56 protein-coding genes (1 of these 56 cut by a window edge) are annotated in these 55,959 nt (G+C 61.3%); 10 read left to right on the plus strand and 46 right to left on the minus strand.

The window, feature by feature from the left end:
• The 6 genes from AAIS01_RS15205 to AAIS01_RS15230 form a co-directional block, all read right to left on the minus strand.
• Positions 1 to 1,988, minus strand: partial view of an EAL domain-containing protein gene (locus tag AAIS01_RS15205; RefSeq protein WP_343469704.1) — the 5' portion only. The gene continues 472 nt to the left of window position 1, outside the view; only the first 1,988 of its 2,460 coding nucleotides appear in the window; the start codon lies at positions 1,986 to 1,988; its stop codon lies off the left edge, out of view.
• 249 nt (positions 1,989 to 2,237) lie between these two features.
• Positions 2,238 to 4,055 carry an ABC transporter ATP-binding protein gene (locus AAIS01_RS15210; RefSeq protein ID WP_343469630.1) on the minus strand — a complete coding sequence of 606 codons (1,818 nt, stop codon included), beginning with the start codon at positions 4,053 to 4,055 and terminating at the stop codon, positions 2,238 to 2,240.
• Positions 4,048 to 4,683: a DsbA family protein gene (locus AAIS01_RS15215; protein ID WP_343469631.1), complete on the minus strand. Its 636-nt coding sequence runs from the start codon at positions 4,681 to 4,683 to the stop codon at positions 4,048 to 4,050. Before AAIS01_RS15215 ends, AAIS01_RS15210 begins: the two co-directional genes overlap by 8 nt.
• 3 nt (positions 4,684 to 4,686) lie before the next feature.
• Positions 4,687 to 5,628, minus strand: coding sequence for an oxygen-dependent tRNA uridine(34) hydroxylase TrhO (trhO, locus tag AAIS01_RS15220; protein ID WP_214913073.1), 942 nt, complete (start codon positions 5,626 to 5,628; stop codon positions 4,687 to 4,689).
• Between the two features lie 284 nt (positions 5,629 to 5,912).
• Positions 5,913 to 6,212: a BolA family protein gene (locus tag AAIS01_RS15225; protein WP_047226295.1), complete on the minus strand. Its 300-nt coding sequence runs from the start codon at positions 6,210 to 6,212 to the stop codon at positions 5,913 to 5,915.
• 12 nt (positions 6,213 to 6,224) lie between these two features.
• A complete protein-coding gene (locus AAIS01_RS15230) occupies positions 6,225 to 6,743 on the minus strand; it encodes a DUF2059 domain-containing protein (protein ID WP_047226294.1) in 519 nt (172 codons plus the stop codon).
• Between the two features lie 190 nt (positions 6,744 to 6,933).
• On the opposite strand from AAIS01_RS15230, the gene AAIS01_RS15235 reads away from it, so the two are divergent.
• Entirely contained in the window at positions 6,934 to 8,328 is a 1,395-nt protein-coding gene (locus AAIS01_RS15235; protein WP_343469632.1) for a class II fumarate hydratase, read from the plus strand.
• Positions 8,329 to 8,469: 141 nt separating this feature from the next.
• Here AAIS01_RS15235 and AAIS01_RS15240 read toward each other — a convergent pair whose 3' ends face one another.
• Entirely contained in the window at positions 8,470 to 9,432 is a 963-nt protein-coding gene (locus AAIS01_RS15240) for a DMT family transporter (RefSeq protein ID WP_092397615.1), read from the minus strand.
• A 188-nt stretch (positions 9,433 to 9,620) separates the two neighbouring features.
• On the opposite strand from AAIS01_RS15240, the gene AAIS01_RS15245 reads away from it, so the two are divergent.
• Positions 9,621 to 9,818, plus strand: coding sequence for a DUF6316 family protein (locus AAIS01_RS15245; protein ID WP_092458464.1), 198 nt, complete (start codon positions 9,621 to 9,623; stop codon positions 9,816 to 9,818).
• A 176-nt stretch (positions 9,819 to 9,994) separates the two neighbouring features.
• Here the strand turns inward: AAIS01_RS15245 and AAIS01_RS15250 are convergent, their stop codons facing one another.
• Together AAIS01_RS15250 and pap are read right to left on the minus strand one after the other, a co-directional pair.
• Positions 9,995 to 11,179 (minus strand): thiolase family protein, encoded by a 1,185-nt coding sequence (locus AAIS01_RS15250; RefSeq protein WP_092458461.1) that lies wholly within the window; start codon positions 11,177 to 11,179, stop codon positions 9,995 to 9,997.
• A 106-nt stretch (positions 11,180 to 11,285) separates the two neighbouring features.
• Positions 11,286 to 12,806 carry a polyphosphate:AMP phosphotransferase gene (gene pap / locus AAIS01_RS15255; protein ID WP_343469633.1) on the minus strand — a complete coding sequence of 507 codons (1,521 nt, stop codon included), beginning with the start codon at positions 12,804 to 12,806 and terminating at the stop codon, positions 11,286 to 11,288.
• Positions 12,807 to 13,026: 220 nt separating this feature from the next.
• Between pap and mnmC the strand changes: the two genes are divergently transcribed.
• The 5 genes from mnmC to AAIS01_RS15280 all read left to right on the plus strand — a co-directional run bounded on the left by mnmC (position 13,027) and on the right by AAIS01_RS15280 (position 20,636).
• Positions 13,027 to 15,009, plus strand: coding sequence for a bifunctional tRNA (5-methylaminomethyl-2-thiouridine)(34)-methyltransferase MnmC2/FAD-dependent 5-carboxymethylaminomethyl-2-thiouridine(34) oxidoreductase MnmC1 (gene mnmC / locus AAIS01_RS15260; protein WP_343469634.1), 1,983 nt, complete (start codon positions 13,027 to 13,029; stop codon positions 15,007 to 15,009).
• Between the two features lie 285 nt (positions 15,010 to 15,294).
• A complete protein-coding gene (locus AAIS01_RS15265) occupies positions 15,295 to 17,067 on the plus strand; it encodes an N-acetylglutaminylglutamine amidotransferase (RefSeq protein WP_343469635.1) in 1,773 nt (590 codons plus the stop codon).
• A gap of 3 nt (positions 17,068 to 17,070) precedes the next feature.
• Complete coding sequence (ngg, locus tag AAIS01_RS15270; protein WP_343469636.1) at positions 17,071 to 18,804, plus strand: N-acetylglutaminylglutamine synthetase; 1,734 nt, start codon at positions 17,071 to 17,073, stop codon at positions 18,802 to 18,804.
• 177 nt (positions 18,805 to 18,981) lie between these two features.
• Positions 18,982 to 20,172, plus strand: coding sequence for an osmoprotectant NAGGN system M42 family peptidase (locus AAIS01_RS15275; RefSeq protein WP_431191925.1), 1,191 nt, complete (start codon positions 18,982 to 18,984; stop codon positions 20,170 to 20,172).
• A 236-nt stretch (positions 20,173 to 20,408) separates the two neighbouring features.
• Entirely contained in the window at positions 20,409 to 20,636 is a 228-nt protein-coding gene (locus AAIS01_RS15280) for a YheU family protein (RefSeq protein WP_024778700.1), read from the plus strand.
• Here the strand turns inward: AAIS01_RS15280 and csrA are convergent.
• From csrA to AAIS01_RS15295, 3 genes are all read right to left on the minus strand, one after another.
• Entirely contained in the window at positions 20,625 to 20,825 is a 201-nt protein-coding gene (gene csrA / locus AAIS01_RS15285; RefSeq protein ID WP_256231474.1) for a carbon storage regulator CsrA, read from the minus strand. The two genes, AAIS01_RS15280 and csrA, sit on opposite strands and share 12 nt — an antisense overlap.
• Before the next feature lie 150 nt (positions 20,826 to 20,975).
• Complete coding sequence (locus AAIS01_RS15290; protein WP_343469637.1) at positions 20,976 to 21,308, minus strand: YnfA family protein; 333 nt, start codon at positions 21,306 to 21,308, stop codon at positions 20,976 to 20,978.
• A 57-nt stretch (positions 21,309 to 21,365) separates the two neighbouring features.
• Positions 21,366 to 22,181 (minus strand): SDR family oxidoreductase, encoded by an 816-nt coding sequence (locus AAIS01_RS15295; RefSeq protein WP_092397595.1) that lies wholly within the window; start codon positions 22,179 to 22,181, stop codon positions 21,366 to 21,368.
• Positions 22,182 to 22,472: 291 nt separating this feature from the next.
• Between AAIS01_RS15295 and AAIS01_RS15300 the strand changes: the two genes are divergently transcribed.
• A complete protein-coding gene (locus AAIS01_RS15300) occupies positions 22,473 to 22,625 on the plus strand; it encodes a DUF3309 family protein (RefSeq protein ID WP_092397593.1) in 153 nt (50 codons plus the stop codon).
• 59 nt (positions 22,626 to 22,684) lie between these two features.
• Here AAIS01_RS15300 and AAIS01_RS15305 read toward each other — a convergent pair whose 3' ends face one another.
• The 12 genes from AAIS01_RS15305 to ccmA all read right to left on the minus strand — a co-directional run bounded on the left by AAIS01_RS15305 (position 22,685) and on the right by ccmA (position 33,600).
• Complete coding sequence (locus tag AAIS01_RS15305) at positions 22,685 to 24,778, minus strand: LTA synthase family protein (RefSeq protein WP_343469638.1); 2,094 nt, start codon at positions 24,776 to 24,778, stop codon at positions 22,685 to 22,687.
• 293 nt (positions 24,779 to 25,071) lie between these two features.
• Complete coding sequence (gene speE, locus AAIS01_RS15310; protein ID WP_343469639.1) at positions 25,072 to 25,947, minus strand: polyamine aminopropyltransferase; 876 nt, start codon at positions 25,945 to 25,947, stop codon at positions 25,072 to 25,074.
• A gap of 268 nt (positions 25,948 to 26,215) precedes the next feature.
• On the minus strand, positions 26,216 to 26,623 hold the full coding sequence (locus AAIS01_RS15315; RefSeq protein ID WP_047226279.1) for a lipoprotein: 408 nt from the start codon (positions 26,621 to 26,623) through the stop codon (positions 26,216 to 26,218).
• Between the two features lie 14 nt (positions 26,624 to 26,637).
• Entirely contained in the window at positions 26,638 to 27,840 is a 1,203-nt protein-coding gene (gene ccmI, locus AAIS01_RS15320; RefSeq protein WP_343469640.1) for a c-type cytochrome biogenesis protein CcmI, read from the minus strand.
• The gene (locus AAIS01_RS15325; protein ID WP_343469641.1) at positions 27,833 to 28,306 is read right to left on the minus strand and encodes a cytochrome c-type biogenesis protein; all 474 of its coding nucleotides are present in this window, start codon (positions 28,304 to 28,306) and stop codon (positions 27,833 to 27,835) included. Before AAIS01_RS15325 ends, ccmI begins: the two co-directional genes overlap by 8 nt.
• Positions 28,303 to 28,839 carry a DsbE family thiol:disulfide interchange protein gene (locus AAIS01_RS15330; RefSeq protein WP_092397581.1) on the minus strand — a complete coding sequence of 179 codons (537 nt, stop codon included), beginning with the start codon at positions 28,837 to 28,839 and terminating at the stop codon, positions 28,303 to 28,305. Before AAIS01_RS15330 ends, AAIS01_RS15325 begins: the two co-directional genes overlap by 4 nt.
• The gene (locus AAIS01_RS15335) at positions 28,836 to 30,821 is read right to left on the minus strand and encodes a heme lyase CcmF/NrfE family subunit (protein ID WP_092397579.1); all 1,986 of its coding nucleotides are present in this window, start codon (positions 30,819 to 30,821) and stop codon (positions 28,836 to 28,838) included. The genes AAIS01_RS15330 and AAIS01_RS15335 overlap by 4 nt, the downstream gene beginning before the upstream one ends.
• 3 nt (positions 30,822 to 30,824) lie before the next feature.
• The gene (ccmE, locus tag AAIS01_RS15340; protein WP_343469642.1) at positions 30,825 to 31,280 is read right to left on the minus strand and encodes a cytochrome c maturation protein CcmE; all 456 of its coding nucleotides are present in this window, start codon (positions 31,278 to 31,280) and stop codon (positions 30,825 to 30,827) included.
• Entirely contained in the window at positions 31,277 to 31,453 is a 177-nt protein-coding gene (gene ccmD, locus AAIS01_RS15345; RefSeq protein ID WP_007939192.1) for a heme exporter protein CcmD, read from the minus strand. The genes ccmE and ccmD overlap by 4 nt, the downstream gene beginning before the upstream one ends.
• Positions 31,450 to 32,205 carry a heme ABC transporter permease gene (locus tag AAIS01_RS15350; protein ID WP_343469643.1) on the minus strand — a complete coding sequence of 252 codons (756 nt, stop codon included), beginning with the start codon at positions 32,203 to 32,205 and terminating at the stop codon, positions 31,450 to 31,452. Before AAIS01_RS15350 ends, ccmD begins: the two co-directional genes overlap by 4 nt.
• A 94-nt stretch (positions 32,206 to 32,299) precedes the next feature.
• Positions 32,300 to 32,968, minus strand: a complete 669-nt coding sequence (gene ccmB / locus AAIS01_RS15355) for a heme exporter protein CcmB (protein WP_343469644.1) — start codon at positions 32,966 to 32,968, stop codon at positions 32,300 to 32,302.
• Positions 32,965 to 33,600, minus strand: a complete 636-nt coding sequence (gene ccmA, locus AAIS01_RS15360; protein ID WP_343469645.1) for a cytochrome c biogenesis heme-transporting ATPase CcmA — start codon at positions 33,598 to 33,600, stop codon at positions 32,965 to 32,967. Before ccmA ends, ccmB begins: the two co-directional genes overlap by 4 nt.
• Before the next feature lie 199 nt (positions 33,601 to 33,799).
• On the opposite strand from ccmA, the gene fliK reads away from it, so the two are divergent.
• Together fliK and AAIS01_RS15370 are read left to right on the plus strand one after the other, a co-directional pair.
• On the plus strand, positions 33,800 to 35,386 hold the full coding sequence (gene fliK / locus AAIS01_RS15365; protein WP_343469646.1) for a flagellar hook-length control protein FliK: 1,587 nt from the start codon (positions 33,800 to 33,802) through the stop codon (positions 35,384 to 35,386).
• Positions 35,383 to 35,712, plus strand: a complete 330-nt coding sequence (locus tag AAIS01_RS15370) for an EscU/YscU/HrcU family type III secretion system export apparatus switch protein (protein ID WP_186657862.1) — start codon at positions 35,383 to 35,385, stop codon at positions 35,710 to 35,712. The genes fliK and AAIS01_RS15370 overlap by 4 nt, the downstream gene beginning before the upstream one ends.
• A 166-nt stretch (positions 35,713 to 35,878) precedes the next feature.
• Here the strand turns inward: AAIS01_RS15370 and AAIS01_RS15375 are convergent, their stop codons facing one another.
• The 22 genes from AAIS01_RS15375 to fliL all read right to left on the minus strand — a co-directional run bounded on the left by AAIS01_RS15375 (position 35,879) and on the right by fliL (position 55,837).
• Positions 35,879 to 36,274: a DUF2802 domain-containing protein gene (locus AAIS01_RS15375; RefSeq protein ID WP_047226268.1), complete on the minus strand. Its 396-nt coding sequence runs from the start codon at positions 36,272 to 36,274 to the stop codon at positions 35,879 to 35,881.
• Between the two features lies 1 nt (position 36,275).
• Positions 36,276 to 36,761, minus strand: a complete 486-nt coding sequence (locus tag AAIS01_RS15380; RefSeq protein WP_024778681.1) for a chemotaxis protein CheW — start codon at positions 36,759 to 36,761, stop codon at positions 36,276 to 36,278.
• Between the two features lie 72 nt (positions 36,762 to 36,833).
• Entirely contained in the window at positions 36,834 to 37,706 is an 873-nt protein-coding gene (locus tag AAIS01_RS15385; protein WP_092458430.1) for a CheW domain-containing protein, read from the minus strand.
• 96 nt (positions 37,707 to 37,802) lie between these two features.
• Positions 37,803 to 38,594, minus strand: coding sequence for a ParA family protein (locus AAIS01_RS15390; RefSeq protein ID WP_047226266.1), 792 nt, complete (start codon positions 38,592 to 38,594; stop codon positions 37,803 to 37,805).
• 49 nt (positions 38,595 to 38,643) lie between these two features.
• On the minus strand, positions 38,644 to 39,528 hold the full coding sequence (gene motD / locus AAIS01_RS15395) for a flagellar motor protein MotD (RefSeq protein ID WP_047226265.1): 885 nt from the start codon (positions 39,526 to 39,528) through the stop codon (positions 38,644 to 38,646).
• A gap of 15 nt (positions 39,529 to 39,543) precedes the next feature.
• Positions 39,544 to 40,284: a flagellar motor protein gene (locus AAIS01_RS15400; RefSeq protein ID WP_214913094.1), complete on the minus strand. Its 741-nt coding sequence runs from the start codon at positions 40,282 to 40,284 to the stop codon at positions 39,544 to 39,546.
• A complete protein-coding gene (locus AAIS01_RS15405; protein ID WP_343469647.1) occupies positions 40,284 to 41,408 on the minus strand; it encodes a protein-glutamate methylesterase/protein-glutamine glutaminase in 1,125 nt (374 codons plus the stop codon). The genes AAIS01_RS15400 and AAIS01_RS15405 overlap by 1 nt, the downstream gene beginning before the upstream one ends.
• 48 nt (positions 41,409 to 41,456) lie before the next feature.
• Positions 41,457 to 43,742: a chemotaxis protein CheA gene (locus AAIS01_RS15410; protein ID WP_343469648.1), complete on the minus strand. Its 2,286-nt coding sequence runs from the start codon at positions 43,740 to 43,742 to the stop codon at positions 41,457 to 41,459.
• Positions 43,743 to 43,772: 30 nt separating this feature from the next.
• Entirely contained in the window at positions 43,773 to 44,558 is a 786-nt protein-coding gene (locus AAIS01_RS15415; RefSeq protein ID WP_343469649.1) for a protein phosphatase CheZ, read from the minus strand.
• Between the two features lie 18 nt (positions 44,559 to 44,576).
• Positions 44,577 to 44,948 carry a chemotaxis response regulator CheY gene (locus tag AAIS01_RS15420; protein WP_003183998.1) on the minus strand — a complete coding sequence of 124 codons (372 nt, stop codon included), beginning with the start codon at positions 44,946 to 44,948 and terminating at the stop codon, positions 44,577 to 44,579.
• A gap of 166 nt (positions 44,949 to 45,114) precedes the next feature.
• A complete protein-coding gene (gene fliA, locus AAIS01_RS15425; RefSeq protein WP_003184000.1) occupies positions 45,115 to 45,858 on the minus strand; it encodes an RNA polymerase sigma factor FliA in 744 nt (247 codons plus the stop codon).
• Positions 45,855 to 46,685, minus strand: coding sequence for a flagellar synthesis regulator FleN (gene fleN, locus AAIS01_RS15430; protein ID WP_003184001.1), 831 nt, complete (start codon positions 46,683 to 46,685; stop codon positions 45,855 to 45,857). The genes fliA and fleN overlap by 4 nt, the downstream gene beginning before the upstream one ends.
• Positions 46,686 to 46,802: 117 nt before the next feature.
• Positions 46,803 to 48,152: a flagellar biosynthesis GTPase FlhF gene (flhF, locus tag AAIS01_RS15435; RefSeq protein ID WP_047226261.1), complete on the minus strand. Its 1,350-nt coding sequence runs from the start codon at positions 48,150 to 48,152 to the stop codon at positions 46,803 to 46,805.
• A gap of 11 nt (positions 48,153 to 48,163) precedes the next feature.
• The gene (flhA, locus tag AAIS01_RS15440; protein ID WP_160892021.1) at positions 48,164 to 50,293 is read right to left on the minus strand and encodes a flagellar biosynthesis protein FlhA; all 2,130 of its coding nucleotides are present in this window, start codon (positions 50,291 to 50,293) and stop codon (positions 48,164 to 48,166) included.
• Between the two features lie 144 nt (positions 50,294 to 50,437).
• A complete protein-coding gene (gene flhB, locus AAIS01_RS15445) occupies positions 50,438 to 51,574 on the minus strand; it encodes a flagellar biosynthesis protein FlhB (protein ID WP_343469650.1) in 1,137 nt (378 codons plus the stop codon).
• 3 nt (positions 51,575 to 51,577) lie between these two features.
• Positions 51,578 to 52,360, minus strand: coding sequence for a flagellar biosynthetic protein FliR (gene fliR, locus AAIS01_RS15450; protein WP_343469651.1), 783 nt, complete (start codon positions 52,358 to 52,360; stop codon positions 51,578 to 51,580).
• Positions 52,361 to 52,364: 4 nt separating this feature from the next.
• On the minus strand, positions 52,365 to 52,634 hold the full coding sequence (gene fliQ, locus AAIS01_RS15455; protein WP_047226258.1) for a flagellar biosynthesis protein FliQ: 270 nt from the start codon (positions 52,632 to 52,634) through the stop codon (positions 52,365 to 52,367).
• Between the two features lie 24 nt (positions 52,635 to 52,658).
• Positions 52,659 to 53,408, minus strand: a complete 750-nt coding sequence (gene fliP, locus AAIS01_RS15460; protein ID WP_343469652.1) for a flagellar type III secretion system pore protein FliP — start codon at positions 53,406 to 53,408, stop codon at positions 52,659 to 52,661.
• Positions 53,408 to 53,845: a flagellar biosynthetic protein FliO gene (gene fliO / locus AAIS01_RS15465; protein ID WP_343469653.1), complete on the minus strand. Its 438-nt coding sequence runs from the start codon at positions 53,843 to 53,845 to the stop codon at positions 53,408 to 53,410. The genes fliP and fliO overlap by 1 nt, the downstream gene beginning before the upstream one ends.
• The gene (gene fliN / locus AAIS01_RS15470) at positions 53,846 to 54,304 is read right to left on the minus strand and encodes a flagellar motor switch protein FliN (RefSeq protein WP_047226255.1); all 459 of its coding nucleotides are present in this window, start codon (positions 54,302 to 54,304) and stop codon (positions 53,846 to 53,848) included.
• 54 nt (positions 54,305 to 54,358) lie between these two features.
• On the minus strand, positions 54,359 to 55,327 hold the full coding sequence (fliM, locus tag AAIS01_RS15475; protein WP_003184019.1) for a flagellar motor switch protein FliM: 969 nt from the start codon (positions 55,325 to 55,327) through the stop codon (positions 54,359 to 54,361).
• 9 nt (positions 55,328 to 55,336) lie between these two features.
• Positions 55,337 to 55,837 (minus strand): flagellar basal body-associated protein FliL, encoded by a 501-nt coding sequence (gene fliL / locus AAIS01_RS15480; RefSeq protein ID WP_343469654.1) that lies wholly within the window; start codon positions 55,835 to 55,837, stop codon positions 55,337 to 55,339.
• Positions 55,838 to 55,959 lie beyond the last annotated feature (122 nt).

The raw sequence follows: 55,959 nt of genomic DNA on the forward strand, positions 1-55,959 counted from the left end.
TTACGCAGGAAATCAAGGAATGCCTGATCTCCGATAGTTGTGCCTGACAGATTAATCGCACACATGGCCATCGGTCCCTGCCGCGAATCGTTCAGGCACTGGCGGATGATCTTGAAGACGTTTTCCACCACCCAGCGATCCAGGGACGTCATCAAGCCATAGCGTTCCGCCGCGGGAATGAAGCTGTCCGGCAGGATCATCCTTCCGGCTTCGTCATGCAGGCGCAATAGAATCTCTATATGCCCGCCGCCATGGTCGCCGGGCCCCAGCGCGGCGATTTCCTGGGCATAAAGACAGAAGCGATTTTCCTCCAGGGCCATGTGCAGGCGCTGGACCCACGCCATCTCGCCAAAGCGCAGGGACAGTTCCGAGTCGTCGGCGTGATAGACCTGGACGCGGTTACGGCCCTTTTCCTTGGCCATGTAACAGGCCATATCAGCAGCGCGCAGAGACGCCTCCAGCGTCATCGGGCTCTGGGCGATATGCACCAGGCCAATGCTCACCGTGGTCACGAATGGACGGCCCTTCCAGACAAAGTGCAGGTTCTGTACGGTTTGGCGCAAGCCGTCGGCGATCTTTTCCGCGGCCTCCGGCGAGCAGTTCTCCAGCAGAATACCGAACTCATCGCCCCCCAATCGGGCCAGGGTGTCGTTTTCCCGCAGCCCTGATTGCAGCAACGCGCAGATATGACGCAACAACTCGTCACCCGCTGCATGGCCACAGGTGTCATTGACCAGCTTGAACTGGTCCAGGTCGAGGAACATCAAGGCATGGCGCCCCACCTGGCGCGTCAGATTGTGCAAGGCTTGTTCAAGGCGATACTCAAATTCCCGGCGATTGGCCAGACCGGTCAGGGCATCATGGGTGGCCTGCCATGACAGGTTGGCAATGTATTGGCGTTCCTGGGTCATGTCGTGCAACACCAGCACCGCCCCGCTGACCTTGCCGGCATGGCGGATCGGCGCGCCTACGAGCGTGACGGACACGGTGCTGCCATCCAAGCGCTGGATCAGCTTGGAATGCTCGCTGCCACCACCGAGCCGACCGCTGAGAATATGCTCGATCAGGGTCAGGCCTTCACTCTGGGCGTTGTCATCGAGCAGATTGAACAGTGCGGCCAGAGGCAGTCCCGTGGCGTGCTCGGCCTTCCAATGGGTCATCGCCTCGGCGGCAGGGTTCATGTAAGCGATTGCCCCTTCCACATCGGTGGTGATTACGCCGTCGCCAATGGACTGCAAGGTGATCTGCGCCCGCTCCTTCTCCAGTTGCAGGGCATTGGCAAAGACCTGTCGCTGGGCCAGCAGTTTATGCGTACGCAACAGTGCCAAAACGATCAACCCCAGGGCGGTAGCGAAGTTGGTCACCAGCAACAGGCGCAGGATGACCCGTGACCCCTCCCCCAGCGCATCGCTGAAAGCCTTGGCTGCCGGGGTGACGGAATCGTTGATCGCAAAGATTTTTGCTTTCCAGCCGCGAATGTCGGCCTCCGAAGCCTGACCTGTGCTGATGCGGCTGTGCATCTCGCGGGCGACGTTATCCAACTCGATCAGGTACCCGTCGCCGACGGTCCAGAGATCGATGGCCTCCTCCAGATAGCTGAAGTGGCGAAAGTTCAGGTAGAGCCAGATCACACTGGACACGTCGTCCGGGTGGTTGCCGCCCTTGAGGATCCCCGTGCGTGCGGCCTCCAGATCCGGCGGCTGACGGTCCAGGGCCACCCGTAACTCATGCCCCCCCTCAGGCACGGCAATCGCGCGCTGGTATTTTTGAAAGATCGCTTCGTCGCGACTGTCGGCATACAGGTTGAGGTAGTAAATGGCGTCTTTCTGGCCCTTGGACCAGAGACTCTCTCCCGCCACGTAGCCGCGAACTGCGGACAACACGTAAAGACTGACGCCTCCCAACAGCGCCTGAAACAGGACGACGGCGATAAAAGGCCAGACGATGCCCAACAACCGGGGGGTTCCGAGAGTCCGCGCTTGAGTCATGAGGTCCCTTGCATAGGCGTAGGCGATCAGCATTCAGACCGCTCATTCCCGCAAGACTAGGAGGCGTAGCAGTTCCCCGCAAGAGGCCGACCACTATTTGCCCCTGCCTCCCCTGCGAATCCTGTGCGATTGTCATGAAGGCGTTTGGGCATGAGCGGAGCGGATGCGTGAACGTCATATGCGGACAGCGCCGTAAGCGACCGGCAACTGAAATGAACGCTTCAACTGACTCCGATTGATCCCAGGCGATCAATGTTGCTGCAGATGCCCATAAAGCTTGGCGTATAAACCACCGTCAGCAATCAGTTGCTGATGGTCGCCATCCTCGGCGATTTGTCCGCCGTCAAACACCAGCACCCGGTCGGCCTGCTTCACGGCCGACAAGCGGTGCGCAATGATCAAGGTGGTACGGTTGCTCAAGAACCGCGCCAACGCCCGGTGCAGGTTGTACTCGGTGGCGGCGTCCAGCGCGGACGTGGCCTCGTCGAGAATCACGACCTTGGGCTCGGCCAGCACCATCCGGGCAATGGCCAGGCGCTGGCGCTGCCCGCCGGACAGGCGCACGCCCGAACGCCCGACAATACTGTCCAGTCCCTTGGGCAAGCTCAGGATCGTCTGGTGCAGCTGGGCGATTTCCAGCGCCTGCCAGCAGGCCTCGTCCGTGCGCTCGCGGCCCATGGTCAGGTTGGCTCGCACCGTGTCGTTGAACAGCGCGGGATGTTGCAAGACCACGGCAACATTGTCGCGAACGGTTTCCAGGCCGATTTCCTCCTGGGTCGAACCGCCGAAACGGATGGTCCCGGCCAGCGGCGTGTACAGCCCCAACAGCAACTGCACCAAGGTGCTTTTGCCCCCTCCGCTGGCGCCGACAATCGCGACTTTTTCACCGGGGGCAATCGACAGGTTCATCTGGTTCAGCACCAGTTCGTCGCCGTAGCCGAAACTCAGCCCCTGGACTTCCAGACCCACGGTGTCGCGCCCCTGGAACGGGTTAACACCGCCGGTGTATTGCGGTTCGTCGGCACGGGCCAGCAACTCGTTGATCCGCGACAATGCGCCCCCGGCAGCATAAAACGCGTACTGCAGATTGAGCAGTTGCTCCACCGGGCCGATCATGAACCACAGGTAGCTGAACACCGCCAGCATCTGGCCGATGGAGAGGTCGGAGAACAGTACGGTGAGCATCGCCGCAGCGCGGAAAATATCGATACCAAACTGAAACAGCAAACCGCTGGCGCGGTTCGAGGCATCGGTTTTCCACTGTGAACTCACGGCGTAATCACGAACCTCCCTGGCCCGTGTCCCCAAGCGACCGAGGAAATAGCCCTGGCGGTTACCGGCGCGCACTTCCTGGATGGCCTCCAGGGTTTCAGTCAGAGCCTGGGTGAAGCGCGAGGTGCTGTCGTTCTCCAGCTTCTTGAGATGCTTGACCCGTTTGCCCAACTGCACCGTGGCGTAGATCACCAACGGGTTGAACAACAGAATCAGCAGCGCCAGTTGCCAGTGCATCCACATCAGAATGCCGGCAGTGCCCACCAATGTCAGCATCGCCACCAGGAAACGACTGAGGGTTTCGCCGACGAATTTATCCAGGGTGTCCAGGTCGGTGACCAGGTGCGTGGTCACGGTACCGCTGCCCAGGCTTTCGTACTCCCCCAGGGAAATACGTTTGAGTCGTTCGATCAAGCGGATACGAATGCGATAGACGATGTCCTTGGCCAGCCTGGCGAACAATCGCGCCTGCAGCACGTTGAACAGCAAAGCGCCGCATCGCAGGGCCAGGGTCACCACCAGCATCAGGCCAATATAGCCAGCCGCGCTTTGCCAACCGGTCGGCAACGCACGGTTCATGACTTTCAATGCCGCATCGCCCTGCCCCAGCAGCACTTCGTCCACCAGCAGCGGCAACAGCAGGGGGATGGGTACGCTGCACAGCGTCGCCAGCACGGCCACGCCGTTGGCGATCCACAGGGCTTTCTTGTGTTTAAGGGCCAGTCGGCGGATTTCTGCCCAGCTCAAGCGGTCGACGCGTGGCGCAAGGGATGCGTCATCCGCCCGGTCAGGCACAGGCCGCGCGCTCCAGCCAGCGGCCCAGCAGGGGCGACAATTGGCTCAGGGGTTGGTAGCCGTTGGTGAGCAAGGCCAATTGACCGTCACGTTCGGCCAACAGCGTAGGAAAACCGGCGATGCCAAGATCCTGCACCCAGGTAAAATCCGCGGCAGTGGCCGCATGTTGCTCGGCGCGGTCAAAGGCCGCGGCAAACTCAATGCGTGGCAGCCCAGCCTGTTCGGCCAGCTCCACCAGGACGCTGGCGTGGGTCACATCACGTCCCTCGACATAAAACGCCTGTTGGATCAGCTTCAACAGCTTCCACGCCAGGTCCGGCGCCAGGCCGCGGGCCGTCACCACCGCCCGGCAGGCCGGTTCGGTGTCATAGACAAACCCGTCCGGCAACGCACCTTCAAGCTTGAACGTCTGGCCGGTGGCCTGGGTGACGGCCTGCCAATGCTCGAGGATATAACGTCGGGTGGTCGGCTCCAGGGCCGAACCGCTGCCGGTGCGCAAACCGCCTACCACCAGGTGCAGTTCTACCCCGGCGGCCTGCGCCTGCTCGACCAGTGCCTCGGCAACCGGCGCAAAACCCCAGCACCAGGAACACATCGGGTCCATCACATAGAGCAGGCGTGGGGGCATGGTTCAAGCCTCGGAAGGTGATTGCTTATAGTTGTAGCCGATTGGATGCGGCATATTGCGGGCCTTGGCCAGTTCGATCTGCTTTTGCCGGTCGATGGCGCTGCGCCGGGTCTTCTCGCTCAGCTTATCCCAGCAATGCGGGCAACTGATGCCTGGCACGTAGTGCTCCGAAGCGCGGTCTTCTACGCTCACCGGTGTACGACAGGCATGACACTGATCGTAGTCGCCTTCGCTAAGGTCATGGCGGACGGTCACGCGGTTATCGAACACGAAGCAGTCGCCGCGCCATTTGGTTTGCTCCTGCGGCACCTCTTCAAGGTACTTCAGGATGCCGCCCTTGAGGTGATAGACCTCGTCGAAACCCTGGCCGAGCATGTAGCTGGAGGCTTTCTCGCAGCGAATGCCACCGGTGCAGAACATCGCGACTTTCTTGTGCCGGGCCGGGTCGAAATGGGCTTTGATGTACTCGGGGAACTCGCGAAAGCTGGTGGTCTTGGGGTCGATCGCGCCTTCGAAGGTGCCAATGGACACTTCGTAGTCGTTGCGGGTGTCGATCAGCAAGACTTCCGGATCGCTGATCAGCGCGTTCCAGTCCTGCGGTTCGACATAGGTACCCACCTGTTTGTTGGGGTCCACGCCTTCGACGCCGAGGGTGACAATTTCCTTCTTGAGCTTGACCTTGGTGCGGTAGAACGGTTGCTCGTCGCAATACGACTCTTTGTGATCGATGTCGATCATGCGTGGGTCGTTCTTGAGCCAGGCCAACAAACCGTCGATGCCTTCGCGGGTGCCGGAAACGGTGCCGTTGATGCCTTCTTCGGCGATCAGCAGGGTGCCTTTGATGCCGTTATCGAGCATGGCCTTGAGCAGTGGCTCACGCAGCTCAACGTAATCTTCAAGGGTGACGAACTTATACAGTGCCGCCACGACAATGGATGGTGTCATGGGTATTTCTCCAGGTGGCTACCCTCGCAAAGGGTGAACCGGATGCGAAAAAAAACGCGCCGGATGAGCGGCGCGTTGCGGATTCTAGCAAAAACTGGTGGGTTGCAGGACTGCAATCAACGCCGGATGTGGCCCATTGGGCTGAGCCCTGTAGGAGCTGACGAGTGCAACGAGGCTGCGATCTTTCGCTTTGGACTCAATTGTCAGGGGAAAGATCGCAGCCTCGTTGCACTCGTCAGCTCCTACAAGCTCCTACAGTTCCTACAGCCATCAGCCGCGGCAGATCAGTGCTTGCTGCCCCCGGCACAGGTCGGCGAAGCCGGGGCTGTATCGATCTGCGCCCATTCCTCGGGGGTATAGGTGTGCAGCGCCAACGCATGGAACTCACCCATCAGCTCGCCCAGCGTGCCGTAGACCTTCTGATGACGCTTGACGCGATTGAGCCCCTCGAACTGATGGCTGACCACCACGGCCTTGAAGTGGGTCTGTAACCCACGGCTGTGCATGTGGCTTTCATCCAGCACTTGCAGGTGCTCGGGCTGCAACAGCCCGAGCGTCGATTCGATGCGTTGTTGCATGCTCATACCGGGCTCCGCTTACGGCTTTTTCTTGGCAGGGGCGGCTTTTGGCTCAAGCTCGGCGGTCATGTCCGCCAGCAGCTTGTTGACCACCGGCACTGCGCTTTCCAGCTTGGCCTGGGTCAACTGGGCCGATTGCTGGGTCAGCTGGGGCATTTTTTCCAGGACTTTCTTGCCCAGGGGCGAGCGATAGAAAGACACCAGCTCCTTGAGTTCCGGCTCGCTGAAGTTGGAGGTGTAGAGCTTGACCATGTCCGGCTTGAGCTTCTTCCAGCCAATGGCCTGGTCCAGTGCGGCGTTGGCCTTGGCCTGGTAGGTTTCGAGGGTAGCTTTTTTCGACTCGGGCGCCTTGGTCTGTTCAAAGCGCTGGGCGAACATTTGCTGCACTTGCATGTACACCGGGGTACCCAGCTTGTCAGCATGCGCCAGGGTCAGGAACTCTTCGGCACTGGCGTTGTGACTGGCGGTATCGGCAAAAACAGGACTGCTGGCACACACCAGAGCAACTGCGGTACAGATGGCACGAAGACGGGTCATCAAGTTTCCTTTTCTACAGGCGAGGTAAAACCCCAAGGGCGATCATTCTGCGCCTAATAAACGCCGGGGCTCAACCCCATTGCTCTGCGCGTCCGATTGACGGGCCGGACCGATAGAAAAACGATTGAGGGAACCCGTACCGCCCTTCAAGGCCTAAACTGCGCATTCAGACCTACAGGAGTTTGACCCGATGAGCCGTATCGAAACCGACAGCCTTGGCCAGGTTGAAGTCCCGGATGAAGCCTACTGGGGCGCCCAGACGCAGCGCTCCATGATCAACTTTGCCATTGGCAACGAACGCATGCCGCTGTCGGTGCTGCACGCCCTGGCGCTGATCAAGAAAGCCGCCGCGCGGGTCAATGACCGCAATGGCGCCTTGCCCGCCGACATCGCGCGCCTGATCGAGCAGGCCGCCGACGAAGTCCTGGCCGGCCAGCATGACGACCAATTCCCGCTGGTGGTCTGGCAGACCGGCAGCGGAACCCAGAGCAACATGAACGTCAACGAAGTGATCGCCGGGCGCGCCAACGAGCTGGCGGGCAATCCCCGCGGCGGCAAGAGCCCGGTGCACCCGAACGATCACGTCAACCGCTCCCAGAGCTCCAACGATTGCTTCCCCACCGCCATGCACATCGCCGCCACCCAGGCTGTCCATCAGCAATTGCTGCCGGCGATCGCCGAGTTGTCTGGCGCACTGGCGGAACTGGCGGCGCGCCACATGAAACTGGTCAAGACCGGCCGCACCCACATGATGGATGCCACGCCGATCACCTTCGGCCAGGAACTGTCAGCGTTCATTGCCCAGCTCGATTATGCCGAACGGGCGATCCGCGCGGCGCTGCCGGCGGTTTGCGAACTTGCCCAAGGTGGTACGGCAGTGGGCACCGGGCTCAATTCGCCCCACGGCTTCGGCGAAGCGATTGCCGCTGAACTGGCGGCGCTGTCCGGCCTGCCCTTCGTCACTGCGCCAAACAAGTTCGCGGCGTTGGCCGGCCATGAGCCCCTGACCACGTTGTCCGGCGCGCTGAAAACCCTGGCTGTGACCCTGATGAAAATTGCCAATGACCTGCGTCTGTTGGGTTCCGGGCCACGGGCCGGGTTCGCCGAAGTGAAGTTGCCGGCCAATGAACCGGGCAGCTCCATCATGCCCGGCAAGGTCAACCCGACCCAGTGCGAGGCCTTGTCGATGCTGGCCTGCCAGGTCATGGGCAACGACGTGACCATCGGTTTCGCCGCCAGCCAGGGTCATTTGCAACTGAACGTGTTCAAGCCGGTGATCATTCACAACCTGTTGCAATCGATTCGTCTGCTGGCCGATGGCTGCAGCAATTTCCAGCAGCACTGCATCGCCGGGCTCGAACCGGATGCCGAGCAGATGGCGGCGCATCTGGAGCGTGGCTTGATGCTGGTCACCGCCCTGAACCCGCACATCGGCTATGACAAATCCGCCGAAATCGCCAAGAAAGCCTACGCCGAAGGGCTGACCCTGCGCGAGGCGGCCTTGCAACTGGGGTATCTGACCGATGAAGAGTTCGATGCCTGGGTGCGGCCGGAAAATATGCTGGAGGCTGGTAGTCAAGGCTGAGATGTGTATTGGGGGATAGTCCGCCATCGCGAGCAGGCTCGCTCCCACAGGGGGATCTGTGTTGGCCGCAGTATTTGCATCCAACACAGATCAGAAATGTGGGAGCGAGCCTGCTCGCGATGAGGCCGGTCGGGTCGCGATCTATCGCCCGACAGCCAATCGCTCACGCCGGGCCCTGAGCCCGGCCATCAGCGACGGCCCCAGCGCCACCAGCGCCGAACCCAACACCACCAGTACCGCCCCGCCATACCCCAACAGATTGATCTGCTCGGCATGCACGTAATCGGGCCACCACCAGGCCGCCAACGCCACCGCGGCGAAGGTCACCAGCGGGGTGATGGCCAGCGTCGCGCTGACCCGCGACGCTTCCCAGTGAGCCAGGGCCTCGGCAAAGGCGCCGTAGGCAATCAGGGTATTGAGGCAGCACGCAAGCAGTAGCCAGCCTTGCAACGGGCTCAGTTGCAGCGCCTCCAGCGGATGCACCCAGGGCGTGAGCAACAGCGCGCAGAACAGGTAGATCACCATCATCACCTGCAACGAATTCCACACCGTCAACAGTTGCTTCTGGCCCAGGGCATAGAAAGTCCAGACCGTCGACGCCAGCAACACCATCAAGACCCCGGCGGTGTAGTCGCTCAGGGACGTCAACAGTTCGCCGAGGCGCTGGTTGAAAAACAGCGTGAAACCGATCAACAACACCAGCAGGCCAATGCCCTGCCCCACGCTGAAACGCTCCTTGAACACAAACAGACTGGCGACCAGCAACATGATCGGCCCCATCTGCACCACCAGTTGCGCGGTGCCAGGGCTCAGGCGATTGAGGCCCATCAGGTACAGCACGTAGTTGCCGACCAGCCCCAACACCGCCATCGCCACCAGCCAGCCACCCCGGGGCCCCAACACCTTGCGACTGGGCAAACGGCGAGTGGCCGTCAGGTAGATGAACAGCAAGCCACCGGACACCAGCAAGCGAAACCAGGTCACGGTGACCGGATCCATCACCTGTAGCACTTGCTTGAGCTTGATCGGCAGGATGCCCCACAACAGGGCGGTCAACAGGGCAAGGAACAAGCCGTAGACCCAGCGACCGGACGATATGTGCATGCAACCCTCGCAGCTCAAGACAAAGAGCTCCCATTCTAGGCGCGGATCGCTTCAGGACACAGGGACAGTTAGGCCGTGGACGTCCATGGGACTGTACGGGTCGTTGCCGTCGATCGCCTGACCAGGCGCAAATCAAGGACTGCACATAAGCTCAAATGACATTGACCCCGCTGCCTATGGAGACCGCCATGTTCGGCAAACGCGCCCAGGATCCCGCCCCCACGACGATTTTTCGCAGCGACCGGATCTGCCGGGTAAACAGCGAGTTTTATTTCAATACCCGGGAAGGCACGCAGGAAGGTCCGTTCGCCAGCCGCGAGGATGCGTTGCGGGAAGTGGAGGCGTATATCCAGCGGATGTTGCAATTGACTCAGGTCGCCAGCTAGCGCAGCCCCCCCTTGTGGCGAGGGGATTTATCCCCGCTGGGCTGCAAAGCAGCCCCAAAGCAGATCACTCTGTCAGCCTGATACACCTCGGTTGTAGATTTTAGGGTTGCTGCGCAACCCCGCGGGGATAAATCCCCTCGCCACAAGTAATCATCTCGCTAACTGTCAGCGCCCGCTTATCTCACCGCCTCAAACAACCCCGTCGCCCCCATCCCGCCGCCCACGCACATGGTCACGATGCCATAGCGCAGGCTGCGCCGTTGCAGCTCGCGCACCAAATGCCCGACCTGGCGCGAACCGGTCATGCCGAACGGGTGGCCGATGGAAATCGAACCGCCGTTGACGTTGTACTTCTCGTTATCGATTTCCAACCGATTGCGGCTGTAGAGGCATTGGGAGGCGAAGGCTTCATTGAGTTCCCACAGGTCGATATCGGCGATCTGCAAGCCCTTGGCCTTGAGCAGCTTGGGCACCGAAAACACCGGACCGATGCCCATTTCGTCCGGCTCGCAACCGGCCACGGTAAAACCACGAAAAAACGCCTTGGGTTTGAGGCCCAGGGCCAGGGCTTTTTCCAGGCTCATCACCAGGGTCATCGAGGCCCCGTCGGACAACTGTGACGAGTTACCCGCCGTCACCGAGCCGTCTTCAGCGAACACCGGCTTGAGGCCCGCCAGGCTTTCATAGGTGGTGTCAGGGCGGTTGCAATCGTCGCGATCGACCACGCCGTCGAGCATCTGCACCGCACCGGTATGCTTGTCCTCGACCTTGTACTTGACCGCCATCGGCACGATCTCGTCGTCAAACAGCCCGGCCGCCTGAGCCTGTGCGGTACGTTGCTGACTCTGCAAGGCGTAGCGGTCCTGTTCTTCACGGCTGACTTGATAACGGCGGGCAACGATCTCGGCGGTCTGGCCCATGGGGAAATAAATCCCCGGCACCTGTTCCTTGAGCAGCGGGTTGATCAGGTGATCGGTATTGACGCTTTTCATCGTCAGGCTGATGGATTCCACGCCACCGGCAACAATGATCTCGCTGCAACCGGAGGCAATCTGGTTGGCGGCGATGGCGATGGCCTGCAAGCCCGAGGAACAGAAGCGGTTGAGGGTCATGCCGGCAGTGCCGATACCCAACTGCGACAGCACCGCCACGTTACGGCCGATGTTATAGCCCTGGGCGCCCTCGTTCGAACCGGCGCCGACGATGCAGTCCTCGACGCTGGCCGGATCGATCCCGTTGCGCGCCAACAACGCATCGACACAATGGGCCGCCATGTCGTCCGGACGGGTCATGTTGAACTTGCCGCGAAAGGATTTGGCCAGGCCGGTCCGCACGCTGTCGACGATCACCACTTCACGCATGGCTGTACCTCAATTGTTATTGTCGGTTAGGAGTCAATTGAGCATAAATCCACTGCATAACCGACCGCGACGATCATTCACCTCGCGTATGCGTTCCCATCGCCCACTATTTGCCCTTCCTGGCTTTGCGCGCCTGTTTTGCTGAGCGCTCGAAGGCCTGCTCCAGCGCCTCATTAAGCGTGCGCAATACCTTGACCCGGGCCCAGCGCTTGTCGTTGGCCTCCACCAGGGTCCAGGGAGAAATTTCGGTACTGGTGCGGTCGACCATGTCGCACACCGCCGCCCGGTAGGCATCCCATTTTTCACGGTTGCGCCAGTCGTCCTCGGTGATCTTGAAGCGTTTGAATGGGATCGCTTCACGCTCCTGGAAACGCTCCAGTTGAGTCTCCTTGTCGATGGCCAGCCAGAACTTGACCACCACCACCGAGGCATCGGCAATCTGCTCCTCGAAATCATTGATTTCGCCGTATGCCCGCAACCAGTCGGCCTTGCTGCAAAAACCTTCGACCCGCTCCACCAGCACCCGCCCGTACCAGGAGCGATCGAACACGGTGAACTTGCCCCGCGCCGGGATATGCCGCCAGAACCGCCACATGTAAGGATGGGCGCGCTCTTCTTCGGTGGGCGCGGCAATCGGCACGATGCTGTACTGGCGCGGGTCGAGCGCTGCCGCGACCCGTCGGATCGCGCCGCCCTTGCCCGCTGCATCGTTACCTTCAAACACCGCCACCAAGGCATGGCGGCGCATGCGTTTGTCTCGCAGCAGGCCGGAAAACCGCGCCTGTTCGGTGATCAGTTGCTCTTCATAGTCAGCCTTGTCCAGGCGCAAGGTCATGTCCAGGCTGTCCAACAGCGTGATTTGCTCGTCCAGCGGTGGCAGCGGCGCCACGCTGACTTGATCCGCATTGACCTTCGAGCGGTCCAGCGCCTGGCGCATCCCGTCGAGCAAGATCCGCCCGACCTTAAGGCTGCGGTAACAGGCATCCATGCCCTCGATCACATGCCAGGGCGCGTAATCACGGCTGGTACGGCGCAGTACCCGCTCACCGTATTTGACAAACTTGTCGTAAGTCTGGGATTGCTGCCAATCGAGTGGGCTGATGCGCCAACTGTGCAGCGGGTCGTCCTTGAGCCCCTTGAGCCGGGCTTTCATCTGTTTCTTGGACAGGTGAAACCAGAACTTGAAGATCAGCGCGCCTTCATCGCAGAGCATTTTCTCCAATCGTTCAGCGCCATTGATGGCCTGGTCGAGCCGTGGGTCCTTGATCTGGTCATGCACGCGGCCCTGCAGCATCTGGCTGTACCAGTTGCCAAAGAAAATCCCCATGCGCCCCTTGGCCGGCAGCATCCGCCAATAACGCCAGGCCGGTGGCCGGGACAGTTCCTCGTCGGTCTGCTGGTCGAAGGTACGCACTTCGATCAGCCGCGGGTCCATCCACTCGTTGAGCAATTTCACCGTTTCGCCCTTGCCCGCGCCTTCGATGCCGTTGATCAGCACAATGACCGGAAAACGACGCTGCTGATGGAGCTCGTACTGGACTTCGAGCAACGCTTCCCGCAGTGCCGGTACTTCGGCGTCATAGGTCTCTTTATCGATGACGTGACCGATTTCGGCGGATTCGAACATGGGCAGCTCCTTCCAGGGAATGGGGCAAGACTAGCGGATTGGACGCGGGCCGTGTAGGAGCTGCCGAGTGGAACGAGGCTGCGATCTTTCGCTCGGCATTCCGTTGACTGGGACAAGATCGCAGCCTCGTTGCACTCGGCAGCGCCGGCAGATGCATACGCAAGGGAGCGCTCAGCGATCGATCGGCTAGAATAGCCTTCCCGTTTTGACCGAGCCTGCCATGACGCCCGTACAGCACCACGCCCAACTCGACTGGGACGATCAAGGTCGTCCGCGCTCGCGGGTGTTCGACGATGTGTATTTTTCCGATCAGTCGGGCCTGGAAGAAACGCGCTATGTGTTCCTTGAGCAGAACGACCTGGCCGAGCGTTTTGCCGCACTGCCGGACGACGGGCGGCTGGTGATCGGTGAAACCGGGTTCGGCACCGGGCTGAATTTTCTCTGCGCCTGGCAGCTGTTCGAACAGTGCGCGCCTATCGGAGCGCGGCTGCATTTTGTCAGTGTCGAGAAATACCCCTTGAGCCCTGAGGACCTGCGCCGGGCACTGGACTTATGGCCGCAGCTCAAGCTTCAAGCTGATCAACTGCTCGTGCAATACGTCGCAATCCATCAAGGCTTCCAGCGCCTGACGCTGGCGGACGGTCGGGTGACGCTGACCTTGTTGATCGGCGATGCCCTGGAGCAATTGCCGCAACTGGATGCGCAAGTCGATGCCTGGTTCCTGGACGGTTTCGCGCCGGCGAAAAATCCCGAGATGTGGACCGCCGAGCTGTTTGCCGAACTGGCGCGCTTGGCCGCTCCCGGCGCGACCCTCAGCACCTTCACCAGCACCGGCTGGGTGCGACGACTGTTGAATGCGGCCGGCTTCAAGATGAAGCGCACGCCGGGCATCGGCCATAAATGGGAAATCCTTCGCGGGGTGTTTCTCGGCTGGCCGCAGCTGACACCCGCACCGACCACGGTAAAGCCCTGGTACGCCCGCCCCGCCGCGCTCAGTGGCGAGCGTCGGGCCTTGGTGATCGGCGGCGGCCTCGCCGGTTGCGCCAGCGCGGCCAGCCTGGCGGCCCGTGGCTGGCAGGTGACGCTGCTGGAACGGCATGCCGGGTTGGCCGAAGAAGCCTCCGGCAACCCGCAGGGCGTGTTGTATCTCAAGCTGTCGGCCCATGGCACGGCCTTGTCGCAGATGATCCTCAGCGGTTTCGGTTACACCCGACGCTTGCTCGAACATCTGCAGCGAGGGGTCGACTGGGACGGCTGCGGCGTCTTGCAACTGGCCTTCAGCGACAAGGAAGCCGAGCGCCAGGCGCAATTGGCCGAGGCCTTTGCCGAGGATTTGCTGCACGTCCTGGATCAGCCCCAGGCCGAGGCGCAGTCCGGTATCGGCCTGACCTGTGGCGGTCTGTTTTACCCGCAAGGCGGTTGGGTCCATCCGCCCGCGCTGTGCCGCTGGCAGGCATCCGGCCTCAAGATTGAGGTGCAAGCCCACCATGAAGTCCTCGAGCTGCGGCGCGTCGACGGCCAGTGGCAGGCCTGGGACGGTGAACGTTGCCTGGCCAGCGCACCGGTCGTGATCCTCGCCAGCGCCGCCGAGATCAAACGCTTCGACGCGGCCGCCGACTTGCCCCTCAAGCGCATTCGCGGACAAATCACCCGCCTGGCGCAAACCGCCCGCAGCCAGGCACTGCGCACGGTGGTTTGCGCTGAAGGCTACGTGGCGCCGGCACGCTTGGGTGAGCACACCCTGGGGGCCAGTTTCGATTTCAAAAGCGACGACCTGACCCCCACCGCCGCCGAGCACGCCGGCAACCTGCAGATGCTGGAGCAAATCTCCACTGATCTGGTAGACCGCCTGAACGCCAGCACCCTGGACCCGGAACACCTCCAGGGCCGCGCGGCGTTTCGGTGCACCAGTCCGGATTATCTGCCGATTGTCGGTCCCTTGGCCGAACGTCGCGCCTTCACCCAGGCCTACTCGGCGCTGAGCAAGGACGCCCGCCAGGTGCCGGACTGCCCATGCCCCTGGCTTGAGGGCTTGTACATCAACAGCGGCCACGGGTCCCGGGGCCTGATCACCGCGCCCTTGTCGGGCGAGTTGATTGCCGCCTGGCTGGACAACGAACCTTTGCCCCTGCCCCGCAGCGTGGCCGAGGCCTGCCATCCGAACCGGTTTGCGTTGCGGGCGCTGGTTCGAGGCAAGGCCTAACGCAGATCGCAGACACACCACAAACCCTGTGGGAGCTGAGCTTGCTCGCGATAGCGGCGTGTCAGTCTACTAAGATGCTGGCTGATCTAACGCAATCGCGAGCAAGCTCAGCTCCCACAGGGTCCTCTTAATGTTTGAATCGCGCGGCAATCCCTGCAGCCCCACCCATCGGCTTATAACGCATTGATCTAAAACTCACGCCAATCCCATCGGTCAGTTTCAAAGTACCCGCCATTTTGGCGTATGCTGTTTGACCCTCCCCAACGGAAAAACCGGTAAGGACTTATGTGCGGATTAGCTGGAGAGTTACGTTTCGATCAACAACCTGCGGACCTTGCGGCCGTAGAGCGAATCACCCATCACCTGGCCCCTCGCGGCCCCGACGCGTGGGGTTTCCACAGTCAGGGCCCCATTGCCCTGGGCCATCGGCGCCTGAAAATCATGGACCTGTCCGACGGCTCGGCCCAGCCGATGGTCGACAATCAACTGGGCCTGTCCCTGGCCTTCAACGGCGCGATCTACAACTACCCTGAATTGCGCGCCGAGCTGGAAGGCCTGGGTTACGCCTTCTATTCCGGTGGCGACACCGAAGTGCTGCTCAAGGGCTACCACGCCTGGGGCGAAGCGCTGTTGCCCAAGCTCAACGGCATGTTCGCCTTCGCCATCTGGGAACGCGACGCCAAGCGGCTGTTCATCGCCCGCGACCGTCTCGGTGTCAAGCCGCTGTACCTGTCGCGCACCGGCCAGCGCCTGCGCTTTGCCTCGGCCTTGCCGGCGCTGCTCAAGGGCGGCGACATCAGCCCGATGCTCGGCCCGGTGGCGCTGAACCATTACCTGAACTTCCATGCCGTGGTCCCGGCGCCCCGCACCCTGCTGGCCGGCGTTGAAAAGCTGCCGCCCGCCACCTGGATGCGGGTCGAAGCCGACGGCACCACCGAGCAGAAAACCTGGTGGACCCTGCCCTATGGCCCACGGGCCGATGAGCAGAACCTGAACCTGCAGGACTGGATCGACCGCGTGCTCGACAGCACCCGCGAAGCGGTCGCCATTCGTCAGCGTGCCGCCGTGGATGTGGGCGTGCTGCTTTCCGGCGGTGTGGACTCCAGCATGCTGGTGGGCCTGCTGCGGGAGGTCGGGGTGGAAAACCTGTCCACCTTCTCCATCGGCTTCCAGGATGCCGGCGGCGAGCGCGGTGACGAGTTCCAGTATTCGGACCTGATCGCCAAGCACTACGGCACTCATCACCACCAGTTACGCATCGACGAAAAAGAAATCATCGAACAACTGCCGGCGGCGTTTCGAGCCATGAGCGAGCCGATGGTCAGCCATGACTGTATCGCCTTCTACCTGCTGTCGCGGGAAGTGTCCAAGCATTGCAAAGTGGTGCAAAGCGGCCAAGGCGCCGATGAACTGTTCGCCGGGTACCATTGGTATCCGCAGGTGGACGGCGCCAGTGACCCCTACGCGGCCTATCGCGCCGCGTTCTTTGATCGCAGCTACGAAGAATATGCCGCTACCGTGCAGCCCAAATGGCTCACGGCGAACGACGCCGCCGGCGACTTCGTCAAGGAACACTTCGCCCAGCCAGGCGCCGACGCGGCGGTGGACAAGGCCCTGCGCCTGGACAGCACCGTGATGCTGGTGGACGACCCGGTCAAGCGCGTCGACAACATGACCATGGCCTGGGGCCTGGAAGCGCGCACGCCCTTCCTGGATTACCGCCTGGTGGAGCTCTCGGCGCGGGTTCCGGCGAAATTCAAGCTGCCTGACGGCGGCAAACAGGTCCTCAAGGAAGCTGCCCGACGGGTCATCCCCGGCGAGGTCATCGACCGCAAAAAAGGCTACTTCCCGGTGCCCGGTCTCAAGCATCTGGAAGGCAACACCTTGGCCTGGGTCCGTGAGCTACTGCTGGATCCGAGCCAGGATCGCGGCCTGTTCAACCCGGCGATGCTGGATCGCCTGCTGACCGACCCCAACGGCCAGCTCACCCCGTTGCGCGGCTCAAGGCTGTGGCAACTGGCGGCGTTGAACCTGTGGCTCAGCGAGCAAGGAATCTGATGGATGAAACCTCACAACCAACGCCTGCTGCGCGGCCAGGCACCCTCCTATGAACGCCTGCAGGCACGCTTGGCCGAAGACGGCAGTGAGCTGGGCGCCGACCCGATTGCGGTGCACTGCGGGTGGGGCCGATTGCTGATCGGCCATACCTTCCCGGACCCGGCAAGCCTGGCCCAAGAGCTGCTCAATGAACAATCGGGCGAGCGCGACATTGCCTTGTACGTCGCCGCCCCCCAGCAAATATTGGGGCTGGAACCGGCGCAGTTGTTTCTTGATCCATCCGACACCTTGCGCCTGTGGTTCAGCGACTATCGCCAGGCCACCCGGGTATTTCGCGGTTTCCGGATTCGCCGGGCCCAGAGCGAGGCCGACTGGCAGGCGATCAACCTGCTGTATCAGGCCAGGGGCATGTTGCCCATCGATCCGCAACGGCTCACGCCGCGCCATGAGGGCGGGCCGGTGTACTGGCTGGCCGAAGATGATGACACCGGCGCGGTGATCGGCAGCGTCATGGGCCTCAATCACCAGAAAGCCTTCAACGACCCGGAAAACGGCAGCAGCCTCTGGTGCCTGGCCGTGGATCCGCAGTGTTCGCGGCCCGGTGTCGGTGAGGTCCTGGTGCGTCACCTCATCGAGCACTTCATGAGCCGTGGCCTGAGTTACCTGGATCTTTCGGTGCTGCACGACAATCGCCTGGCGAAAAGTCTCTACGCCAAACTCGGGTTCCGGAACCTTTCGACGTTCGCCATCAAACGCAAGAACTGCATCAATCAGCCGCTCTTCCTCGGGCCAGGCCCAGAGGCGCCGTTCAATCCTTATGCGCGCATCATTGTCGAAGAGGCTCACCGCCGGGGCATCGAAGTCCAGGTGGACGACGCCGAAGGGGGATTGTTTACCCTGGTCCATGGCAGCCGCCGGATCCGCTGCCGTGAATCCCTCAGTGACCTGACCAGCGCTATCAGCATGACCCTGTGCCAGAACAAAAGCCTGACCCACAAAGTGCTGAAGAACGCAGGCCTGAACTTGCCGGCCCAACAGTTGGCAGGCAACGCCGATGACAACCTGGCATTTCTCGATGAGCACGAACGGGTGGTGGTCAAGCCTCTGGACGGTGAACAGGGACAAGGGGTGGCGGTGGATCTGCGCACAATTGAAGAGGTGCAGAGCGCGATTGAAACAGCCCGCCAGTTTGACAGCCGAGTGTTGCTGGAAAGCTTCCACGAAGGCCTGGACCTGCGCATCCTGGTGATTGGCTTTGAAGTGGTGGCCGCAGCGATCCGGCGGCCGGCGGAGGTGATCGGCGACGGTCGGCACACCATCGGTGCGCTGATCGAAGCCCAGAGCCGCCGCCGACAAGCAGCCACGGGGGGTGAAAGCAAGATTCCCACGGACGCCGAGACCCAACGTACATTGAGCGCGGCCGGCTATGACTACGACAGTGTGCTGCCGGCCGGCAAACACCTGTTCGTGCGGCGTACGGCGAACCTTCATACGGGTGGCGTGCTGGAAGATGTCACCGGGATCCTCCATCCGACCCTGACCGAAGCTGCGATACGCGCCGCGCGGGCCCTGGATATTCCCATGGTTGGCCTCGACCTGTTGGTGCCGGCGGCCGATCAACCCGAATACGTGTTCATCGAAGCCAACGAACGCGCCGGCCTGGCCAATCACGAACCGCAACCCACTGCCGAGCGCTTTGTGGATTTATTGTTTCCCCACAGTCAGGCGGTGGCCTAGGTCTTTTCTCTGTGGCGAGGGAGCTTGCTCCCGCTGGGCTGCGAAGCAGCCCCCTCCATCTATAACCGGGTTTGTGGGACAGGCCGGAGATCTGAACGGCGATCGCTTCGCGGTCGAGCGGGAGCAAGCTCCCTCGCCACGGGTTTCCCTTACTTAAACCTTCCTGGAGGAGTTTCCATGATCAGCAAGATTCCCGAACCGAATCTCGAATACCTGCAAAAGGTCCTGCTGGAAATGCTCGCCATTCCCAGCCCCACCGGTTTCACCGACACCATCGTGCGCTATGTCGCCGAGCGGCTCGAAGAGTTGGGCATTCCTTTTGAAATGACCCGGCGCGGCACCATCCGCGCCACCCTCAAGGGCCGCCAGAGCAGCCCTGATCGGGCCGTGTCGGCTCACCTGGACACCATCGGCGCCTCGGTGCGCGCGATCAAGGACAACGGACGCCTGACCCTGGCGCCGGTCGGTTGCTGGTCCAGCCGGTTTGCCGAGGGCAGCCGGGTCAGCCTCTTTACCGACACGGGGGTGATCCGCGGCAGCGTACTGCCGCTGATGGCGTCCGGGCATGCATTCAATACCGCCGTCGATGAAATGCCCATCAGTTGGGACCACATCGAACTGCGCCTGGACGCCTACTGCACCACCCGCGCCGATTGCGAATCACTGGGCGTGGGCATTGGCGACTATGTGGCTTTCGATCCTTTGCCCGAGTTCACCGAGAGTGGCCATATCAGTGCGCGGCACCTGGACGATAAAGCCGGGGTCGCGGCGCTGCTGGCGGCGCTCAAGGCGATTGTCGACAGCGGCGAAGAGCTGCTGATCGACTGCCATCCGCTCTTCACCATTACCGAAGAAACCGGCAGCGGCGCGGCGGCGGCACTGCCTTGGGATGTGAGCGAGTTCGTCGGCATCGACATCGCCCCGGTCGCACCTGGCCAGCACTCAAGCGAACACGCGGTGAGCGTGGCGATGCAGGATTCCGGCGGGCCCTACGACTATCACCTGTCACGGCACTTGCTGAAGCTGGCCAGGGAAAACGAACTGCCGGCGCGCCGCGACCTGTTCCGTTACTACTTCAGCGATGCGCATTCCGCCGTCACGGCCGGCCACGATATCCGCACCGCCCTGCTCGCCTTCGGCTGCGACGCCACCCATGGCTACGAACGCACTCACATTGACAGCCTGGCCGCCCTGAGCCGCCTGCTCGGCGCCTACATCCTCAGCCCACCGGTATTCGCCAGCGACGCCCAGCCGGCCCAGGGCTCGCTGGACCGCTTCAGTCACCAGATCGAACACGATGCACAGATGGAAAGCGATACCCGGGTGCCGTCGGTGGACAGCTTGATTGGGCAGCGGTCGGATAACTGAGCCAAGTCGCGGTACCGGCAGCCAGCATGCCTGGTGCTCTCGACGTGTACACAATCCAACTGTGGGAGCGGGCTTGCTCGCGAAGTGCGGTGGGTCAGTTTGCATAAATGTTGAACGTACCGCCGCCTTCGCGAGCAAGCCCGCTCCCACCAGGATTTGCAATGACCGAAAACCACAGGCTAGCCGCAAAAGCCCTTTGGCCGTAGCATCGCGACATTGTCTAGCCGAGGTACCCCATGCTGATCCCCCACGACCAACTCGAAGTCGACACGCTCACTCGCCTGATCGAAGATTTCGTGACCCGCGACGGCACCGACAATGGCGACGACACCCCGCTGGAAACCCGCGTATTGCGGGTCCGGCAGGCCTTGACCAAAGGCCAGGCGATGATCGTCTTCGACCCGGAAAGCGAACAGTGCCAGTTGATGCTCAAGCACGACGTGCCCAAGCATCTATTCGACTGAACAGACCTTGCGGCTGGCCTGGGCCCTTTTTTTCTGAATCTTTTCGTAGATCTCGGAGCGATGAACGTCGATATGCCGGGGCGCTTCCACGCCAAAACGAACAGTGCTGCCGTTAACCGAGAGCACCCGGACGGAAATATCATCACCGATGGAAATCAGTTCACCCACAGCGCGGCTAAGTACGAGCATGGTTCTTGTCCTTAAGAATATCTGGACCTTGACCATGCCCGGCCCGCTTGAGGTTCTCAAGACACCCTCGGCAATTCAGTAACGCCCTACAAGCGAGACTCTGACAACTGAAGGAAACTTCCTGCAAAACCTGTCCGATAGCGGATTTATTCATGAGGTCGACATCCGCGGGCCGAACAGAATCACACTCGCCCCCACCACGCAGAGCGCCACCCCCACCCAGTCCGAAGCCAGCGGCCGCGCTCGCTCCACCACGGCCAGCCAGCCGATCGAGGCGATGATATAAATCCCGCCATAGGCGGCGTAGGCACGACCGGCGTAAGTCGCCTCGATGCGAGTCAGCAACAGGGCGAACAGTGTAAGGCTCAGCAGCGCCGGCGCGATCCACCAGGCGCTCTTGCCTTGGCGCAGCCACATCCAGAAAGCGTAACAGCCAGCGATTTCAAACAGCGCGGCGAGAAAAAACCATAAATAGTTGAGCATGGGAACGTCCATCAGGAGGGCCGAATGTGGCCATCCTGAGGACGCCGGACACTCAGGTCAACTCGGGTTCTGTCGAGCCTTGGCGCGCATCTTGTCGGCCATGACGGTCATTTCGTCGTACAGCAACTGCGGATTCTTCTGTTTGATCGCCCAGGCCATGCGGCCTTGCTCGTGGGGCAGGATCATGAACTGGCCCTGGGCGACCTGCTCATAAATGTAGTCGGCGATATCGGCAGCGCTGATCGGCGAGCTTTCCAGCAACTTGCCGACCTGAGCTTTCATCGCCGGCGTCGGGCCGCGGAAGGAGTCCAGCAGGTTGGTCTGGAAAAACGACGGGCACACCACATGCACACCGATTTCCTGCTGCGCCAACTCGATCAGCAGGCTTTCCGACAGCGCCACCACGCCGGCCTTGGCCACGTTATAGTTGCTCATGGCCGGGCCCTGCATCAGGGCGGCCATGGAGGCGATGTTGATGATCTTGCCGTGGCTTTTTTCCAGCAACGGCAAGAACGCCTTGCACCCCTTCACTACGCCCATCAGGTTGATCGCGATCTGCCAGTCCCAATCCTCCAGGGACAGTTCGCTGAAGAATCCACCCGAGGCCACACCGGCATTGTTGACGATGATGTCGATGCCGCCGAGCTTCTCTTCGCAGGCCTGGGCAAACGCCGTCAGTTGGCTGTAGTCGCGTACATCGCAGCGCTGGACGAAACCGTCGCCGCCGGCATCACGCACCAGCCTGAGGGTTTCCTGAAGGCCCGGCTCACTGACGTCCGACAAGGCCAGGCGCCAACCTTCGCGGGCCCAGCGCAGCGCGATTTCGCGACCCAGGCCAGAACCGGCACCGGTAATCATCATGCGATTTTGCATAGCAAACAGCCTTGTTGTTCCGGGAGAGATGAGCCGAGTGTAGCGAAGGACCTTGCCGGACCCACGCTCCATCAGAGTGCTGAATGGCGGGGGCAAACCTTAATGGGTTTTCAGGGGAACATCGCTGTGGCGCAGCTTTGCTTCCATAGAGGGGTTCTTTGGCGCACTAAAAAACATTGAATTTTTTACAGGACGTTACGGTCGGACATAGTAAGCCGCCCGGATTTAATGCATGCGTGCTGGTAGTTGAAAGTTGCATCACTCCAGAACTGACCAATAAGGAAATCACCAATGGGCACAATACTCATCATTATCCTGATCCTCCTGCTGATCGGTGGCCTGCCGGTCTTCCCTCACTCCAGAAGTTGGGGTTACGGCCCGTCCGGTATCCTCGGTGTCGTACTGGTAGTGCTGTTGATCCTGCTGTTACTGGGCAAGATATGAACCGTTGAGCGCAAAAAAAAGAGGCCCGTTAAGGCCTCTTTTTTTATGCGCTGAACTTCTCAGTCCGGAACACCCTGTGTCACGCCGGCGGTATTATCCAGCAGGCTCTTGGTGGCGGTTTGCAGAAACGCCTCCAGCTTGAGTTTCATTTCAGCCGCCTGCGGCGCGTCGGCAATGACATCCGCGCGTGGCTGGGCACCGAGTTGGTAGCGATACAACTTGGGGGCCATTTCCTTTTCCCTCGGCAACACCAGGATTTTGTCGTCGCGGATGATCGCCGTGGTCTGGTCACTGCCCGACGGTTTGATCACGCCAAAGCCGCTATCGCCCTGGGGCAGGTTCAACAGATCGCGGCCCCAGCACTGGTTACGCACTTGCCCGCCGATCCGGCCCATGATGGTCGGGACGATATCGACCTGGGTGCCCACGGTGTGGTTGCGCTGGCCGAACTTTTCCTGGACACCCGGGCCAATCAACAACATGGGCACGTTGAAACGGCCCAAGTCCATTTCGGTAAGCTGGCGCTCGTTACCAAAGCCGTGGTCACCGACGATGACAAACAGTGTTTCCTTGAAATAAGGCTCCTTACGAGCCTTTTCGAAGAACTGCCCCAGCGCCCAATCGGAATAACGCATGGCGGTCAGGTGCGCATTCAGGCTGCCACGGTCCGTGACCGGCTCCACCGGCAACGGTGTCGGCAACGCATACGGCGTGTGGTTGGAGAGGGTTTGCAGAAGCGCATAGAACGGCTTGCCGTTTTCCCGCGCCTTGAGCTCGATCAGGGAACGGTCGAACATATCCTGATCGGACACGCCCCAGGTCGGATCGGAGAACACCGGGTTTACATAGTCATTGCGCCCGATGAATGTGGTCATGCCCTGGCCGCTGAAGAAACCCGACTGGTTGTCCCAGGCGAAGTCACCGTTGTAGACATACACGTCATCGTAGTCTCGGGCACTGAGCAGTTGCGGCAGCCCGGAAAACTTGTGGCTGCCTTCAGGTGTCTGCATCAGGTACTCAAAGCCCGGCAGGTTCGGGAAACACGCCATGGTGGCAAACATGCCCTGATGGGTGTGGGTGCCATTGGAGAAGAAGCGGTCAAACAGCAGACCTTCCTTGGACAGTTTGTCCAGATAAGGCGTGATATTGCCCGGCGCGCCCAGGGCGCCCACCGAGTGCCCCGCCATGCTTTCCATGAGGATCACTACCACGTTCTTGATCGGCAAAGTCTTGTCGGCGGGTGGCGTGTAGTCGCGACGTACGGCAGCGGTGTCTGCATCGACCAGTTTGTCGTTGGGCATCACCAACATGTCCCGCACGGTCTGCTGGGCCAGCGGCTGCTCGAGGGTGGCTTTCCAGATGTTGTCACGGTGTTCGGACATCCGGCTCTTGGCCGCGGCCACCAGTGACAACGTGCCATTAAGGCCCAACTGGTTGGCAAAGTTCGAATCGGTGGTGTAGACGTCACCCCAGCGCATGGGCGGCCCCTGGCGCAGTGTGCCCCGGGCGGCGCCCACGGCCACGACCAAACAGACCATGAACACCGCGACACGCCCGTACCACGGAGCCACCTGGCGTGTGCCAATGGTGCCGCCACTGAACGGCCCGCGCGGTCGGGTCGCGCGGTCGGCGCCCTTGAACGCCATCGCGAGGATCAGCGTGCCCACGGCCCACGCCAACAGGTAGCGCACCACCGGGAAACCGTACCAGAGCATGCTCATCACGGTTTTCGGGTCTTCCTGCACATACTGGAAGACCAGGCCGTTGAGACGCTGGTGAAACTCGCGGTAGAAGTCCATCTCCATCAGACCGAGGAACAGCCCGATGCTGGCGGTGACGGTCAGCCAGAAACGAAAAAAACCACGGGCCGCCATGGCCCGCGCGCTGAACAAGGCCAGCACCAGCGGAATACATAGATAGACCACCAGACGCAGGTCAAAACGCAGCCCGTTGACGAATGCCTCAACGAAGGTCGAGGCCGGGGTGTCGAGGATCATTTCGCGGTTGTAGACCAGTAGCGCCACGCGCAACAGGCTGAACATGATCATCATGACCAAGGCACAGAGCAGGGTGTAGGCCAGGTGTGATTTGACGGTCGGTTGCAGCAGACGATGCGTGGTGCGGTGCTGACTCAGGGCGTCCGGGATTGCCATGTCGTGTAAGGGCCTAAAGGGGTTGAGGGCGAATAGAACAACGGCGCGTCCTATGCCGACATCACCCGGGTCCTTGGGTCTACGCGAGTGCGCAAGCGTTGAATGAATGGCGGGGCATCGCCATTTGACTCACCGACCGCAACAAGCGCCGGGATTGTCCGTGAGGGTCTGTGAAAATTTTGTTCAATGACCATTCGCAAACACAAAACCGCGGATTGCCCGATGAATTGTGTGCCGAACCGCACTGTGGCCAGGGGATAGATCCCCTCACCACAGGTCAGCGTGATTGATGATCAGTCGTTGCTTGGTTTGTTGATTGCCTGCAGAACGTACTGCGGCATGGCGAACGCGCCGAGGTGAACTTCGGGGTTGTAATAACGGGTGACGATGCCGCTGCCAATGAAACGCTCGCGCAGGGTTTCACGAGACAGCTTGCGATAGGCGGTATCCGTCGAGCCCCAGGCGAAAGTCATCGCGCCGCCAATGTAGGTCGGCACGGCAGCCTGGTAGAAATGCCAATCGGCAAACAGGCCACGCAGACGCCCGGCGGTGGTTTGTACTTCGCCCAGTTGCATGAATGGCGTGCCGTTCTGGGTCACCAGAATGCCGCCTTCGTTCAGGCAGCGGTGACAGGCCTGGTAGAAGTTTTCCGAAAACAACACTTCACCCGGACCGATCGGGTCGGTGGAGTCGGAAATGATGACGTCGAATTTCTCCTGAGTGGTCGCGACAAAACGCATGCCGTCGTCGATCACCAGGTTCAGGCGCGGGTCGTCGTAGGCGCCTTTGGAGTGGTTGGGCAGGAACTCCTTGCACATGTCCACCACGGTGCCGTCGATTTCCACCATGGTGATGTGCTCAACGCCCAGGTGCTTGGTCACCTCGCGCAACATGCCGCCGTCGCCACCGCCGATGATCAACACGCGCTTGGCCGCGCCGTGGGCGAGGATCGGTACGTGGGTCAGCATTTCGTGGTAGATGAATTCGTCGGCTTCGGTGGTCTGGATCACCCCATCGAGCGCCATCACCCGGCCCATACGCGGGTTCTCGAAAATCACCAGGTGCTGGTGCTCGGTGCGCACTTCGTGCAGCAGCTTGTCCATCCGAAAACGCTGGCCGTAGCCTTCGTAGAGGGTTTCCAGGTAGTCGCCGGTCGGGGTAGTCGTCATGGTCAGGTGCTCCGATAAATACGCGGTTGGCCGATGAAGGCTCGCAAAGGCGCGCATTCTACGACGGCGGGGATGACAGGTCGAACCTTGAAAACCATCACCTGCTGAACTCAGTCCCTTGTGGCGAGGGGATTTATCCCCGCTGGGCTGCGAAGCAGCCCTTTGACACTGAACTCAATCTTCCTGACACACCGAGTTGCCTGGTTTGGGGGCTGCTTCGCAGCCCGGCGGGGATAAATCCCCTCGCCACAGGGTTCATCGCCAGCTTTTAATGGAACTGACGCCCCAACCCCGCCGGCACGCCTTCGATGGTGGTCTCTTCCCACGGCCCGTTGGGGCTGATGGAGCGGCTCCAGCCGTTGCTCCAGCGGTAATAGGTGCGCTGGCGATAGAAGGTGTTGGTGTGGTTGTCCAGCACATAGACTCCAAGCTTGGCGTCCCAGTGGCTATTGCCGCCGGGTGGCGGGGCGAAGCTGGCGGAAGTACGAGGCAACGGCTTGGCCGGTGTGTTCGGCGTGACGGGCTTGCTTGGGGCGGTCGACGGCCCCGGCTTGGTGGCCGGGCCTGAAGACGGGATGGGAGGCAGCGGCGCCGACGGCTGCGGCGGACGCTGGACCGCACAAGCACTCAGGCCCAGGACGAGCGTGAGCAGGGTGATACGAGCGATGGCGGTCATGGTGCGAATTCCTGTTATTTATCCGGGCTGTCGATAGTCAGTTGTTGCTGCGCCGTGGTGCTGCTCGCCAGAGGTTTGCTGCGGCCGATCCATTCACCGGCGGTCGGTTGACCAGCCCGGGAAATGCGCGCCACCAGTTGGACTTCAGGGAAGTTCGACAGTTTCAGTTGCGGCATCATGGCGTCCGCATCGCCCAGTTCCACGGTAACAGGCAGGTCAGCGACGGTCAGGCGCTTGGCCGCCAGCGGCGCCGGCGGGCCGGAAACGGCGCGGGCAAAGATGAACACGCTGTCTCCCGGTTGTACCTTGGCCTTGAGCGCTGGCGCCAGCTCGACGCGCACCTTGAGCAACGCCGCAGCCTTGGCCACTGGCGCCTGGGCGACCTTGCCGCCGCCGGCCTCGAGCTTCTCGGTGGCACGGCTGATACCGCCCTGCAGCGCATCACGGGACTTGTCGCCTTCCGGCAGTTGCGCGAGCAGACGGCCCCAGTAATCAATGGCCTCCTGATAGCGCTCGCCTTCGAACGCGGCGATTCCCAGCAGGCCCAGGCTGGTGACCTCCTTGGGATCGAGCTTGAGCGCTTCGTCGGTCAGGGCCTGGACCTTGTCCGACCATTTCTTGCCATCGGCGAAATACTGCGCCTGAGCCCACTGGCCCAACAACTCGGGTTGGCGACCGGCCACCGCCACGGTGCGCTCGAAGATCTTCGCGGCATCCGCCGGCCGGTCCTGGGCCATGTAGGTGCGACCGAGGAAATACAAGCCCTCGGCGTTATCCGGTTGCGCCGCCACCGCGCGCTCCAGGCGCAGGGTCATTTCTTCCATCGACTGCGGCGCCTGGGCGAATTCACGGGTCAGCTCGACCTTGTCACTGGCGCCGAAATGCAGATACAGCCCCAGCCCCAACACTGGCACGAGCACGGCGGCGAGTAACGGCAACGGTTTACCCAAGCGAGACTCGCGCGGCGCATCAGCGCCTTCGGTGTCGGCGAGCAGTTCACGCGCGGCTTCGGCGCGGCCGGTGTCCAGTTGCGCGGTATTCAGCACACCCTCTTCCTGCTCGGCCTGCAACTCGGCGACGCGCTCCTGATACAGCGCTACGTTGAGCGCGGTACGGTCCTCTTCGCGCTGGGCGCGGCGAACACGCAATACGGGGATCAACAGAAAACTCAGGGCAACCAGGAGAAGCAGACCTGCGGCGAGCCAAAAATCAATCATGCTTGGTTTTATCCAACAGTTGGTCGAGGCGCTGACGCTCTTCGACAGAAAGCGTGTCCGGGGCAGCCGTGCGCTGGACCCGGCGGCGACGCACAATCATCGCGATGACTACGAAACCGCCGAGCAACAGCCCGGCGGGGCCAAACCAGAGCAGTGCGGTCTTGGAGGTCAAGGCCGGGTTGTAGCGCACGAACTCCCCATAGCGGTCCACCATGAAATCGATGATCTGCTGGTTGTCCTTGCCCTCGCCGAGCATGCGGAAGATTTCCTTGCGCAGATCGGCGGCAATCGGTGCGTTGGAATCGGCGATATCCTGGTTCTGACACTTGGGGCAGCGCAGTTCCTTGGTCAGTTCACGGAACCGCTCGCGCTCGCCCTCGTTGGCGAATTCGTAGGTGTCGATGGCGGCGTGGGCCACGCCAGCCAGGCTTACCCCGAGGATAACGGCTGCTAACCAGCGCTTCATGGCTTGGCCTCATCGACCAGCGCCTGATACTTGGCGGCCAGTTTTTCGCGCCAGACCTGTTCGTCGATCACGCCGACGAACTTGTCGCGGATGACACCCTTGGCGTCGATGAAGAAGGTTTCCGGCGCCCCGTAAACGCCCAGGTTCAAGCCCAGAGAGCCTTCTTCATCGCGGATATCCAGTTGATACGGGTTGTGAAACTCGGCCAGCCACTTCAAGGCATCGGCGTTGACGTCCTTGTAATTGACGCCGTAGATCACCACGCCGTTCTGGGCCAGTTTGTTCAATACCGGATGCTCAACCCGGCAGGAAATGCACCAGGTGCCCCAGACATTGACCAGCGCCGGTTTGCCCAGCAGGTCCGCCCGCGTCAGGGTCTTGTCGCCCTGCACCGACGGCAGGGAGAACTCCGGGAACGGCTTGCCGATCATCGCCGACGGCAATTCGGCCGGGTTCAGGTAGAGCCCCCGGTACAAAAACACCGCCATCAACAGAAACAGAGCCAGCGGCAACACCATCAACCAACGTTTCATGCAGGGGCTCCCGTCATGCCCAGGGTTTCACGCACCCGGGTTTTCACCTTGACCCGATAACGACGATCCAGCGCCGCCAGTATTCCGCCCAGGCCCGTCAGCAAGCCACCGAACCAGATCCAGCGCACGAACGGCTTGACGTGGACCCGCACCGCCCATGCCCCATCACCCAGGGACTCGCCCAGTGCTACGTAGAGGTCGCGGGTGAAACCGGCGTCGATCCCGGCTTCGGTCATCACCGAATTCTGCACGGTGTAGAGGCGTTTTTCCGGATGCAGCACGGTGATTTCCTGACCGTTGCGGATGACCCGCACAGTGCCTTTGTCGGAGGTGAAGTTCGGGCCTTCGTAATGTTTGGCCCCCTCGAATACGAACTGATAGCCACCCAGGTCCATGGACTCTCCGGGTGCCAGACGCAGGTCGCGCTCGGCGCTGTTCTGGCTGGACAGCACCACACCCAGGGCGCAGACGGCGATGCCCAGGTGGGCGATTTGCATGCCCCAATAACTGCGAGTCAACGTCGGCAGGCCCTTGATCAGGCCTTTGTGGCGGGTTTTGTCAAAGATGTCCCGCACGCCAGCCAGCAACACCCAGGCCGCCAGCACGAAAGTCGCCAGCACCGCCCAGTTGAAATCGCCATATGCAATCGCGGCAATGACGGCCAGGGCAGCAGTGCCCAGCAGCACGGGTGTCAGCATGCCCATCAGCCATTTGACCGGCGTGTCTTTCCAGCGCACCAGCATGCCGACAGCCATCACCACCATCAGGATCGCCATCAGCGGAATGAACAATGCATTGAAGTACGGCGGGCCGACCGACAGCTTGGCGCCGGTCAGCGCGTCGAGCACCAGCGGGTACAGCGTGCCCAGCAGGATCATCGACGCGGCAACCACCAGCACCAGGTTGTTGCCCAGCAACAGGGTTTCCCGGGACCAGAGGTTGAAGCCGACCTGGCTTTTCACCACCGGCGCCCGCAAAGCGAACAGCGTCAGCGAGCCGCCGACCACGAACAGCAGGAACATCAGGATGAACACGCCACGCTCAGGGTCGGAGGCAAAGGCATGCACCGAAGTCAGTACGCCGGAACGCACCAGGAACGTTCCCAGCAAGCTGAGGGAGAATGCCGCGATGGCCAGCAGCACGGTCCAGCTCTTGAACACCCCACGTTTTTCCGTGACGGCCAGCGAGTGAATCAGCGCAGTGCCCACCAACCAGGGCATGAAGGAGGCGTTTTCCACCGGATCCCAGAACCACCAGCCACCCCAGCCGAGTTCGTAATAAGCCCACCACGAACCCAGGGTGATGCCAATGCCCAGGAAGGCCCAGGCGACGATGGTCCAAGGACGCGACCAGCGCGCCCATGCGGCATCGAGACGACCGCCCAGCAGCGCGGCGATGGCGAAGGCGAAGGCTACGGAAAAGCCGACATACCCCATGTAGAGCATCGGCGGGTGAACGATCAGGCCGATGTCCTGCAGCAACGGGTTGAGGTCGCGGCCATCCAACGGCACCTGGGGCAGGATGCGCTCGAAGGGGTTGGACGTGAGGATCAGGAACAGCAGAAAACCGATGCTGATCATGCCCATCACCGCCAGCACACGGGCGAGCATCACTTGCGGTAACTGCCGGGAGAACACCGAGACCGCGAAGGTCCAGCCGGCGAGGATCAACGCCCAGAGCAACAGAGACCCTTCATGGGCGCCCCACACCGCGCTGAACTTGTAGTACCAAGGCAAGGCGCTGTTGGAGTTGCCGGCAACGTAGGCCACGGAAAAATCGTCAACCATGAAGGCGTAGGTCAGGCAACCGAAGGCGAACAACATGAAGGCGAACTGCCCCCACGCCGCTGGCTGGGCCAGGCTCATCCACAAACGATCGCCGCGCCAGGCACCGAGTAAAGGCACCACCGCCTGAACGATGGAAAAACACAAGGCCAGGATCATCGCCAGATGGCCCAACTCGGGAATAAACAGACCGGTCATCGATCAACCCTCCTTCACGGGAGCGGGCGCCGACTGGCCGCTGTCTTTCAAAGCCTTGGTCACTTCCGGCGGCATGTATTTTTCGTCGTGCTTGGCCAGGACTTCATCGGCCACCACCACGCCTTCGGCATTGAGCTTGCCCAGGGCGACGATGCCCTGCCCTTCGCGAAACAGGTCGGGCAGGATGCCACGATAGGTGATGGTCACGGTCTTGTTGAAATCGGTGACGTTGAATTTCACGTCCAGCGAATCCCCGGACCGCACCAAGGACCCCTCCTCCACCATGCCGCCGGCCCGGATGCGCGTGTCTTGGGGCGCTTCGCCGTTGGCAATCTGGGTCGGGGTGTAAAACAGGTTGATGTTCTGTTGCAAGGCGCTCAGGGCCAGGCCGACCGCAGCGCCGACACCCACCAGGAGGGCAAGAATGATGACAAGACGTTTTTTGCGCAGCGGATTCACTGACCGTTCTCCCGGCGCAGACGGCGCGCCTCTTGTTGCAGATACCGCTTGCGGGCCAGGATCGGCGCCGCCACGTTGAGGGCCAGCACCGCCAGGCAGATGCCATAGGCGGACCAGACATACAGGCCGTGATGGCCCATGGCGAGAAAATCGCCGAATGACGCAAAACTCATCGAGCGGCCTCCAGGCTGTTCTGCACTTCGGCCTTCACCCAACTGGCCCGGGACTCGCGCTTGAGCACTTCCAGGCGCATGCGCATTAACAGCACCGCGCCGAAGAAACAGTAGAAACCCAGCGCTGTGAGCAACAGCGGCAGCCACATCTCCACCGGCATCGCCGGTTTTTCGGTGAGGGTGAAGGTTGCGCCTTGGTGCAGGGTGTTCCACCACTCCACCGAGTACTTGATGATCGGGATGTTGATCACGCCGACAATCGCCAGCACCGCGCAAGCCTTGGCGGCACTGTCACGATTGCTGATGGCGTTGCCCAGCGCAATAAGACCGAAGTACAGAAACAGCAGGATCAGCATCGACGTCAGTCGGGCATCCCAGACCCACCACGAGCCCCAGGTCGGTTTGCCCCAGATCGCGCCGGTGGCCAGCGCCACGGCGGTCATCCAGGCACCGATGGGCGCGGCGCATTGCAGGGCCACATCCGCCAGTTTCATTTTCCACACCAGCCCGACCACACCGCACACTGCCAGCATCACGTAGATGGACTGGGCCAACAGCGCCGTGGGGACGTGAATGTAGATGATGCGAAAGCTGTTGCCCTGCTGGTAGTCCGGCGGGGCGAAGGCCAGGCCCCAGACTGCGCCAATGCCAATCAGCAGCACTGCCAGGAGGCTCAACCAGGGCAACAGTTTGCCGCTGATGCCGTAGAACCACTTGGGTGAGCCGAGCTTATGAAACCAGGTCCAGTTCATTGCTGTTTTCCGTCACGGTTGCGGCACGCTATCACGGGCCGCCAGTCTGCCTTTACTTCAGAAGAAGTGGTCAATTTTCGACCAGGCGTCATTATTATTCGCCGACGCTGATTTTCAGGCCAGCGGCTATTGCAAAGGGTGTCAGGGTTATCGCCAGGGCGGTCAGGCTCCCAAGCCACAGCAGATAACCGGTTGCCGGCAGGCCTTGCAGCGCGGCTTGCAAGGCGCCACTACCGAGGATCAACACCGGGATATACAGCGGCAGGATCAGCAGCGCCAGCAACAGGCCGCCGCGTTTCAACCCCACCGTCAACGCCGCGCCGACTGCACCGAGCAGGCTCAACACCGGCGTGCCCAGCAACAGCGACACCAACAATACCGGCATGCAGGCGGCGGGCAAGCCCAGCATCATCGCCAGCAGCGGCGAGAGCAGCACCAGCGCCAGGCCGGAAAAAACCCAGTGTGCCAGTACCTTGGCCAAAACCAGAAGGGCCAGGGGGTGCGACGAAAGGACCCACTGCTCCAGGGATCCGTCCTCGAAATCACTGCGGAAAAGCCCGTCCAGCGAGAGCAGGACCGATAAAAGCGCCGCCACCCAGACCAGCCCCGGCGACAAGGTTTGCAACAATTGAGTCCCGGGACCGACCGCCAGCGGGAACAGTGCGATGACTATCGCGAAGAACACCAGCGGATTGGCCAGTTCGGCCGGACGGCGGAACAACAGGCGCGCCTCGCGGGCAAGCAACAGGCCAAACACGCTCATACCGCCCAGTTCCCAAGATCGATGTTGCGATAACCGGATGGCATCCGCGCCAAGGTGTGGTGGGTGGTCAACAGCACCATGCCGCCTCTCTCGCAGTGCCCGGCCAGGTGCTCCTCGAGCTGCGCCACGCCCTGCTTGTCCAGGGCGGTGAACGGCTCGTCGAGAATCCATAACGGCGGGCTGTCCAGATACAATCGGGCCAGGGCCACGCGGCGCTGCTGGCCAGCGGACAGGGTGTGGCACGGTACGTCTTCGAAGCCGCGCAGGCCCACCGTCGCCAGCGCCTGCCAGATCGCCTCACGCCCGGCCGGTCGATGCAGCGCGCAGAGCCAACTGAGGTTTTCTTCAGGCGTCAGCAAATCCTTGATGCCGGCGGCATGGCCGATCCAGAGCAGGTTGCGGGCCAGTTCGCTGCGCTGGCTGTGCAACGGTTGGCCATTGAGCAGCACCTGGCCGGCGGTCGGCTGCATCAACCCGGCCATCAGGCGCAACAGGCTGGTCTTGCCACTGCCGTTGGGGCCGCTGACCTGCACCATATCGCCGCGTGAGAGTCTCAGTTCGAGATGTTCGAAAAGCAGCCGCAAATCCCGCTCACAGGCGAGGCCGACGGTTTGCAGAAGAGGACTGGTCAAGGGATAGCGGGCCTTATACGGTTCAAGTCGGCCATGCAGCGGCCGTTAAAGAGGTGCAGCATAGATGCTTTGGTGGCCGGTTCCACAGAGCTGCGTCAAACAATTGCAAGGTTTTCGCCCCTCCCTGAAAGACCGGCGGCATTATACATGTCATGCCCCAGGGGGCGTGCTCAATTAGCTTCCCAAGGTAAGACCGCAGATGACAGGCGACATGAACATCCCGCCGCTGCCTCAGGCCTCGGCAACTACCCGTATGCCGGCGGTCACGGGCGAGCTGCTCAAATTGCTGACGCCGGTCGAAGGCCTGATCGGTGCGGGCCAGACCGCCAAGGCCGAAGTGTTGTCGCTCAAGCAGGCGGAACAGACCTTCCAGCTGTTGCTCAAGGTCACCCTGGAGAGCGGTCGCCAAACCACCGTTCAGGCCACCAGTACCCAGCCATTGCCCCAAGGCACCAGCCTGGCCGTGACGCAGCCGTCGGCCAGCAATCTGGCGATTACCGTGCAGCAGGCCATCGCCTCCAGCGTCGCCACCCTGACCCGTATCGACACGGCACAGATGCCGGTCGGCACTCTGCTGCAAGGCAAGGTGCTCACCAGCCAGGCGTTGCCGCAGTTACCGGGACAACCGGCGGTTTACCGGTCGCTGGTGAGCCTGCTCAACACTGCCCAGGCTGGCAGAACCCTGGACATCGACAGCCCGCGACCGCTGCGCATCGGCACGCTGCTGAGCGCTCAGGTACAAGATGCCCAGACCTTGAAATTTGTCCCCCTGAGCAACCGCCAGGAACAACTGGCGGTCAGCCAACAACTGGTTACGCAGATGAGCCGCCAGGGCTCGCTGGACAGCCTGGTCACCGCGCTGCAAAACACCGTGCTGCAAAAGCTTCCGGTCAGCGACGACACCGGCGCCGAGCTGCGCGCCGTGGTGACACGCCTGTTGGCGGGCCTGCCGGACATCCAGCAACTGAGCACACCCAAGGGCCTGGCTCAGGCCATGGCCGCCAGCGGCACGTTCCTGGAAAGCAAACTACTGGCCGGGCAAGTACCGAGCCTGGCGCCGGACATGAAGGGGGATCTGCTGAAACTGATCGCCCAACTGACCCCGGCCCTGCCCGCCTCCACCAACCTCGCTGCCATCATTGCCGCTAACACGTTGGCCCAGGCGCTCCCCAGCTTCGTGCGTAACGCCCTGGGAACCCTCGGCCAGGTCAGCGTCAAACCGCAACCCACCAGTTTCCCCCTGCCCTCGCGCCTGTTGAAAGGCCAGGACGACGAAGGCGACCTGGAACAACTGCTGCGCCTGGCCGCCGCCGCCGTGTCGCGCCTGCAAAGCCATCAGTTGTCGAGCCTGGAACAGACGGGCCTGACCGACGATGGTCGGCTGATGAGCACCTGGCAGCTGGAAATCCCCATGCGCAACCTGCAGGACATCGTGCCGCTGCAGGTCAAGTTCCAGCGCGAGGAAACCCCGCCCCGGGAGCAGCCACAGGAACGCCGTGAAGAACGCGAACCGAAACAGCAGCTCTGGCGGGTCGAGCTGGCGTTCGACATGGAGCCACTGGGACCGCTGCAGATTCAGGCCCAGTTGCTCAGCGGCAGCCTGTCGAGCCAGCTATGGGCTGAGCGGCCGTACACCGCCAGCCTGATCGAAAGCAATCTGACAGCGCTGCGTGAACGCTTGGTGACCTGCGGCCTGAATGTGGGCGACCTGGATTGCCACCTCGGCACCCCGCCCCAAGGCCCCAAGACTCGACTGGAACAACGCTGGGTGGACGAAACCGCATGACAACCGACACCGCACCACGCCAGGCCATCGCCCTCAAGTACGACGGCCTCCACGCCCCCACTCTCACCGCCAAGGGTGACGAAGCCCTGGCCGAGGAAATCCTGCGGATCGCCCGGGAAAGCGAAGTGCCGATTTATGAAAATGCTGAATTGGTGAAGCTGTTGGCCCGAATGGAATTGGGCGACAGCATTCCGGAAGAGTTGTATCGCACGATTGCCGAGATCATCGCGTTTGCCTGGAATTTGAAAGGCAAATTCCCCCAGGGCTATGACCCGAGCGCGCCAAGTGTCGAGAAGGATGTGACCGATCGCGGCGACGATTACTGATCTCAGACCCAGCAAAGGGCCGCTCTTGTGGCGAGGGAGCTTGCTCCCGCTCGGTTGCGCAGCAACCGCAAAAAGATGGGGCCGCTACGCAGCCCAGCGGGAGCAAGCTCCCTCGCCACAGAGGTTGTGTGCGGGCTGGTTAACGCCAGAAAACCTTTGGGAGCGCTTAGCCGCCCTTATGCAACTTGCTCATCAACTCCGCCTCGGCCTGGGTCAAACCGCAGGCCTGGGTCAGTTCGTCGACGCTGGCGCCCATGCCCACCAGGCGGGCGGCCTGGGCGAAGGACAGGCTGGAGGGGTCGCGCTGTTCCAGTTGGGCCAGTTTGTCCGGCAACGGCGCGACCACGGCACGTAGCTCGTGCAAGGCTTCGCCCATGCGCACGGTGCCGTTCTGATAATCGTCAACGCGTTTGGCCAGGTCCCGGATGCGTTGATCACGCAACGCATCGCCCTGGGCCTGCTGAGCGGCGATCTGCCGCTGTCCGCGAATGTACGCGACAAACATTGCCAGCGTGCCTGCCCAGAAAAGGAACAGGACAATGACTGCTACCTCAAGAATCAAATCAGATACTCTCCAGTTCCGACCATTCCTCTTCGCTCATCATCTTCTCCAGCTCGACCAGGATCAGCAACTCGTTGTTCTTGTTGCACACGCCCTGGATGAACTTGGCCGACTCTTCGTTACCGACGTTAGGCGCGGTTTCGATTTCCGACTGACGCAAGTAAACCACTTCAGCGACGCTGTCGACGAGGATGCCGACCACTTGCTTGTCAGCCTCGATGATCACGATACGGGTGTTGTCGTTGACCTCGGTGGAATTGAGGCCAAACCGCTGGCGAGTGTCGATCACCGTGACCACGTTACCGCGCAGGTTGATGATGCCCAGCACATAACTTGGCGCACCGGGTACCGGGGCGATCTCGGTATAGCGCAGCACTTCCTGAACGCGCATCACGTTGATGCCGTAGGTTTCGTTATCGAGTTTGAAGGTTACCCATTGCAAAATCGGATCTTCGGAACCCTTGAGAGACGACGCCTTATCATTCATACCCTGACCCCTCGAAAAACCGCCTGTGGCGGTGTGTGTTCTGCCCCGTGACGCTGTGCGTCGCCGGTTGTCTTATTTCGGTTTCTGGACCGGCTTGGTGCCGCCCAGGTGTTTTGCCCCGCCGCTGGCGATCAGCTCAGCCAGCTCGGATACGTCCAGCAAGGCGCACATGTGCTCGATCACTGTACCGGCCAGCCATGGCCGTTGCCCTCGATGGCTGCGCCACTTGATCTCGTTCGGGTCCAGGCGCAGCGAGCGACTGACCTGATGCACCGCCAAACCCCATTCATACCCTTGCACCGAAATCACGTATTGCAGGCCCTGGCGAAAATCATCGCGATAACGGTCCGGCATCACCCAGCGCGCGGTATCCAGCACCTTCAGGTTGCCGGCCTGGCTCGGCAGGATCCCGAGGAACCATTCCGGCTGGCCGAACAACGGCGTCAGTTCCTGCCCGGCCAGGGAATATATCGATCCCAGGCATACCAGCGGCACCGCCAGGGTCAACCCGGCCACATCGAACAACAAACACTCGAACGGCTCGGCGGCCCAGGCCGGACGATCATCGGTCGGCACCGGCGGCGGTGGGCTGCTCGGCGGCAGATGGACTTCCACCACCGGCGTCACCAGGCCCTGCAGCAACGGCGCAACGGTCGAGACCGGTGCCAGGATCGGCGCAGGCGCTTCCATCACGGCCACCTGAGGCTTGATGAACGGCGCTTCGACTGCCGCGGCAATCACTGTTTTGTGCGCATCACGGGCCTGCTCTTCGAGCACGGCCGCCTGAAATTCATCCAGTCCACCTTCAGCTTCGACGGTCTCGGGCAACGCCTCGATCACGCTCGGTTGCGGTGGCAATTCTTCGGTTGCTTCCTGCAGCAGCCCATCCAGATAAGACTGCAGGGCCAATTGCGGACGCGAGGTTGTCTTTATCGGGCGGCTCATGGGAACAGTGCGCCACTTGAAAAGGTTATCGGCATGTATGCGCCAGGACTTGAGCGCTCACAATCGAGTGCAATGCCTTTGGTAAGCCTCGTCACCTTAAGCCACCTGCTGCGAAACGAGCTGCTGGGCCAGCAGGTGCTTGAGCAGCGCCCGGTAGGCCAGCACGCCGCGGCTCTTGCCATCGAATTGCGAAGGGGTCACACCGGCACGGCTGGCGTCACGCAAACGCGTGTCGACCGGAATGTAGCCTTGCCAGATGTCGTCCGGGTACATGTCCCGCAGCACGCGCAGGGTGCCCAGGGAGGCCTGGGTGCGACGGTCAAACAGGGTCGGCACGATGTTGAAGGCCAACGATTGCTTGCGCGAGCGGTTGATCATCGCCAGGGTATTGACCATGCGCTCCAGGCCCTTGACGGCCAGGTGCTCGGTCTGCACCGGGATAACCAGTTGCTGGCTGGCCGCCAGGGCGTTGACCATCAGCACGCCAAGCAGCGGTGGGCTATCGATGATCGCGTAATCGAAATCCTGCCACAGTTGCGCCAGACTCTTGGCGATCACCAGGCCCAGGCCGCTTTGTCCCGGCGACTGCCGTTCCAGGGTCGCCAGGGCGGTGCTGGAGGGCAGCAGGGAAATCCGCTCGTCGCTGGTGGACAGCAGCAACTGCCCCGGCAGGCCTTCGGGCACCCCGCCCTTGTGCAGGAACAAGTCGTAGTTGCTGTGCTCCAGGCTGTCGGGATCGTAACCAAAGTAGCTGGTCATCGAGCCGTGGGGGTCCAGATCGACCATGACCACGCGCTTGCCCGCCTCGGCCAGCAATCCGGCTAAAGCGATGGAAGATGTGGTTTTACCCACACCACCTTTTTGATTGGCGACTGCCCAGACTCTCATTCGGATTGTTCCTCCCGGCCGAAACAGGCTCGACCGAGAAATAGCTCGGTTATAAAGCGGGTGACGGAGAATTGACGGCGCTCTGTCTTCCCGGCGACTTGGGCTGGGTCGGTGCAGTTTGTGTGCCAGCACGCTTCAATGCCGCATCCGGTGTTGCATGGGCCGTGCCGGTTCCGGTCAGGCTACGGCGCACTTCAAGGTTGCGCGACACCACCAGCACCACTCGCCGGTTGCGCGCACGCCCCTCGGCGGTGGCATTGTTGGCCACCGGCTGGAATTCACCATAGCCCACCGACGCCAGCCGGCCGGGATTTACGCCCTGCATGGCGAGCATGCGCACGATGCTCGCCGAACGGGCCGATGACAGTTCCCAGTTGGTCGGGTACTGCGCAGTGCGAATCGGCTGATCGTCGGTGAAGCCTTCAACGTGGATTGGGTTGTCGAACGGCCTGAGGATCGCGGCCACTTTGTCGATGATGTTGAACGCCATGTCGCTGGGCATGGCGTCGCCGCTGCCAAACAACAGGCTGGAATTGAGTTCGATCTCAACCCACAACTCGTTGCCGCGCACGGTCATCTGATTGGAGCTGATCAGATCGCCAAACGCCGCGCTGATGTCATCGGCAATGCTTTTCAACGGATCGCTGCCGCCAGCGATACCGGCATCGACCTGCTCGGAGTCCCTGACCAGCGGTTTGGCCGGTGTAGTGGTCTTGGGCCGTTCGTCGCCGATAGGGATGGGCTTGAGGGCGCGGTCCGAGTCGGTAAAGACTCCGATCAGCGCCTCGGAAATCACCTTGTACTTGCCTTCGTTGACCGACGAGATCGAATACATGACCACGAAAAAAGCGAACAGCAGCGTGATGAAGTCGGCGTAAGAGACGAGCCAGCGTTCATGGTTGACGTGTTCTTCACGATGCCTGCGACGTGCCATTTTCCATGTCTCCCATCAGTCCATGAAGCCCTGGAGCTTCAACTCAATGGAACGCGGGTTTTCACCTTCGGCGATCGACAGGATCCCTTCCAGCAACATTTCGCGATAACGCGACTGGCGCAACGCGATGGACTTGAGCTTGGCGGCGATCGGCAGCAACACCAGGTTGGCACTGGCCACACCATAAATGGTCGCGACGAAGGCCACCGCGATGCCGCTGCCCAGTTGCGACGGATCGGCCAGGTTACCCATCACGTGGATCAGGCCCATCACCGCACCGATGATGCCGATAGTCGGTGCATAGCCACCCATGCTTTCAAAGACTTTGGCCGCTTCGATGTCACGGCTTTCCTGCGTGTAGAAATCCACTTCCAGGATGCTGCGGATGGCTTCCGGCTCGGCGCCGTCCACCAGCAGTTGCAAGCCTTTGCGCGAGTAGCTGTCGGGTTCGGCGTCGGCCACCCCTTCCAGGCCCAGCAAGCCTTCCTTGCGAGCGGTCAGGCTCCAGTTCACCACGCGGTCGATGCCTCCGGCCAGGTCGACTCGCGGCGGGAACAAGATCCAGATGAGCACCTGCATGGCGCGTTTGAAGGCGCTCATGGGCGACTGCAACAGTGCAGCGCCGATGGTGCCGCCGATCACGATCAAAGCGGCCGGACCGTTGGCCAGCGCCCCCAGGTGACCGCCTTCCAGGTAATTGCCACCAATGATGGCGACGAACGCCATGATGATGCCGATCAGGCTGAGCACATCCATTACAGGCACGCCTCGACCAGATGTCTACCTATGTCATCCAGCCCGTACACCGCGTCGGCCAGATCCGCTTTGACAATCGCCATCGGCATGCCATAGATCACGCAACTGGCTTCATCCTGGGCCCAAATGGCGCTGCCGCCCTGCTTGAGCAGGCGCGCGCCTTCGCGACCGTCGGCGCCCATGCCGGTGAGCACCACCGCCAGAACTTTGTCGCCGTAGGATTTAGCTGCGGAACCGAAAGTGATGTCCACGCACGGTTTGTAATTGAGTCGCTCATCGCCGGGCAGGATTTTCACCGCGCCGCGACCGTCGATCATCATCTGCTTGCCGCCCGGCGCCAGCAGCGCCAGGCCCGGACGCAGAATGTCACCGTCCTCGGCCTCTTTGACGCTGATACGACACAGCTTGTCGAGACGCTCGGCGAACGCCTTGGTAAAGGCTGCGGGCATATGCTGGATCAGCACGATCGGCGCCGGGAAGTTGGCCGGCAACTGGGTCAGGACCCGTTGCAAGGCCACCGGGCCGCCGGTGGACGTACCAATGGCAACCAGTTTGTAGGCTTTGCGCTTGGGGGCCGGCGACGATGAGGCACTGGCTGGCGCGGAACGGTTTGGCACTGGGGCCGGGGCACTGCGCGCAGGGGCCGGGTTGAAGCTGCCCGAAGAAGCCGGGGCTGGCGCCGGTGCAGGCGTTGGCGCAGGTGTGCTATAGGCACCGACACGCCGGTTGCTGCGGGAAATACTGTGGACCTTCTCGCACAGCAACTGCCGAACCTTGTCGGGGTTGCGCGAAATGTCTTCGAAGTTTTTCGGCAGGAAATCCACCGCCCCGGCGTCCAGCGCATCGAGGGTCACTCGGGCGCCTTCGTGAGTCAGGGAGGAGAACATCAATACGGGGGTCGGGCAGCGCTGCATGATATGCCGCACCGCCGTGATGCCATCCATCATCGGCATCTCGTAGTCCATGGTGATCACGTCCGGCTTGAGCGCCAGCGCCTGATCGATTGCCTCTTTGCCGTTGGTCGCCGTACCGACGACCTGAATACTCGGGTCCGCCGAGAGAATTTCCGAGACGCGGCGGCGGAAAAACCCCGAATCGTCCACCACCAGGACTTTAACTACCATAAACACTCCGTTAGACGAGACGCGGCTGCAGGCCGCGCCCCTCCAGAATCAAATACGCCGTGCGGCGTAACGCTTGAGCATGCTTGGCACATCGAGGATCAGTGCGATGCGACCGTCGCCAGTGATGGTGGCGCCGGACATGCCCGGGGTGCCCTGGAGCATCTTGCCCAACGGCTTGATGACCACTTCTTCCTGGCCCACCAACTGGTCGACGACGAAGCCGATCCGCTGGGTGCCCACCGAAAGGATCACCACGTGGCCTTCGCCCTGCTCGACATGAGCCGCGGAGCTGACCAGCCAGCGCTTGAGGTAGAACAGCGGCAGGGCCTTGTCCCGCACGATCACCACTTCCTGGCCGTCCACCACGTTGGTGCGCGACAGGTCGAGGTGGAAGATCTCGTTGACATTGACCAGTGGGAAGGCGAACGCCTGGTTGCCCAGCATCACCATCAGCGTCGGCATGATCGCCAGGGTCAGCGGGACCTTGATGACGATTTTCGAGCCCTGGCCCTTGGTCGAGTAGATGTTGATCGAACCGTTGAGCTGGGAAATCTTGGTCTTCACCACGTCCATGCCCACGCCACGGCCCGACACGTCGGAAATCTCCGTCTTGGTCGAGAACCCCGGGGCGAAGATCAGGTTGTAGCACTCGGTATCGCTCAGGCGGTCGGCGGCATCCTTGTCCATCACACCGCGCTTCACCGCGATGGAGCGCAGTACGTTCGGGTCCATGCCTTTGCCGTCGTCGGAGATCGACAGCAGGATGTGGTCGCCTTCCTGCTCGGCGGCCAACACCACCTTGCCGCTGCGGGGCTTGCCTGACTCTTCGCGCTCTTGCGGCGACTCGATACCGTGGTCGACCGCGTTGCGCACCAAGTGGACCAACGGGTCGGCCAGGGCCTCGACCAGGTTCTTGTCCAGGTCGGTCTCTTCGCCCACCAGTTCCAGGTTGATTTCTTTCTTGAGCTGGCGTGCCAAGTCACGAACCAGGCGCGGGAAGCGCCCGAAGACTTTCTTGATCGGCTGCATACGGGTCTTCATGACCGCAGTCTGCAAATCAGCCGTGACCACGTCCAGGTTCGACACGGCCTTGGCCATGGCTTCGTCCTGGCTGTTGAGGCCCAGGCGCACCAGGCGGTTACGCACCAGCACCAGTTCGCCGACCATGTTCATGATCTCGTCCAGGCGAGCGGTGTCGACCCGAACAGTCGTCTCGGCTTCGCTGGCCGGTTTATCCGCCGGCGCAGCCGCCGGTGCACGGGCTGGCGCCGGGGCGGCCGCAGCGGCAGGCTTGGGCGTCTCAGCCTTCGGTTCCGGTGCCTTGGCGGCGGGTTTGGCCGCGGCCTTCTCCGCTGGCGCAGCCGCTGTGGCAGTGGCGGCAGGCGCAGTGGCTGCTGAGGCGGTGCCGACCTCGCTGAACTTGCCCTTGCCGTGCAGTTCGTCGAGCAGTGATTCGAACTCGTGATCGCTGATCAGGTCGCTGCCCGCTGCGGCGGCGGCAGGCTTGGCTGGGGTCGGCGCCGAAGCGATGGCCGAATCCAGTGCGTCCACGGCAAAGTTGCCCTTGCCGTGCAACTGATCGAGCAAAGCCTCGAACTCATCGTCGGTGATATCGGAGTTGTCGCCCGCTGCTTTCGGGGCGGCAGGGGCAGCCGGGGCAGCCGGGGCGCTCGGCGGGACGACTGCATCCACGGCGAACTGGCCCTTGCCGTGAAGCTGATCGAGCAGCGACTCGAACTCGGCGTCGGTGATTTCATCGCTGGTGGCGGCATCGGCGGCCGGCGCAGCCGGGGCAGCAGGCGCAGCCGGAGCCTGGGCTTGGGCCTTGACGGCGTTCAGCGAGTCCAGCAGTTGTTCGAATTCGTTATCGGTGATATCGCCGGACTCCTCGGCGACCGGCTCGGCAACGACCGGTTCGGCGGCGGGGGCGACCTCGTCAGCCGATTGCGGCTCAGCCAGGCGTGACAGCGCGGCGAGCAGCTCAGGCGTAGCAGCAGTGATCGGTGAGCGCTCGCGCACTTCGCTGAACATGCTGTTGACCGCGTCCAGCGCTTCGAGCACCACGTCCATCAATTCCGAGTCAACGCGACGCTCACCCTTGCGCAGGATGTCGAACACGTTCTCGGCAATGTGACAGCACTCCACCAGCTCATTGAGCTGGAGGAAGCCGGCGCCTCCTTTTACAGTGTGGAAACCGCGAAAAATTGCATTGAGCAGATCCGCATCATCCGGTCGGCTTTCCAGCTCGACCAGTTGTTCGGAAAGTTGCTCTAGAATCTCGCCGGCCTCAACCAGGAAATCCTGAAGGATCTCTTCATCGGCGCCGAAGCTCATTAATGGCTGCTCCTAAAACAGGGCTAAAACTCAGAATCCAAGGCTGGACAGCAAATCGTCCACATCGTCCTGACCGGACACAACGTCTTCTCTTTTATCGGCATGAATCTGCGGACCTTCACCCTGAGAGAGATGTTTTTGTGGATCTTTTTCAGCAAGTATCGCTTCACGGTCGTGTTCGATGCCTGCAAAGCGGTCGACCTGGCTGGCCATCAACACCAGTTTGAGCAGGTTGCTTTCCACTTCGGTGACCAGTTGGGTCACGCGCTTGATCACCTGGCCGGTCAGGTCTTGATAGTCCTGAGCCAGCAGAATGTCATTTAGGTTGCTCGCCACGGCGCGGTTCTCGGTGCTGCTGCGCGTCAGGAAACCGTCAACCCGACGGGCCAGCTCCCGAAACTCCTCAGCGCCGACTTCACGCCGCATGAACCGACCCCAGTCGGTGCTCAAGGCCTGGGCTTCATCGCTCAGGCCGTTGACCAGCGGCGTTGCGTTCTCCACCAGGTCCATGGTGCGGTTGGCCGCGGCCTCAGTCAGCTTGACCACATACCCCAGACGCTCGGTGGCGTCGGTGATCTGCGAGACTTCCTCGGCCTGCGGCATGTTCGGGTCGATCTGAAAATTGACAATCGCGCTGTGCAGTTCACGCGTGAGCTTGCCCACTTCCTGATACAGACCGCGATCACGGGTCTGGTTGAGCTCATGGATCATTTGAACCGCATCGCCAAAGCGGCCTTTTTCAAGGCTGTCGACCAGTTCGCGGGCATGTTTTTTCAGGGTCGATTCGAAATCACCCATTGAAGATTCGTTATCCATAGCTCCCCCGTGGCGCCGTTAACCGATGCGTTCGAAGATTTTTTCGATCTTCTCTTTCAACGCCTGGGCCGTGAAGGGTTTGACCACATAGCCGTTCACACCGGCCTGAGCCGCTTCGATGATCTGCTCGCGCTTGGCTTCGGCAGTGACCATCAGCACCGGAAGGTGCTTGAGTTTTTCGTCGGCGCGCACATGGCGCAGCAAGTCGATACCGGTCATGCCGGGCATGTTCCAGTCAGTCACCAGAAAGTCGATGCTTCCGCTGTTGAGAACCGGAATGGCAGTGGTGCCATCGTCGGCCTCGACCGTGTTGGTGAACCCAAGGTCACGCAACAGGTTTTTTATGATCCGCCGCATCGTTGAGAAGTCATCAACGATGAGGATTTTCATGTTCTTGTCCAATTCGACCTCCAAGCAGTCTTAAACGCGCCCAGCACCTGAACGCGCCATTTCAATCAATCCGGCACAACACTCGACAACGGTCTGGAGGACAACGGAGAAAGACTGGCTCAGCGCAGGCCAGGCCAGACTCGTTCGCAGTGTCCCCACACTGCTGTCAGCGCGCTCGCCACTCCCCCAAACGCCCCCGCAAACGGGCCGCGCACTGGCTGTGTAACTGGCTGACCCGCGATTCGCTGACCCCCAGGACCTCACCGATTTCCTTGAGGTTCAGCTCTTCGTCGTAGTACAGCGCCAAGACCAGTCGCTCACGCTCCGGCAAATTGGCAATCGCATCCGCCAGCGCGCTCTGGAAACGTTCATCTTCCAGGTCACGCGATGGCTCCATGTGAGCACTCGCGCCGTCCTCGTGCAGCCCTTCGTGTTCGCCGTCCTGCAACAGGTCGTCGAAACTGAACAGGCGACTGCCCAAGGTATCGTTCAAAATCCCGTAATAATCATCGAGACTCAATTGGAGTTCGGCCGCAACCTCATGATCTTTAGCGTCACGCCCGGTTTTAGCTTCAATGGCGCGAATGGCGTCACTGACCATGCGGGTATTGCGGTGCACCGAACGCGGTGCCCAGTCGCCCTTGCGGACTTCGTCGAGCATTGCCCCGCGGATGCGAATACCGGCATAGGTCTCAAAGCTGGCGCCCTTGCTCGCGTCGTATTTGTTCGACACTTCGAGCAGCCCGATCATGCCCGCCTGGATCAGATCCTCGACCTGGACACTGGCCGGCAACCGCGCCAGCAAGTGATAGGCGATACGTTTGACCAGCGGGGCATAACGCTCAATCAATTCGTATTGGGCGTCCCGTGCCGATTTTTTGTAGAGATGGTTGTAACCGCTGGCTGTCATAACACGGGCCCTGCTGTTTGTTGCACGAGACGCTCGACGAAAAACTCCAGATGCCCGCGAGGGTTGGCCGGCAATGGCCAGGTATCAACCTTCTGGGCAATAGCCTTGAACGCCAGTGCGCATTTGGAACGGGGAAAAGCTTCATAAACCGCACGTTGCTTCTGGACGGCCTTGCGTACGCTTTCGTCGTAGGGCACTGCGCCGACGTATTGTAGGGCGACGTCCAGGAAGCGATCCGTGACCTTTGTCAACTTGGCGAACAGGTTGCGGCCTTCCTGCGGGCTCTGGGCCATGTTGGCCAGGACGCGGAAGCGGTTCATGCCGTAGTCACGGTTCAGTAATTTGATCAGGGCATAGGCGTCGGTGATGGACGTCGGTTCGTCGCAGACCACCAGCAACACTTCCTGGGCAGCGCGTACGAAACTGACGACCGAATCACCGATACCGGCAGCCGTGTCGATCACCAGCACATCGAGGTTGTCACCGATGTCGCTGAAGGCCTGGATCAGACCGGCGTGTTGAGCCGGAGTCAGATGGACCATGCTCTGGGTGCCCGAGGCAGCCGGCACGATGCGAATCCCGCCGGGCCCCTGCAGCAGCACGTCGCGCAGTTCGCAGCGGCCCTCTATCACATCCGCCAGCGTGCGCTTGGGGGTAAGCCCCAGCAGCACATCGACGTTCGCCAGGCCCAGGTCGGCGTCCAGCAGCATGACCCGTCGGCCAAGCTCTGCCAGAGCCAGGGACAAGTTCACTGACACGTTAGTCTTGCCGACGCCACCTTTGCCGCCGGTCACCGCGATCACCTGTACGGGATGCATGCTGCCCATGTTCGTTCTTTACCTTGTCTTACTTAGACGGAGGCCACATTACTGGCTGCGCGCTCGCATGAAGGAACAATGCATGGCAGACCATCGATGTAGGTACAAAAAATATTCATGATTACCTCAGCCGACCTGCTTGGTCGGGCTGTGGTAGATGTCAGCGAACATATCAGCCATGGCTTCTTCGCTGGGTTCTTCCTGCATTTGCACACTCACGGCACGACTGACCAGTTGATGACGGCGCGGCAGATGCAAATCATCCGGGATCCGCGGCCCGTCGGTCAGGTAGGCCACCGGTAAATCATGACCGATCGCCAGGCTCAACACCTCGCCCAGGCTTGCCGTTTCGTCCAGCTTAGTCAGGATGCAGCCGGCCAGCCCGCAGCGTTTGTAGCTGTGGTATGCGGCGGTTAGAACCTGTTTCTGGCTGGTGGTTGCCAACACGAGATAATTTTTTGACCGGATACCACGCCCGGCCAGGCTTTCAAGCTGCATGCGCAGGGCCGGATCGCTGGCTTGCAGGCCGGCGGTATCGATCAGCACGACGCGCTTGCGCAGCAACGGTTCCAGCGCCTGGGCCAGGGACTGGCCCGGATCCACATGGGTGACGGATACATTGAGGATACGGCCCAGGGTCTTGAGTTGTTCCTGGGCACCGATACGGAAACTGTCCATGCTCACCAGGGCGATGCTCTGGGCGCCGTACTTGAGTACATAACGCGCCGCGAGCTTGGCCAGGGTGGTGGTCTTGCCCATGCCGGCCGGACCGACCATGGCAATGACTCCCCCCTCTTCCAGCGGCTCGACTTCTGGCGTGGCGATCATCCGCGCCAGGTGCGCCAGCAGCATGCGCCAGGCCTGGCGAGGTTCTTCGATATCGTTGATCAGCGCCAGCAGGTCGCGGGACAACGGGCCGGACAGGCCGATGCGTTGCAGGCGACGCCACAGGTTAGCCTGGGCCGGACGGTTGCCTTGCAACTGGTTCCAGGCCAGAGAGCCGAGCTGAACTTCCATCAGTTCACGCAGGCTGTTGAGTTCGAAGCGCATCGAGTCCAGCGCACGCGGGTCGACACCACCGCCTGATGCGGCCTGAACCGGTGCTGGACGACGCGGCTCAGCCTTGGCCTGCTCGACCAGCGGCTCGGCAGCGGTCAACGGCAGTCCGGCGGTCAGTGGCTGGCCAGCGAACAATTGACGATTGGTGCCCGCACTGGCTTCGCCGTCGCTGCTGCGCAAGCTCAATTCGGCCTGGGCACTGGCGATGCGCGACTGGGTCTTGCGCAGCTCATCCTCGAGCTCCATGTTCGGAACTCGCGGGGCCAGCGCCGACAGTTTGTAATCCAGGGCCGCCGTCAGCTCGACACCGCCGGCGATCCGACGGTTGCCGATGATGGCTGCTTCAGCGCCCAGCTCGTCACGAACCAGCTTCATGGCCTGACGCATATCGGCGGCGAAAAAACGCTTCACTTGCATAAACCACTACCTCAGCCGTTGGGCCCTACTGTCGCAACGATGGTCACTTGCTTGTTGTCCGGTATTTCCTGGTACGCCAGCACATGCAGCCCCGGGACCGCGAGGCGCCCGAACCGCGAGAGCATCGCGCGAATCGGACCGGCCACCAGCAGGATCACCGGTTGGCCTTGCATCTCCTGCCGCTGGGCTGCATCGATCAGCGAACGCTGCAGCTTCTCGGCCATGCTTGGCTCCAGCAGAACGCCCTCTTCCGAGCCTTGTCCTGCCTTCTGCAGACTATTGAGCAATATCTGTTCCAACCTTGGCTCCAGCGTGATCACAGGCAGCTCGGACTCAGTGCCTACAATGCTTTGGACGATTGCGCGGGATACGCCAACCCGCACCGCAGCGACCAGAGCGGCGGTATCTTGACTCTTGGAGGCGTTGTTGGCGATCGCCTCGGCAATGCTGCGAATGTCGCGAACCGGCACCTGCTCGGCCAACAGCGCCTGCAACACCTTGAGCAATTGCGACAACGAAACCACGCCGGGCACCAGCTCTTCGGCCAACTTCGGCGAGCCTTTGGCCAGCACTTGCAGCAATTGCTGGACTTCTTCGTGGCCGATCAGCTCGCTGGAGTGCTTGTACAGAATCTGGTTCAAGTGGGTCGCGACCACGGTACTGGCGTCCACCACGGTATAGCCGAGGGACTGGGCCTGGGCCCGCTGGCTGATTTCGATCCACACCGCTTCCAGACCAAAAGCCGGATCCTTGGCGGTAATGCCGTTGAGCGAACCGTAGACCTGCCCTGGGTTGATCGCCAGTTCACGGTCCGGGTAGATCTCGGCTTCGGCCAGGATCACGCCCATCAGCGTCAAGCGATAGGCACTGGGTGCCAGATCGAGGTTGTCACGAATATGGACGGTGGGCATCAGAAACCCCAGGTCCTGGGACAGCTTCTTGCGCACGCCCTTGATCCGCGCGAGCAATTGACCACCCTGATTGCGGTCCACCAAGGGAATCAGGCGGTAACCGACTTCCAGGCCGATCATGTCGATGGGGGTGACGTCGTCCCAACCCAGCTCCTTGGTTTCCATGGCGCGAGCCGGCGATGGCAGCAGTTCCTGCTGGCGCTTGACCTCTTGCAGGGCCTGGACCTTTTGCACGTTCTGCTTCTTCCAGAACAGGTAGGCGCCACCCGCCGCCAATGCGGCCATGCTCAGAAAGGAGAAATGGGGCATCCCAGGGACCAGGCCCATCACGGCCATCAGCCCGGCGGCAACGGCCAACGCTTTGGGCGAAGCAAACATCTGCCGGCCGATCTGCTTGCCCATGTCTTCGGAGCCGGACGCACGGGTCACCATGATTGCGGCAGCTGTGGATAACAACAGTGATGGCAACTGCGCCACCAAACCGTCACCAATGGTCAACAGCGCGTAAACCTTGCCGGCATCGCCGAATGTCATGCCATGCTGGAAGATACCGACAGCCATGCCGCCGATCAGGTTGATAAAGAGGATCAGCAGACCCGCGATGGCGTCACCGCGCACGAATTTGCTGGCACCGTCCATGGAACCGTAGAACTCAGCTTCCTGAGCCACTTCCAGGCGACGGGCCTTGGCTTGGCCCTGGTCGATCAGGCCGGCGTTGAGGTCGGCGTCGATTGCCATTTGCTTGCCAGGCATTGCATCGAGGGTGAAGCGCGCGCTCACCTCGGAAATCCGCCCGGCACCCTTGGTCACCACCACGAAGTTGATGATCATCAAAATGGCGAAGACGACGATACCCACCACGTAGTTGCCGCCGATCACCACCTCACCGAAGGCCTGGATCACCTTACCGGCAGCGGCGTGGCCTTCATGCCCGTGGATCATCACCACCCGGGTGGACGCCACGTTGAGCGCCAGACGCATCAGCGTCGCCACCAGCAGAATGGTCGGGAACACTGCAAAATCCAGTGGCCGCAATGCGTACACACACACCAGCAGTACAACGATGGACAACGCGATATTGAACGTGAAGAACACGTCCAGCAGAAACGGTGGCACCGGCAGCATCATCATGGCGAGCATGACCAGCAGCAACAACGGCACGCCCAGATTACCCCGGCTGAGGTCGGCTACGTTGTTGCGCGCGGTGCTGAATAACTGAGAGCGATCCACCAATAATCCCCGTTCCTGTGAAGCAAACTTTTGACGCCCGAAACGGGCGCAGACGGGGTATTGCAAGAAGCCTTCCAACTTTCGTCGGAGGCTGAAATAGAGGCGCTAGCCAAGGCGCTGAATGCCATCGAGTGGGAGCCCGAGTCAGGAGTCGCGGCGCAAATCCGGTGGAATCGGCAAATCCTTGAGCGGCTCGGGGCGCTTGCCCTTGCCGGCGCGGTGTTGACGGATCTGATAGACATAGGCCAACACCTGAGCCACGGCCAGGTACAGGCCGCCAGGAATTTCCTGGTCCAGTTCGGTGGAGTAGTAAATCGACCGCGCCAACGCCGGGGATTCAAGCAGCATCACTTCGTTGGCTACGGCAATCTCGCGGATCTTCAGGGCCAGGAAATCACTGCCCTTGGCCAGCAATACCGGGGCATTGCCTTTATCGGGATCGTACTTGAGCGCCACGGCATAGTGGGTCGGGTTGGTGATCACCACGTCGGCGTCTGGAATGGCCGCCATCATCCGGCGCTGGGACACTTCACGCTGCAACTGACGGATCCGTTGCTTGACCTCCGGCTTGCCCTCCTGGTCCTTGTGCTCGTCGCGGATCTCCTGCTTGGTCATCATCAGCTTCTGCTTGCTCTGATACAGCTGGATGGGCACGTCGATGGCGGCGATCAGAATCAAGCCGCAAGCCATCCACAAAGTACTCCAGCCCACCAGTTGCACGCTGTGGATGATCGCCTGCTCCAAGGGCTCATGGGCAATGCGCAATAAATCATCGATATCGGCCTGCAGTACCGTCAGCGCTACGAACAGGATCAGGAGGAACTTCCCGAGCGCCTTGAGCAGCTCAATCAGCGCCGTGCTGGAAAACATTCGCTTGAGGCCGTTAGCCGGGTTCATCCGACTGAACTTGGGGGCCAGGCTCTTGCCGGCAAACAACCAGCCTCCGAGGGAGATCGGACCAATAATGGCCGCCAGCAGGAGAAAGATCAGGACCGGCTGCACCGCCAGGATCGCGATCTTGCCGGAGTGCAACAGGTATTGCCCCATGGCGCCAGGAGTAAGCAGCACCTCACGGGGCAAGGAAAAATTCAGCCGCATGATTTCCAGCAGATCCAAGGCCAGACCGCCGCCGTAAATCAATAAGCCACCCGCCCCAGCCATCGTCACCGCCAGGGTGTTGAGCTCCTTGGAGCGCGCAATCTCACCTTTGTCCCGGGATTCTTTCTTGCGCTTCTCCGTGGGGTCTTCTGTTTTGTCCTGACCACTCTCGCTTTCGGCCATGGTTCAGCGCGCCTGTGCCATGTCGCGTAACAGCTGCAGGGCCTGGGTCGCCAACGGCTGGTACTGATTGAGAATATCCCCCAGGCTGATCCAGAAAATCACCAGGCCAAGCACCAGGGTCAGCGGAAAACCAATGGAGAAAATGTTTAACTGCGGCGCCGCCCGGGTCATGACACCAAAGGCAATATTGACCACCAGCAGCGCGGTAATTGCGGGCAATACCAACACCATCGCCGCGCCTAGAACCCAGCCGAGCTTGCCGGCGACGTCCCAGAAATGATTGACCAGCATCGCGCTGCCCACCGGCATTGTGGTGAAGCTCTCGGTCAGCACCTCAAACACCACCAGGTGCCCGTTCATCGCCAGAAACAGCAGGGTCACCAGCATCGTCAGGAACTGCCCGATCACCGCGCTGTTCACGCCGTTGGTGGGGTCGATCATGGAGGCGAACGCCATGCCCATCTGGATCGAAATGATTTGCCCGGCGACCACAAATGCCTGAAAGAACAGTTGCAGCGAAAAGCCCATCAAGACGCCAATCAGAATCTGCTCGGCCACCAGCATCAATGCACTGAGGTCCAGGGCGTTGACCGGCGGCATAGGTGGCAGCCCCGGCGCGATGACCACCGTGATCGCCAGGGCGAAATACAGCCGTATACGGGTCGGCACAAGGGTGGTGCCAAAGACCGGCATGCTCATCAGCACCGCGGTGACCCGAAACAGCGGCAGGATAAATGACGCCACCCAGGTACTGATCTGGGTATCCGTCAGTTCGAGCATCGACATCAGGTCAACCGATCAGCTGCGGAATACTGCCGTACAGCTGCAGGATGTATTCCATGAAGGTTTGCACCAACCAGGGACCGGCGACGATCAACGTCACCAGCATCACCAGCAGACGCGGCAGGAAGCTGAGGGTCTGTTCGTTGATCTGGGTCGCGGCCTGGAACATCGCCACCAGCAAGCCCACCAGCAGGCTGGGTATCACCAGCACGGCGACCATCATGGTCGTCAGCCAGAGCGCTTCGCGGAACAGGTCTACCGCTACTTCAGGCGTCATATTCTTGCTACCCGCACAAATGGCCTAAACACCGCCGAAACTGCCCGCCAGGGTGCCAATGATCAGCGCCCAACCATCCACCAGCACGAACAGCATGATTTTGAACGGCAGGGAAATGATCAATGGCGACAGCATCATCATACCCATGGCCATGAGCACGCTGGCGACCACCAGGTCGATGATCAGGAACGGGATGAAAATCATGAAGCCAATCTGGAACGCGGTCTTCAGTTCCGAAGTCACGAATGCTGGCACCAGGATAGTCAGCGGCGCCTCATCGGGACTGGCGATGTCAGTGCGCTTGGACAGGCGCATGAACAGCTCCAGGTCGCTGCTGCGAGTCTGGGCCAGCATGAAATCCTTGATCGGCACTTCAGCCTTGGCCACCGCATCCTGGGCGGTGATGGTTTCCGCCAGGTAGGGCTGCAACGCATCCTGGTTCACCCGGTCGAACACCGGCGCCATGATGAACATGGTCAGGAACAGCGCCATGCCGGTCAGAATCTGATTCGACGGCGTCTGCTGCAAGCCCAGGGCCTGGCGCAGGATCGAAAAGACGATGATGATCCGAGTGAAGCTGGTCATCAGCATGACGAACGCCGGAATGAAACTCAGCGCGGTCATGATCAGCAGGATCTGCAGGCTGACCGAATATTCCTGGGCCCCTTCGGCGTTGGTGCCCAAGGTGATTGCCGGGATCGACAGCGGATCGGCGGCAAGCACCCACGGCGCAGCCAGCATCAGAAGCACTGCCAACAGAATGCGCAACGGCATTACTTTTTATCCTTCTGATCTTTACCCAACAGCTCCATGAGGCGCTGGGCAAACTCGGGGGTGGCCTGGTCGGTGTCAGGCACCTGCACCGGCTCCTTGAGAACATGCAATGCGGTGATGGTGCCCGGGCTCAGCCCCAGCAGAATCTGCTCGTTGCCAACCTGAACCAGCACCAGCCGGTCCCGCGGGCCGAGCGCGCGGGAACCGACGATGTCGATGACCTGCCCCTTGCCGGCTGGCCCCGCCCGTTGCACGCGCCGCAGCAGCCAGGCCAGGAAGAAGATCAACCCCAGCACCAGCAGCAGGCCGAGCACCAATTGCGCCAGTTGCCCGGCTATCCCACTACCCGCCGCCGGTGCGGCAGCTACGGCAGCGACCGGTTCGGCCGCCAGTACGCTGAACGGCAGCATCAGGGCTGTTGCGAAAAAACCTTTCACTCAGCGCAGCTTCTTGATGCGTTCGCTTGGACTGATCACGTCCGTCAGGCGAATGCCGAACTTCTCGTTGACCACCACCACCTCGCCATGGGCGATCAGCGTGCCGTTGACCAGCACATCCAGTGGCTCGCCAGCCAGGCGATCCAGCTCGATCACCGAGCCCTGGTTGAGTTGCAGCAGGTTACGAATGTTGATGTCGGTGCTGCCTACCTCCATGGAAATCGACACCGGGATGTCGAGAATCACGTCGAGGTTCGGCCCGTCCAGCGTCACCTGTTCGTTGCTTCTAGGCACGCTGCCAAACTCTTCCATCGGCAGGCGATTGGAGGCGTGAGCGCCAGTGTCGGCCGCCAGCAAAGCGTCAATGTCGGCCTGCCCGGCGTCGCCGGTTTCTTCCAGGGCTGCAGCCCACTCGTCGGCCAGCGCCTGGTCATCCTGGGTGTTCATATCGTCAGCCATCATTTGTCCTCGGCGGGCAAAAATTCAGTTAAAAACGTAAGGGTTCGACACCGCTCAGCGGCGTTCGATCGGCTCGATCACTTGCAACGCCAGGTTGCCTTTGTGAGAGCCCATCTTGACCTTGAAGGCCGGTACACCGTTGGCGCGCATGATCATGTCTTCAGGCATCTCGACAGGGATAATGTCCCCCGGCTGCATATGCAGGATGTCCCGCAGGCGCAACTGACGCCGGGCAACCGTCGCGCCGATCGGCACGTCGACATCCAGCACATCCTGGCGCAAAGCATTGATCCAGCGCTCGTCCTGATCGTCGAGATCCGACTGGAAACCGGCATCGAGCATTTCCCGCACCGGCTCGATCATCGAGTACGGCATGGTCACGTGCAGATCGCCGCCACCGCCATCGAGCTCAATGTGGAAGGTCGAAACCACAATCGCTTCGCTCGGGCCGACGATGTTGGCCATGGCCGGGTTCACTTCCGAGTTGATGTACTCGAAGTTCACTTCCATGATCGCCTGCCAGGCCTCCTTCAGATCGACGAAGGCCTGCTCAAGCACCATGCGCACGACCCGCAGCTCGGTCGGGGTGAATTCACGCCCCTCGATCTTGGCGTGACGACCGTCGCCACCGAAGAAGTTGTCCACCAGCTTGAACACCAGTTTGGCGTCGAGGATGAACAGCGCAGTGCCGCGCAACGGCTTGATCTTCACCAGGTTGAGGCTGGTGGGGACATACAGCGAGTGCACGTATTCACCGAACTTCATCACCTGCACGCCACCCACCGCCACATCGGCCGAACGGCGCAGCATGTTGAACATGCTGATGCGGGTGTATCGGGCGAAACGCTCGTTGATCATTTCCAGGGTCGGCATCCGTCCGCGAACGATGCGATCCTGGCTGGTCAGGTCGTAGCTTTTGACGCTGCCCGGCTCAGCAGCGTTTTCGGTCTGCACCAGGCCATCGTCGACACCATGCAACAGCGCGTCGATTTCATCCTGGGACAACAGGTCCTGCACGGCCATGTCGGGTTCCTACTGCAATACGAAATTAGTGAAAAGCAACTGTTCGATCACCACTTTGCCGAGCTCCTTCTGAGCCACTTCCTGCACGCTGGCCGTGGCTTTCTGACGCAGCATTTCCTGGCCGACGGGCGTGGCCAGGGTGTCGAAATTCTGTCCGGAAAAGAGCATCACCAGGTTATTGCGGATCAGCGGCATGTGCACCCGCAGCGCTTCCAGGTCAGCCTGGTTGCGGCCCAACAAGGTGATACTGACCTGCATGTAGCGTTGGCGACCGTTCTGGGTGTAGTTGGCCACAAAAGCAGGCGCCATCGGCTCGAAAATCGCTGGCTGTTTGCCCACCGGCGCGGCTTCGACCACGGCTGGCTTGCTTTGAGCGTTGTGCATGAAATACCAGGTCGCCCCTACGGAGACGCCAATGGCCAGGAGCAAGCCCACCACGATCAAGATGATCAGCTTGAGTTTGCCCTTGGTTGCCGGGTCTTTTACAGCTGCTGCTTCGCTCTTCGCCATGCCAATAATCCGTCACTAATCGGGGTTTTCACTGTTGCACGGCAAGGCTGGAGCAAGTGTTATGCCAGAAGTGTTTGGAGAATGGGAGGTGAGATAAATCTTCAGGACACCATAAACCAATG

Origin of the sequence: Pseudomonas halotolerans (assembly GCF_039581215.1) — a bacterium.
Taxonomy (GTDB): domain Bacteria; phylum Pseudomonadota; class Gammaproteobacteria; order Pseudomonadales; family Pseudomonadaceae; genus Aquipseudomonas; species Aquipseudomonas tehranensis.

Excerpts from the sequence above, each read along its gene's own strand:
- AAIS01_RS15215 (WP_343469631.1), bottom strand. The coding sequence starts at position 4,683 with ATGCCCCCACGCCTGCTCTATGTGATGGACCCGATGTGTTCCTGGTGC.
- trhO (WP_214913073.1), bottom strand. The coding sequence starts at position 5,628 with ATGACACCATCCATTGTCGTGGCGGCACTGTATAAGTTCGTCACCCTT.
- AAIS01_RS15225 (WP_047226295.1), bottom strand. The coding sequence starts at position 6,212 with ATGAGCATGCAACAACGCATCGAATCGACGCTCGGGCTGTTGCAGCCC.
- AAIS01_RS15230 (WP_047226294.1), bottom strand. The coding sequence starts at position 6,743 with ATGACCCGTCTTCGTGCCATCTGTACCGCAGTTGCTCTGGTGTGTGCC.
- AAIS01_RS15235 (WP_343469632.1), top strand. The coding sequence starts at position 6,934 with ATGAGCCGTATCGAAACCGACAGCCTTGGCCAGGTTGAAGTCCCGGAT.
- AAIS01_RS15240 (WP_092397615.1), bottom strand. The coding sequence starts at position 9,432 with ATGCACATATCGTCCGGTCGCTGGGTCTACGGCTTGTTCCTTGCCCTG.
- AAIS01_RS15245 (WP_092458464.1), top strand. The coding sequence starts at position 9,621 with ATGTTCGGCAAACGCGCCCAGGATCCCGCCCCCACGACGATTTTTCGC.
- AAIS01_RS15250 (WP_092458461.1), bottom strand. The coding sequence starts at position 11,179 with ATGCGTGAAGTGGTGATCGTCGACAGCGTGCGGACCGGCCTGGCCAAA.
- pap (WP_343469633.1), bottom strand. The coding sequence starts at position 12,806 with ATGTTCGAATCCGCCGAAATCGGTCACGTCATCGATAAAGAGACCTAT.
- mnmC (WP_343469634.1), top strand. The coding sequence starts at position 13,027 with ATGACGCCCGTACAGCACCACGCCCAACTCGACTGGGACGATCAAGGT.
- AAIS01_RS15265 (WP_343469635.1), top strand. The coding sequence starts at position 15,295 with ATGTGCGGATTAGCTGGAGAGTTACGTTTCGATCAACAACCTGCGGAC.
- ngg (WP_343469636.1), top strand. The coding sequence starts at position 17,071 with ATGAAACCTCACAACCAACGCCTGCTGCGCGGCCAGGCACCCTCCTAT.
- AAIS01_RS15275 (WP_431191925.1), top strand. The coding sequence starts at position 18,982 with ATGATCAGCAAGATTCCCGAACCGAATCTCGAATACCTGCAAAAGGTC.
- AAIS01_RS15280 (WP_024778700.1), top strand. The coding sequence starts at position 20,409 with ATGCTGATCCCCCACGACCAACTCGAAGTCGACACGCTCACTCGCCTG.
- csrA (WP_256231474.1), bottom strand. The coding sequence starts at position 20,825 with ATGCTCGTACTTAGCCGCGCTGTGGGTGAACTGATTTCCATCGGTGAT.
- AAIS01_RS15290 (WP_343469637.1), bottom strand. The coding sequence starts at position 21,308 with ATGCTCAACTATTTATGGTTTTTTCTCGCCGCGCTGTTTGAAATCGCT.
- AAIS01_RS15295 (WP_092397595.1), bottom strand. The coding sequence starts at position 22,181 with ATGCAAAATCGCATGATGATTACCGGTGCCGGTTCTGGCCTGGGTCGC.
- AAIS01_RS15300 (WP_092397593.1), top strand. The coding sequence starts at position 22,473 with ATGGGCACAATACTCATCATTATCCTGATCCTCCTGCTGATCGGTGGC.
- AAIS01_RS15305 (WP_343469638.1), bottom strand. The coding sequence starts at position 24,778 with ATGGCAATCCCGGACGCCCTGAGTCAGCACCGCACCACGCATCGTCTG.
- speE (WP_343469639.1), bottom strand. The coding sequence starts at position 25,947 with ATGACGACTACCCCGACCGGCGACTACCTGGAAACCCTCTACGAAGGC.
- AAIS01_RS15315 (WP_047226279.1), bottom strand. The coding sequence starts at position 26,623 with ATGACCGCCATCGCTCGTATCACCCTGCTCACGCTCGTCCTGGGCCTG.
- ccmI (WP_343469640.1), bottom strand. The coding sequence starts at position 27,840 with ATGATTGATTTTTGGCTCGCCGCAGGTCTGCTTCTCCTGGTTGCCCTG.
- AAIS01_RS15325 (WP_343469641.1), bottom strand. The coding sequence starts at position 28,306 with ATGAAGCGCTGGTTAGCAGCCGTTATCCTCGGGGTAAGCCTGGCTGGC.
- AAIS01_RS15330 (WP_092397581.1), bottom strand. The coding sequence starts at position 28,839 with ATGAAACGTTGGTTGATGGTGTTGCCGCTGGCTCTGTTTCTGTTGATG.
- AAIS01_RS15335 (WP_092397579.1), bottom strand. The coding sequence starts at position 30,821 with ATGACCGGTCTGTTTATTCCCGAGTTGGGCCATCTGGCGATGATCCTG.
- ccmD (WP_007939192.1), bottom strand. The coding sequence starts at position 31,453 with ATGAGTTTTGCGTCATTCGGCGATTTTCTCGCCATGGGCCATCACGGC.
- AAIS01_RS15350 (WP_343469643.1), bottom strand. The coding sequence starts at position 32,205 with ATGAACTGGACCTGGTTTCATAAGCTCGGCTCACCCAAGTGGTTCTAC.
- ccmB (WP_343469644.1), bottom strand. The coding sequence starts at position 32,968 with ATGAGCGTGTTTGGCCTGTTGCTTGCCCGCGAGGCGCGCCTGTTGTTC.
- fliK (WP_343469646.1), top strand. The coding sequence starts at position 33,800 with ATGACAGGCGACATGAACATCCCGCCGCTGCCTCAGGCCTCGGCAACT.
- AAIS01_RS15370 (WP_186657862.1), top strand. The coding sequence starts at position 35,383 with ATGACAACCGACACCGCACCACGCCAGGCCATCGCCCTCAAGTACGAC.
- AAIS01_RS15380 (WP_024778681.1), bottom strand. The coding sequence starts at position 36,761 with ATGAATGATAAGGCGTCGTCTCTCAAGGGTTCCGAAGATCCGATTTTG.
- AAIS01_RS15385 (WP_092458430.1), bottom strand. The coding sequence starts at position 37,706 with ATGAGCCGCCCGATAAAGACAACCTCGCGTCCGCAATTGGCCCTGCAG.
- AAIS01_RS15390 (WP_047226266.1), bottom strand. The coding sequence starts at position 38,594 with ATGAGAGTCTGGGCAGTCGCCAATCAAAAAGGTGGTGTGGGTAAAACC.
- motD (WP_047226265.1), bottom strand. The coding sequence starts at position 39,528 with ATGGCACGTCGCAGGCATCGTGAAGAACACGTCAACCATGAACGCTGG.
- AAIS01_RS15400 (WP_214913094.1), bottom strand. The coding sequence starts at position 40,284 with ATGGATGTGCTCAGCCTGATCGGCATCATCATGGCGTTCGTCGCCATC.
- AAIS01_RS15405 (WP_343469647.1), bottom strand. The coding sequence starts at position 41,408 with ATGGTAGTTAAAGTCCTGGTGGTGGACGATTCGGGGTTTTTCCGCCGC.
- AAIS01_RS15410 (WP_343469648.1), bottom strand. The coding sequence starts at position 43,742 with ATGAGCTTCGGCGCCGATGAAGAGATCCTTCAGGATTTCCTGGTTGAG.
- AAIS01_RS15415 (WP_343469649.1), bottom strand. The coding sequence starts at position 44,558 with ATGGATAACGAATCTTCAATGGGTGATTTCGAATCGACCCTGAAAAAA.
- AAIS01_RS15420 (WP_003183998.1), bottom strand. The coding sequence starts at position 44,948 with ATGAAAATCCTCATCGTTGATGACTTCTCAACGATGCGGCGGATCATA.
- fliA (WP_003184000.1), bottom strand. The coding sequence starts at position 45,858 with ATGACAGCCAGCGGTTACAACCATCTCTACAAAAAATCGGCACGGGAC.
- fleN (WP_003184001.1), bottom strand. The coding sequence starts at position 46,685 with ATGGGCAGCATGCATCCCGTACAGGTGATCGCGGTGACCGGCGGCAAA.
- flhF (WP_047226261.1), bottom strand. The coding sequence starts at position 48,152 with ATGCAAGTGAAGCGTTTTTTCGCCGCCGATATGCGTCAGGCCATGAAG.
- flhB (WP_343469650.1), bottom strand. The coding sequence starts at position 51,574 with ATGGCCGAAAGCGAGAGTGGTCAGGACAAAACAGAAGACCCCACGGAG.
- fliR (WP_343469651.1), bottom strand. The coding sequence starts at position 52,360 with ATGTCGATGCTCGAACTGACGGATACCCAGATCAGTACCTGGGTGGCG.
- fliQ (WP_047226258.1), bottom strand. The coding sequence starts at position 52,634 with ATGACGCCTGAAGTAGCGGTAGACCTGTTCCGCGAAGCGCTCTGGCTG.
- fliP (WP_343469652.1), bottom strand. The coding sequence starts at position 53,408 with ATGCCGTTGCGCATTCTGTTGGCAGTGCTTCTGATGCTGGCTGCGCCG.
- fliN (WP_047226255.1), bottom strand. The coding sequence starts at position 54,304 with ATGGCTGACGATATGAACACCCAGGATGACCAGGCGCTGGCCGACGAG.
- fliM (WP_003184019.1), bottom strand. The coding sequence starts at position 55,327 with ATGGCCGTGCAGGACCTGTTGTCCCAGGATGAAATCGACGCGCTGTTG.
- fliL (WP_343469654.1), bottom strand. The coding sequence starts at position 55,837 with ATGGCGAAGAGCGAAGCAGCAGCTGTAAAAGACCCGGCAACCAAGGGC.